The following is a 57,671-nucleotide window of genomic DNA, read 5'->3' on the forward strand; positions in this document are numbered from 1 at the left end:
CCTTCTATATAAAAAGCCAGATCTTAGGATCTGGCTTTTTTTATTTGTGGCCATAAAATTCTTAATTCACTAATTCATGCTTAAATAAGGCTTTTCGGCCTTTTCTTTTGCCTTTACTATCATTTCATATACAATAGTAATATGAAGAAAAATATCCTTAAAACTCAACTAGTTACCCTGTTTATCTTAACATTATTTTCATTTGTTTCTTTTTACTTTGGAAATGATCTACCGGATAACTACTTTACGATTACTTCTAATAATTCAGGAAATATTCTTAGCTATTATTTTTTCTCATTGGTTAAGTTTGGCTCTTACTTTAGTGGGCCTTGGATTTTGATTCCTTTCTTCGTTTTTGCTCTATGCCATACATTTATATATGACAGAAGAGAGTATATGGTGGATATCCTCAATTTTTTCCCATTACTTTTCTTTGCTGGAAGTATTTCATTTTTTCTATTTCAAGATGCTCTTGGAATTGGACTACAGTATATTTTCAAAAATTCATTTACTTCGCTTTGGTTAGGTATTTATAGCGGTGTCGCTTTTGGATTATTTCTTTTGGGTACTTTTAGAGGTGGATTTAAAGAGAGTATCATTAAAGTATTTAATTTTACTAAGGCCGCTCCTAAGAAAGTGGTTCAGGCCAAACAAGCTCTCATTGCTCCATTTGAGAAGAAGAAACCTGTTGCGCAAATTGAGCATGATAATAGTCTACGAAAAAGAATGGATAGCATTCTAAAAGACGATAATAAAGATAAGGATGAGACTAAGAAAGAGGGATCTTTATTTGCTTCTCTCAATAAAATTAAACCACAAAATATCTTAAAGTCTAAGACTGTTGTTGAAGAGAAAACTGACAATATTGAACAAGATGATGAGGATATTGAAGAAGCAGTAATTAAGCCACAAATTATGAGACCTTCATTTGATGAATCAAATACAGTCGTTCGTACAGCTCCTGATGTTGAAGAAGAAGATCCTAGTGAGGATGTTGATAGTAACACTCCTAGAGAGCCGCAAGTTAAGAAGATTCTTGTAACTGCTCCGCTTAATCGTATGGCAGATACCTCTAGTGATAACCAATATTTTAATATTGTCGATACTGCTACAGAGGCTACGATTGAGAAGGTTTCGAATGAACCTGATAAGGCGTATTTTGAGCAAATTATTACACTTCTTGAATCTAAGCTTACTGAGTTTAAGATTGAGGGTGAAATTGTTAACGTTTTAAAAGGTCCTGTTGTTGATACTTTTGAATTTAGACCAGGGGCCGGTGTTAAGGTTTCTAAGATTGCAGGATTAGCTGATGATTTATCCTTAGCACTCTATGGAGCACCTATTCGTGTTGTTCCTGCAATGATGGGGAAAGATACTGTCGGTGTTGAAGTCCCAAGAAATCCTCGTGATATCATATATTTAGATGAAGTTTTAAGTTCTAAAGAGTTCCAAAATGCTAAATATTCTCTGCCTATTGCGATGGGGAAGAATGCTTTTGGTGAATCTTTTGTTATCGATTTAGCTACTTGTCCACACATGCTTGTAGCAGGTGCTACAGGTGCAGGTAAGTCGGTATTTATTAATTCACTTCTTGTATCACTTCTAGTTAAGAAGTCTCCTAAGAAGATGAAATTAATTCTTATTGACCCTAAACAACTTGAAATGGCGCTATATGCTAAACTTCCACACTTATTAATGCCTGTTGTAACTGATGCAAAAACTGCTTCAATTGCGCTTTTATGGGCATGTCAGGAAATGGATCGTCGTTACGGAATTCTTGCTGAATTTGGTGTTAGAAATATTTCTGGATTCAATGAAAAACTCAAGAGAGCAACTCCAGAAATGCTTGCTAAGATTCACCATCACTATGAAGATACAACGGCCGAAGATTACGAATTACCATATATCGTTATTATTGTAGACGAGTTTGCTGACCTGGTACTTACTAAGGCCGGTAAAGAAATTGAAAATAATATCGCACGTATTGCAGCTAAAGCACGTGCCGCAGGAATTCACTTAGTTCTAGCAACTCAAAGACCTTCTGTTGATGTTATTACTGGTGTTATCAAGTCTAACTTCCCAACTCGTGTTGCCTTTAGAGTATCTTCAAGAACTGACTCAAGTACTATTCTTGATAAAATTGGGGCTGAGAGACTTCTTGGGAAAGGGGATATGCTTTACAAACACGGTATTAATACTCAGCGTGTTCACTCTTCATATGTAGATGAAGTAGAAATCGAAGCCTTAACTCAAAAACTTGAAGCGCTTGAATCAGGATTCGATGAAAAAGCAATGGAATTTCTTGAGAATGGTGGTGAAGTTGAAACAGATGAATACTCTTATGGTTCACATATCACACCTGCATCTTCATCAAGTTCAGGTGATTCTCTTTATGATGAAGCTGTTAAAGTCGTAATGGAATCTCGCTCGGCGTCAGCTTCTATGCTGCAAAGAAGATTGAGAATTGGTTACAATAGAGCAGCAAATCTTATTGAAGAACTTGAAAAGCGCGGGGTAGTAGGACCTGCTCAGGGCGCTAAGCCGCGTCGCGTTCTTGTTGATGGAAGTTCACCAACTCTATAATTCAAAAGGCCCTTTCTTTCGGTAAGTTAGGGCCAATAATTCCTCTAAAAATATTACAAAAAAATATTGAATCCATAGTGTCATCGTGTTAAAAATGCACCATCGCAATATCGCGAAATAAACTACTGCTCGAAGGTTGGTCCGTTCGGTTCGAGTTAGTGTAATTAACCAACTTAGGAGTTCGTATGTCAGAATTAAACATTAATGATCTTTTAAAAGCAGGTGCACACTTTGGTCACCAGACTCACAAGTGGAACCCAAAAATGAAGCCATATGTATTTGGTGAGAGAAACGGTATCTACATTGTTGACCTTGCTAAAACAATTCCATTAGCAAAAAAAGCTTATGACTTCCTTAAGAAAACTTCTTCTGAAGGTAAGCCAATTCTTTTCGTAGCTACAAAAAGACAAGCTTCAGAAACTGTTAAGAATGCTGCTGCATCTTGTGGTGCATACTACGTAACTAACAGATGGCTAGGTGGGATGCTTACAAACTACAAAACAATCAACCTTTCAATCGATAAACTAAGAAAAGTTGAAAAGATGAAAGAAACAGGTGACTTCGAGTTACTAACTAAGAAAGAAAGAATCAAAGTTGGTAAAGAAGTTGAAAAGCTAGAGAAAAACCTTGGTGGTATCAAGGATATGAGAAAGCTTCCAGGTGCTCTTGTTGTTGTTGATCCAAACAATGAAAGAATTGCTGTAAAAGAAGCTAACAAGCTAGGTATTCCTGTTGTTGCAATCGTTGATACTAACTGTGATCCAGAAGGTGTTGACTACGTTGTTCCAGGTAACGACGATGCAATCAAATCGATCACTCTATTCTCTGATTACTTTGCAGGTGCAATTGCATCAAATGCTGGTAAATCTAAGTCTGCTGGTAACCAAGTTACTGATAAGGCACTAGAAGAAGAAATTCTTTCTAAGTATGAGAACGACATCGATTTAGCTGGTGAAGAAGAATAATTAATAAATAATTAGCGAGGTAAAAAATGGCTATTACGGCAAGTGCTGTTAAGGAATTAAGAGAAAAAACTGGTGCAGGAATGATGGACTGTAAAAAAGCTCTATCAGAGACTAACGGTGATGTGGAAGCGGCAATCGATTTCCTAAGAACTAAAGGTCTTGCAACTGCTGCTAAGAAAGCAAGCCGTGTTGCTGCTGAAGGTACTGTCGTATCTCTAGTAGAAGGGAACGCAGGTGTTATTCTTGAAGTTAACTGTGAAACTGACTTTGTTGCTAAAGGTGATGATTTCCAAGGTTTCGCTAATACAGTTGCTGCATGGACTCTTTCAAATAAGCCAGCTTCTATTGAAGAACTTAAAGAAGCTAAGAACTCTGAATCAACTGAACTTACTATGAAATGTGGTGAGAAAATCGACCTAAGAAGATTTGCTGCAGTTGAAACTACAGGTGTCCTTGGATCGTATAACCACGGTGGAAAAATCGGTGTTCTAGTTGATCTAGCTACTGATAAAGCTGATGCTCCAGAAGTTGCGGAACTTGCAAAAGATATCGCAATGCACGTTGCAGCTGCTGCACCTTCTTTCTTAACTGCTGATGATATCGATGAAGATTACAAAAAGCGTGAAGAAGAAGTTTACCGTGCTCAACTTAAAGAAGAAGGTAAACCTGAAAACATGATCGATCAGATCGTTAAAGGTAAACTTGGTAAGCTAGCAAAAGAAGTATGTCTTCTTGAGCAAGTTTTCATCAAGAACCCAGACTTTACTATCAAGAAGCTTGTTGCTGATGTAGCTGGTAAAGTTGGTGGTGACATTACTGTAACTGCTTTCCACAAAATCAATCTTGGAGAAGGGATTGAGAAGAAAGAAGACAACTTAGCGGAAGAAGTTGCTAAGATGACTCAACAGTAAAATTAATTACTAAATACGAGAAAGGGCTTTTTTAAGCCCTTTTTTTTTGCAATTACAGTGTAGTGTTATTGGGGATTTATGAAATATAAAAGAATTTTATTAAAACTTTCTGGTGAGGCCTTAGCTGGTGAAGCTGGTTATGGTGTAACTCACGATGTTCTTAACCAAATTTCAGAAGAGGTTAAAGAGCTAGTCGCAATGGGTGTTGAAGTTGCGATCGTTGTTGGTGGTGGTAATATTCACCGTGGTGTAGCAGGTGCTACAAGAGGTATGGACCGTACTTCTTCAGATCATATGGGTATGTTGGCGACTGTCATAAATGCGCTTGCTATGCAGGATTCTCTTGAGCAAAAAGGTGTATTTACGAGAGTAATGTCGGCTATTAATATGCAAGAAGTTTGTGAACCTTATATCAGACGTCGCGCAGAGAGACACCTTGAGAAGAAACGTGTTGTTATCTTTGCAGCAGGTACTGGTAATCCTTACTTCACAACAGATACAGCGGCAGCTTTAAGAGCAAATGAAATTGACGCACAGGTAATTTTTAAAGCAACAAAAGTTGACGGAATCTATGATAAAGATCCAATGAAATATGATGACGCAGTTAAGTTTGATCAATTAAAATATATCGACGTATTAAATAAAGGAATTAAAGTAATGGATTCTGCAGCTATCTCACTTTGTATGGATAATGAGATGGAAATTGTGGTATTTAATATGTTTGAAAAAGGTAATATTGCTAAGGCCGTAGCTGGTGAAAGCATTGGAACTAAAGTTATTAAATAATTTATAAGAGGTATATTATGATTAATGAAATTAAATCATCATTAGAAACTGGTATGTCAAAATCAATTGATTCTTTAAAGCATCAATTAACAAAAATCAGAACTGGTCGTGCATCAGCTTCTGTTTTAGATGGTATAACTGTTGATTACTATGGTTCTCCAACTCCTGTTAATCAAGTTGGACAAATTTCAACTCCAGAAGCAAGACTTCTTCAGATTCAACCATTTGATAAAACACTTATCAGTGAAATTGAAAAATCAATTATCAATGCTAACTTAGGTCTAAACCCATCAAACGATGGTAATCTAATTAGAATTGCTTTCCCTGCACTAACTGAGCAAACAAGAAAAGAGCAGGTAAAAGAAATTAAAAAAATTGGTGAAGATAGTAAGATTGCAATTCGTAACGTACGTCGTGATGGAAATGAACTTGTGAAAAAAGCTGAAAAAGCAAAAGAGATTTCTGAAGATGATTCTAAGAAATTTCAAACTGAAATTCAGACTGTAACTGATAAGTATACTAAACAAGTTGATGAAATCATTGCTGCTAAAGAGAAAGAGCTTCTTACTCTTTAATCTTTATTTGAATTAATGATGAACTTTCAAACTTCTAAATTAAAACATGTTGCAATTATAATGGATGGCAATGGGCGCTGGGCACAGAACCGCGCCCATCGTCGTGTATGGGGACATGTGCGTGGAAGTTCTGTTGTTAGTGATGTCGTAGAAAAAGCTGACGACATGGGGATTAAGGCCCTAACACTTTATGCATTCTCTACTGAGAATTGGGGCCGCCCACCTTCTGAAATTAGAACTCTTTTTCTTCTTTTAAAGAAGTTCCTTATTAAAGAAAGAACGAGAGTTTTAAAAAATAATATTAAATTTAATATTATTGGTGATATTTCAAAACTTCCTAAAGATACAATTGAAATTATTAATCGACTAAAAGAAGAGTCGAAAGATAATACAGGATTAAAATTAACTTTTGCTTTTGGCTATGGTGGACGTGCAGAAATTATAAGTGCGGTAAATAAGCTAATTGCTGAAGATATTGAAGTGACTGAGGAGAATATCTCTCAAGCTCTTCATGCCCCTGAGTTAGGTGATGTCGACCTAATGATTAGAACTGGGGGAGATCAAAGAATCTCAAACTTTCTATTATGGCAGATTGCATATGGTGAGCTGTATTTTACAGAAACAATGTGGCCAAATTTCACAAGTAAAGAATTTGAAAATATTATTTATGAAGTTGAAAAACGTGAAAGACGTTTTGGACAAGTTTCTGAGACTGAATCGCTTGCTGCTTCTAAAAATAAGATTAGAAAGAATATTAGATTAATAAATTAAACGGATTTAAAATGACAAATACTCAAAAAAGAGTCCTATCTGCCATTGTAATGATAGGTATCGTCGCATTAGCATATTCTATTGGAGTCATTGGTATTGAAGCATTACTTATCGTTGTAAGTGCTGCTTGCTTTTATGAATTTGCTAAAAACTTTCTGTCCCTTAAAGTTACAGGGATTTTCACACTGATTAATTTTGTTTTCTTACTTGGAATCCAATTCTGGGCGATGAACAATCCTCATGTTTTTGAAGGTTTTTTAATTCCTTCTATTGGCTGTCTTTTAAATCTTGTTCTAATTGGTTACTTGTTCGTTTCTCCTATGGAGTCGATGAATTTTGTTAATTTACTTAAACGAGTTACTATCTTGAGTATGGTGATGTTTTTGATCCCATTTCTTAATCTTCATTCACTTCTTAATCGAAGCAACTGGCAAGCTCTTGTAATTATTCTATTAGTTTTTAACTTTGGGATGGATACGGGCGCATGGTTCTTTGGTAAGAACTTCGGAAAAACGAAATTGTGGGCGGCCGTAAGCCCTAATAAAACTGTTGAGGGCCTAATTGGAGGTGCTGCAACATCAGGATTATTAGGAACTTTAGTTTGGTATTATTTAATAGGCGATTTTGCGGTAAAATATATACTGATCTTTTTTATTTTAGGTATTTTGAGTCAGGTCGGGGATTTGATTCAGTCTAAATTGAAAAGACAAATAGGTGTAAAGGATAGCTCGAATTTAATTCCTGGACACGGAGGAGTTTACGATCGAATCGATAGTCTTCTTTTTGTCATTCCGTTTTACACACTATTGTTGAGTTATAAAATTTTATAAGGGTTAGTATGTTAGAGAAAATAGTTATATTTATTTTATTTTTAGGGCCACTAGTATTTTTTCATGAATTAGGACACTTCTTATTTGCCAGACTTTTTGGAGTAAGAGTTGAAGTTTTTTCAATTGGCTTTGGTCCAAAATTATTTAGATGGAAAAAAGGTGATACAGAGTACGCAATCTCACTAATTCCACTTGGTGGTTACGTTAAGATGTTTGGGGATGACCCATTCAATAAAGATGGTATCTCTGAAGAAGAAAAGAAGTTCTCTTTTATTCATAAAAAGAAATGGCAAAGATTTTGGATCGTATTCGGTGGTCCACTTGCTAACTTCATCCTTGCTTTCTTTATTTTCTTTGCCCTTTTCCTGACAGGAGAAAAAGTTCCAGAAATTAAAATTGGAAATGTAGCGAAAGAAACTCGCTTTTATAAATTAGGTTTTAGAAGTGGTGATATTGTAAATAAAGTAAACGAGCATCTAGTTACTTCTCCTAGCGATATCGTTCTGGAGAGTGATGGGCATATTAGCTCACTAACAGTTGTTCGCCTTGGGAAGAAAGAAGTTGTGAAGGTTGATATGAAACCTGAGCAATTTTTTGAAGAGATGGTTAATTATCCACCTTTCTTACTACTTCCTATCGTCAAATCAGCAGATGGAAATCTGTTTATTGTTTCAAAAGGGAAGGGGCCAAATATTGATTACAGCCTAGAGGAATTAGCAGTTGAGGGTGGTCACTTAGATATTTATCCGATTAAGTCTATTGATAATGAAACTAGTCAGCCAATTTTCGATAAAGATGCTAAACCTGTTACTCACTTAGATGTAACAAATGGTCTTAAGCATGCCCTATTTACTAATAACTATTTCCCAATGGACTTAGTTGTTAAAAGTGTTCAAATGAAGTCTCCTGCAGATAAGGCAGGTCTTTTGGCCGGTGATATTATCACTACGGTCAATGGAAAAGAGGTTAATTCATTTGATGAACTTAGAGGTGAGATTCAGGAAAACGAAGGTCAAGCTTCACTGAAAGTTATCAGAAAAGGTGAGATTAAAGAATTTAATATCACACCTGATGTTAGAACTGAAAATGGAGTGACTGTTAAGCTAATCGGTGTTTACAGCAACGGTATTTATGCTGCCGGGAAGTATGTTACAACTGAACCGATGAATTTCTTTAAGGCAATTCCAAGAAGCTTTTATCGTACTTGGGATGGAGTTGTTAAAACATTTGAAGGCTTTAAAAAGTTAATCACGGCAGAGGTTTCTCTAAAGAATATTGGTGGGCCACTTACAATTGGAAAAGTTGCTTCTGATTCTTTTAATACTTCAATCTCTTATTTTTTCCAGTTGATGGCGCTGATCTCTATCAACCTTGGTGTTATTAATCTTTTCCCAATTCCAGTATTAGATGGTGGGCATATTGTTTTTCTTATTTTAGAAGCGATTAACGGTGGACCACTTTCAAGAAGAAAGTTAGAAATTGCTCAGCAATTTGGACTCTCGATCTTATTACTATTAATGATTGGTGCATTATTTAACGATTTTACGCGATTCTTCTAATGATTTACTTATTTATAGATACATCACATCTTCTGCACTTTGGAATTCTTGATGAGAACTTCTCTTGGATAGAAGATGTTGTTGTTGAAACTAAGAAGACCTCTGAGGTTCTTCATGAAAATATTCACGCTCTACTTTCAAAGAACGGTTTTGATATAAGTCATATTAAAGGTCTTATCTCAATTGCTGGCCCAGGATCTTATACTGGAATGAGGGTCGGGGAAGGCCTTGCTCAAATTTTTGAGTTAGATGATATTGAAGTTTACTCTTTTTACAGTTCAGATATTCCAAGTATTCTTGGAGAGAATTCAACTCATTGGATGTTCCCTGCTTTTAAAAAAGAGTATTATATTCGTACAAATGACAATGAAAAGCTTCTTACACAAGAAGAATTTGAAGCGTTTTGCTCGGGTATTGTGGATAAGTCGATTTTATATACTCATGGAGAAAATGAGCTTTCTGATCGCTGCGAAGGGGATACAAGAGAAGTTCTTCGTAAGAATCCTGCCTCAATCTTTGCTAAAGTTGTAAGTGAGAAAATGAGACAGAGGCCATACTATTTTCGACCTCTTCACGTCGAATTTAAAAAGTCTTAGTATGACATGTCAGTTGAATATTGATAAATTATTAAAGTGAAAATATTTTATCTATCAAAGTCCACAATCAACTTTATTATAGTAGTAGCATTTCTATTATTACTATTATTCGGCTTTTATTTATTCTTATTTTTCTTTGTTATTGTAGGATTATTTCTTTTCTTATTTAGAAGAAAATTGAGCTCATTCAAAGAAGACCAAGTTACAACTCGTGGCTCTATCTATGCGCCTGTAACAGGAAAGGTTATTGGTATTAATAAAATTTCTAATGAAGTTTCAGAGTTATCAATAAGAATGGGACTATTGAGTGGATATGGGATATATTTACCAATTTCAGCGAGAGTAAATAACGTGATCTTCAAAGATAAAGACTTTGGAACAAAAGTTACGTTAGAAGACTCTAATGAGAGAAAGATTAGATTGTATTTTATAAATTCATTTTTTAAACGTGACCCAGAGTTAATTGTACTACCGGGAGACCTAGGAAGAAGGCAAGTTGATATTGGCTTTTATCCATTTGGTGCTACCGTCAAGATGCAAGTTGAAAACTCTGAACTCCTCGTGGCCGTTAATGAAAAGGTTAGGGGTGGAGAAACGATAGTAGGTCGCTACTTAGAAGAATAAAAGGAATTCAAATGACTAGATATGACGGACAACCACATAAACTAACTTTTTTCTTACCTAATATATTTACTGCTTTAAATATGGGCTGCGGTTTCGCATCAATTATCATGGCCATGAAGGGAATGTTTTATCCTGCATGTATGATTCTACTATTAGGTGCAATTTTTGATAGTGTTGATGGGAGAGTTGCACGTTTGACTGGTACTCAGTCTCAATTTGGTGAACAATTTGATTCAATTAGTGATGTCATCTCTTTTGGGATGGCGCCGGCTTTAATTATCTATTTTAAGTTCTTTCAAAACTTAGGTCGTCCGGGAATGGTGATTTCATTCTTATATCTACTTTGTGGTGCTCTAAGACTTGCAAGATTTAATGCTAATATTAATAAGGTTCCATCTAATTATTTCCAAGGTCTTCCAATTCCAGGAGGAGCACTTGCGATTATTGGATTTATAATGGTAACGCTGGAGTTTAACTTTGGTGAGTATCAAAGTTATTACGCTGCTGCATATGTAATTTTCTATTCCCTACTAATGATCTCAAATATTCCGTTTAATTCGTTTAAAAACTCGGATTACGTAAGAAAAAATCGCCGCAAGGTCCTTGCATTAATTCTTCTCATTCTAGTATTAATCCTTATTTACGAGCAACTAATGATTTTTGTGCTGATTACTGCCTATGTTGTTGGATGTTTAGTGTATAATATTTTTAATAAGGATACTAAAGTTGAACTATTCGACTGGGAAGAAAAAGATGAAGAAAGCGAGTCTTAAAAAACTCTTAATTTGTACATTATTAATTGTTAGTGGGAAGAGTTTCTCTGTTGATTTTAATCAACCTCTACCTGGTGAACTAGACTCATCAACTTCTCCTTATGAAAATGATAACGGTACAAGTGAAGAAGAAGATAAGAACTCATTTCCAAATATTTTTGGTTCAACACCTCAGCAGTATACTGAAGAAGAGCTAAAAAATGCAGTAATGAACTCGCAAGATAAAGAGTGGCTAAAAACAGCTACTGATGAAGGTTCAATTCTGATAGACCCAAGTCCGAATTCATATGTTGAGTATAAAACAGAAGACTTATTAAGAGATATGTATCAGAAAGCTGATACTCAAATTGGCTTTACGTATATCTACGATACTTTTGACTACGCTGATAGCACGGGAACTTTTGAGTCGACTTTCCAAAGTGATGACTCAGCGGCTGACTCTGTTCAAGCAGGTTACTTAACATTTAACTATAGAAAATATTTTCAACGAAATATTGTCTCTACTTTCTTTCAAGGAAATCTTGGAGTTTCATTCAACTCTGGAAAAGGAAAGTTTGGAGACGGCTCTCTTTCTCGTACAACGTTTAACCTATGGCTATTTCCAATTGATTTAAACCTTGGGGCAAAATTAAATTTTGGAAAGAAAGTATCAATAACAGCACAAGGTGGAGCTGTGGTTGCTCCAATATGGCAAAACAGAGATGACCGTGAGCAAGGCGATGATGATAAAGATATTCGCCAAGTAGGTTATGGTTATAATGCTTCTGCTTCAATTGATTTTTCAATTTATAATATCTTCCCAAACTTTGGAATGGATCTTAAAAAGTTCAGTGATGTTAGTGATATGAGCATTAGCCTCATGGCCAAAACCATGGATATTTCAGGATTTAAAAGAGAAGACTTTAGCGTAAGTGGAATGTCTTTTGGGATAGGTTTCAACTTTGAGTATCTATAAAGTTACTTTTTCATACGATGGAACTAATTACTTTGGTTGGCAAAAACAAATTGGCCAACAAAGTATTCAAGGTGAGATCGAAAGAGTTTTAAAGCAAATTTCAAAATCGGATGAGTTACAAGTTGTAGGTTGCGGAAGAACAGATACAGGTGTTCACGCTGTCTATCAAGTTACTCGTATAACTCTTGCTATTGATATTGATCCAAAAGCTTTAATGCGTGCATTAAATAGCCAGTTACCAGAGGAAATTAGAGTTATTGACTCCGAATTTGCCCCTGAAGATTTTCAACCAGTATTCAATTCAAAGAGTAAGACATATCGCTATGTATTTTCTCTTAAAAGAGAATCAAATCCGTTTTTGAAAAACTATGTGACCTATCTAGGAAAGCAACTGAGCCTCGATAAGTTAAATGAAGCTTGCCAGCTTTTTATTGGTGAGCATAACTTCGAAGGCTTTTCCACAAAAGGTACTCCCGTAAAGTCGACAGTTAGAAAAGTGACTAGTTGCGCAATAAAAGAGAGTCAAATGAGCTATGGTCCAGGCTTACAAGAAGATGTCCTGATCTTAGAAATCACAGGTAATGGGTTTCTAAAGCAGATGGTTCGTCTGATCGTTTCAAGTATTTGGTCGTACGCTCAAGGCAAGATTTCAAAAGAAGTTATTGTGAAACAATTGACTGAGCCAAGTACTGAAAAGGTCGCTCCGACCGCACCGCCACAGGGCCTATTTTTGGTTAAGGTTGAGTATTAGGCCAATTGAAACCCCTTATATTCATTGACTTTTTGCCATATTCTAGCTAATTTCGGCTATTCATAATGTTAATATTGTCGCATAGCGAAGTGAGGATTTATTCATGACTTATAAAGTAGAACAAGTTAATGACTGCACAAAAAAATTATCTTTTTCATTCGAAAACTTAGATCTAACTGAACAAATTACTGTTGCTCTTAAAGAGAAACAAAAATCAGTTTCAATCAAAGGTTTCAGAAAAGGTAAAGCGCCAATCGCTATGGTTGAGAAACTATACCGTCCACAGGTTGAAGGTGATGCTCTAAATCGTTTCGTTCAAAAGGAATTATTTGAAGCAATTAATAAAGAAGATCTTAAAGTAGTTGGATACCCTAACTTTGAAAATATGGATTACAAAGATGGAAAGTCTGTATCATTTGATGCAGTAGTTGAAATCTTCCCAACTGTTGAGCTTAAAGATTACTCAAAGCTTTCTTTCACAAAAGATGCTGTTGAAGTAACTGAAGAAGATGTTGAAAAAGTACGTAAGAACTACCTAGCTCCAAGAGCAGAAATGGTAGAAGCTGCTGAAGGTACAGCACTAGCTAATGGACTATTCGCAGTTATGAACTTCGAAGGTGAAAAAGCTGATGGTGAAAAACCAGAAAATATGAAAGGTGAAGAGTACCTTCTAGAGATCGGTTCTGGACAATTTATTCCAGGTTTCGAAGATCAAATGGTTGGTATGAAAGCAGGTGAAAAGAAAACTTTAGAAGTTACTTTTCCATCTGAGTACCACGTAGAAGAGCTTAAAGAAGCAAATGTTAAGTTCCACGTTGAACTTCTAGAAATTAAAGAAAGAAAACTTCCAGATTTTACTGACGAAGTAGCTAAAGAATTAGGATTTGAATCAGTTGAAGATTTCAAAGTAAAAACAAAAGAAAACCTAACTAAGCAAAATGAAAGACAAGCAGCTGAAAAGTTAAACCAAGAAATTCTTGAAAAACTAATCTCTGAAAATAGCTTTGATGTTCCAACTACTATGGTTGCTCAACAAAAAGAACACCTAAAGAACGACCTTGCTAACAACCTTAAGCAACAAGGTTTCACTGAAGATATGCTAGGTGAGTACTTTGAGAAGTGGGCAGGTGACTTAGATGAAAAAGCTCTTTTCCAAGTTAAGTCTGGTCTAATCCTTGATCACCTTGCAAGCAAGTTTGAAGTTGAATCAACAGATGCTGACTTTGATGCAAAAATCGAAGAAAGTGCAAGCCTTTCAGGTCTAACTGCTGACCAAGTAAAAGAATTCTACACAAGAGATGAGCGTATGAAAGCAAACCTTATGTATGCTATCCGTGAAGAAAAAACTTTTGCAAAACTTCACTCAGAATTAAAAATTAAATAATACCTTTGGGCCCGCTTTTAGCGGGCCTTTTAGTTCCGTCTTCAAATTTTTATAAATTCTAATATAATTAATCATATTTATTATAGGAGAGTTTATGAAATATCTTAGTTTCTTATTTGTTTTATCTACCTTAGTAAGTTGTGCTCAACTTGATTACAATATTCCAACTTCTCGTATGGATGGACCTGAGACAACAGGTGGACTAGGACAATTTGATGTCGCAATAGGGGTCGCTAGTGGTTATGATGTTGATCTAGCAGAAGGCTATGATTTTATAATTAGCGGAACAACAACTGATGAGTCTGTAAGTGGACCTGAGCCATTACTTACCTTCAAAGGGAATGTTGGACTCTTGCCAAGACTAGATATTGGCCTACAAACTTATCCTGATACTTCTGACCTATTAAAAGTAAAATATCAATTTATTGGTGGAGATAGAAAGACAGTTGGTTTAAAGATGTCTGTGCAAGGAGAGTTTGGTTTTGGTTATCATGAAGATGGATCTTTAAATACTGATTCAACGGTATATACAACAGATTTAAAGGCCAAGTCTCTAGGAGCTTCGTTAAATATTGGTTACCGTGTGAATCCATCGATGCTATTTTACTTAAATACAATATTTATGGAATATAAAGTTGATGGAGTTCTTAAAGATGGTGCGACGGTTTCTTATGATGGACAACAGTCTCCAGAAGTTATCTTAGTTCTACCTGGAGTACGATTTGATTTCGATAGTGCGTATGTTCAAGTGGAGACAGGCTATTCATTTTTAAACTCTTCTTATGAAGATAGAAATTCTGATGATTTCACATATGGTCTAAGTTTAGGTTATACGTTTTAAATAAAGAAAAAGCCGCTGAGAGCGGCTTTTTTTATTCTTGAATTTCATTCATTTCATATATTACGTCGTATTTCTTACCAGTAAAATCTGTCTTCACAATATTTTCACCTTCACAGAAAAAATTTGATGCAGATGCCTTGTATCTTTTCTTTGTATTTGCATCCATTGCATTTAAAGCTAGGTCTACTTTACGACATTCCTTATTTCCTACAATTACTTTTGATACACTTTCAATGTCCATATAGCTTGAACAATAGTAATCAAGGTGAGGAGCGTCTTTTTCAGAAGTTGTGCTGTTAAATCTAATACTATCTAAGTTAGATACACCTCTCATAAGAGTGCGACCAAACTTACTAATATCTTCATTTTTATCGTGGAACTGTTTATAGTCACCTTCAATAACATTAGAATAGAATTTTCCAGTAGCATAACCAGCTTTAATAAACTTTTTACCACTTTTGATTTGCTCTTGTTTTGCAACTCTTAGCATTTCAAAACATTTGTTAAAACTATATCTTTCAGCTTCTTTTACAGAGCCACTCCCTCCACCGCTTAAGATAGACGCCAGTCCATTTCTTAAGTTATTTGACTGAGATGGTGATAGGTTTAAATTCGCAGTTAGGTTATCAAATAGATCTGCTTGGGCCGTAGCGCTTGTCAGTAAAATAGCTGTAAGTAGTAGTCGTTTCATAGGTATTCCTCTTCTCATTTAAAGTGTGATCACAGGAATATTAACGAAAAATGCTGCTCAAATGGTCAAATTTGGAAAATTTACTAGGGGTGTATAGATAATACTCAAGCCCCTAAGGGCTTGAAATTATTAATTATTTTTGAATTTGTGCCTTCATTAGGCGCTCGATTTGTACTCTGTGATCACAGACGATCCAGTCATTTCCAGCACCTCTACCCATTGGAGCATACTTGTCTTGGTCTATACGGCCTTGATCTAGAAGTTCGTCTTCAACATGAACTCTAACGACTTCACCTGTTACAAATGTTCCAGTTCCTGGCACATCACCGTAGCTTAAAGTATCTCTGAGTTTACATTCAAAATGGATTGGAGATTCTTTCATTCTCTTTGGTGTAACAACTTCAGAATCTAGCTCTGTCAGCTTTGCGAAATCAAATTCAGATTCACCATGAGGTAATTCAGTTGAACATAGATTTACTTTTTCATAATTATGTTGAGTTACAAAATTTACGACAAATTCTTTTTGACGAAGAATATTTTTAAGAGTGTCTTTTTGTTCCCCATCGCTTGAACGAATCATTGGAGTGAAGCCTATGATCATTGGATTTGCACTTACCACAGTAAAGAATGAGAAGGGTGCAATATTACTTGTACCATCTTCATTTACAGTTGAAACAACTGCAATCGGTCTTGGAACGACTGATCCTATTAGTAGTTTGTAGTTATCTTTAAAGTCTTGTTTTGTTGTATCAAAAATTGCCATAATTACATCCAGCTTTTCCAGTAGTCTTTGTTTTCATTTTCTTCAAACCATTTAGTTGGTTTTAAAGGATAGCGAGTATCAACCATGACAGCGTACTCATCCGTGTATAATTTGTCTTCACCTGCTTCAAAGGCTTTTGGGTGTGGCCCATGGTGAACACCTTGAGGGTGGAATGTTAAAGCACCTGCATCGATATTATCGCGAGAGAAGAAGTTTCCTTGGTGATAGAAAAGTACTTCGTCAAAATCAATATTTGAATGATAGAAAGGAACTTTTAAAACTTTATGTTTCTTATCCTCAAGAGGTCTTTCAACAAATGAGCAAACAACAAAGTTCTTTGCTACGAACGTTGTGTGTCCCGATGGAGGAACATGGTAGCGATGACTCATAATAGGGCAGATATCATAAATAGAAATCTTCCATGGGTAGACAGATCCCTTCCATCCTTTTGCAGTAAGTGGGTTAAATGGATAGGTGATTGTTGTAATCTCTCCAAGCCTTTTTACTCTAACTTTATACTCCGGCCAATCTTGATCAGAGCCCAGAGCTGCTTCTGGAGTGAACTTTGCTGTTTGGTCATAGAGAGCGTTAGGGCCTAGAAGTCCACGAGATGGTTCTTCAAATTCAGATCGAGATTCAACTTGAAAGAACTTGGCAGCTTGAGAGATTTTAATTGTATATGTTGTTCCACGAGGGATGACAATATAGTCACCTTTAACAAATGGAACATAACCATAGATTGTTTCAAAAGTACCGCTACCTTCGTGAACAAAGTAGAGCTCATCAAAGTCGGCATTTCTTAAGAAATAATCAAGTGACTTTGTTAAATGGCCAAGACTTAGTTCACAATCATTATTTGTTAGGATTGCACGAAAATCATCTTGTAGGTCTTTATGACTAAAAAGTGAAGGAAGATTTTTTGGTTTTAAATCACCCGAAATATCAGTCCAGTTAACTGGAGGTTGAGTATGATAGAGTTGACTTACACGACCAAAGAAACCATTACGTCCGTGTTCTTCTTCGTATAAACCTTCTGGAATATCAACATGAGCTTGCTTTGTGTATACACCACTTGCTTTAAAGCTTTCCATTTTATTATCCGTTGCCATTACTTAGTACCTCTTTTTGGTCCTATTTTATTAGTTAGCTTTCCAATACCTTCAACTTCAAGAGTGATTTCATCACCTGGTTTTAGCCAGCGATCGATCTCTAGACCACAACCAGTACCAACTGTTCCTGAACCGAAAAGATCCCCTGATAATACCCATTCATCTTGAGAGACGTGAGCTATCATTTGTGCCCAAGTATAGTGAGAATCACCAGAAAAACCTTCTGACCATTTTTCACCATTTACAGTTGCAGTCATTTTAAGATTTGGTTCTTTAAAATCAAACTCATCAAATGTTGTAATAACTGGTCCAATTACTGAACAGAAGTCTTTTCCTTTTGCAGGGCCTAGACGTACGGCCATTTCTTTCTTTTGAATATCACGAGCTGAAATATCATTTAGAATTGTGAATCCAAAAATGTGATCTTTTGCATCTTCTTCGCGAATATTGATACCATCTTTAGCAATGACCATTCCTAGCTCTAATTCGTAATCAAGAATGTTAGTGTAATGTGGCCATAAGACTTCTTGGTTGTGTCCAATAAATCCATGAGTCGGTCCTTTATAGTATGCAGGAATTTCATACCATGCTTCAGGAATTGCCTCGTTTCTTTTTTTGAATCCAGCCGCTACATGTTTTTCATGTGCATAGAAGTCGCGATAGTTAGGGATTTTATCTATTGGTGTTTTTAAATTAATTTCATCAGACTTAAATGCAATTGGAGTCCCATCTTTAAGAGTTAGATCTCCAACTTTTTCTAAGAATAAATATAGTCCGTAACATTCACCAAGAAAGTCGATAGGATCATCTTTTGTTTGAAGAATTTGTAAAAGGGAAGGAGGGCAAGTGTGATTTGCTCTTTGCCAAAAGTTAAAATATCCTTCTCTTTCATAGTCACATGCCCAAACGTTATTTGGATCAATAACTAGTCCATTATCTAATAAAATACCTAGTCTTGGTTCTGGACGATGAGTTCCATGATTTACATATTGGCAGATTTTCATGCTAAATCCTTTCTGAATCTTTTATTATATGCAGGAAGAATACGATCGAAAGCTTCATAGAAGTGATACATTTCATCCTTTGTTCCTATACTAATACGTACATATTCAGGCATTTCATTTGCAACTAGCTTTCTAATGATAACGCCTTCGTTTAAAAGTTCCTCAAACATGAAGTCACTAGCTTCACTACTTCCTGTTTTAAATGTAACAAAGTTTGTTACAGATTTAATTGGATTGAAGTCTCTATTAGTTAAGTATTCCATTAGTTCGTCATAACGCTTTCGATTATTTCTAAGCGTACGTTCAAGATGTGGACGATCTTCGAGAGCTCCAACGGCACCAAGTTGTCCGATAAGATTTGGCTCAAATGGAAGTTTTACTTTTGTTAAGTATCCAATAAGTTCCGGGTGTCCAAAGCCATATCCAACTCGAATACCAGATAGGCCATAAGCTTTAGAAAAAGTTCTAAGAGTTAGAACATTATCATAGCGATAGTTCATAGAATCTGGATAATCATCTTGTTCTTGGGCAAATTCAAAATATGCCTCATCTAGAATAACAAGAACGTGAGAAGGAACGTACTTCATAAGGTAGTCGAACTCTTCTTTTGTAATATATGTACCTGTTGGATTATTTGGATTTGCAATATAGATAACTTTTGTCTTCTCAGTAATATTATCTGCAAGAGCTTTTACATCAAAGCGATAATCTTTAGTAAGAGGAACTTTGTTAAGCTTTGCTCCAACACTTCGAGCTAGAATATAGAAACCAATGAACGTGTTGTCACAAGTTAAGACCTCATCTTCAGGCTTAAGAAATGCACGAGCAATATATGCCATGATTCCTTCAGATCCATTTCCTAAGATAATATTCTCAAGTTTAAGATCATACATTTCAGCTAGCTTAGACTTTAGTGCATAAGCATGCATATCTGGATAGCGATGTAGATCCCAAAGACCACGAGTCATTTCACGAATTGCAAAAGGTGATGGCCCTAGTGGGTTTTCATTCGAAGCTAGTTTTGAAACTTTTGTCAGTCCCTTTTCTCTAACAACTTCATCAATTGGTTTACCGGCCTGGTATACTTGTAGCTTTTTTAAGTACTCTGGTACGAGATCTTTATGATGCATCACTCTTCCTGTTTCATATTTTAGTTAAATTAAATTTGAGAAATTCTATCGTTTTTATGGCCGATTGAATAGTTTTGGTCGTTGCATCATGTATATAGGGCCGAGATGAATTAGACTTACTGTATTATGAGTAATTATCACTTTGGACAATTTACAACTGAACACCTCGAGCTTATTCAAGAGGGACTTAACTTATTTAATACTGGTCATTACTGGATGTGTCATGAGGTTGTCGAAGACCTGTGGATGGATGCAATGGGAGACAATGCGCGTTATGTGTATTGGGTTGTTATTCAACTGGCCACTGCACTATATCATCATGAGGATGACAATCTTAATGGAGCAAGTGGGATGGTCAATAAGGCCAAAGGTAAAATTGACTTCATTGAAAAAAATCATGTGGAGTCGGATATAATGGATAGATACTTAGACTGGCAAAATTTAAAAAGTATTGTGAAGGCCATTCCGCAAAAGCCTACTTTAAATGACTTTTCAAAGTTAAAAACTTTTAAATTTCCAGTTCAAAATTAAATGGAGTAGTAATGATTGGAAAGCTTCCATATTTCTTTTTTCGTTCAATGAATATCTTAAAGGCAGATAAGAAAATTATTTTAATTGCACTTTGTCCGGTTCTAATTGGTTTCATCCTTTATTACTCTTTGGGACATTATGCCTTTAGCGAAGTTTCCGCTTGGGGGCATGGATATATAAATGAAAAGTACCCTGAGCAGGGTTGGGTGAGCACTGTATTTTCAGGAGTTCTCATTATTCTTTTAGGAGTAATTATTAACTGGACGTTCTTTATCGTTGTCTCAGTCATTGCTTCACCTTTTAATGATATGCTCAGTTCAAGAGTTGAGATGATTTATAAGCTTCAAAAAGAGAGCACTGATACTTTTACGCAAACGATGAAACGACTACCAAGTATTCTTATGAATGAACTAAAGAAGATTGGTGTTATTGTCGTTTTATCAATTATCAATATTGGTATAGGCTTCTTTTTTCCTCCAATCACATTTGTATTAGGGGGATTAATTCTCGCTATTTCATTTATTGATTATTCATGGTCAAGAAATAACCTAACTTTTGCAGAATGTGTTGGTGATATTAAGTCAGGCTTTCTACCTTATTTACTAGGTGGAGTTGGTTTTATGATTCTTATATCAATACCTTTACTAAACTTATTCTTTCTTCCTTTAGCTGTTGTGTTCTTCACAGTTATCTATTGTGAACTAAGAGTTAAGGAGATAGCTTCAAGTGAAGAAGTTCCTACTAAGGGTTAAGGGAGATGAAGCAGAAATAGCTTCAATCCTGCCTGTTGTAAATGCCATTATTAATGAGCACGAGGACAATCAAGTTGCAATTGTTTACACAGATGCAACTCAGATTGATGACTTCTGGTTACCTGAAAGGTGTTGGGCCTACTCAATTTCAAAGAAAGAAACTGAATCAATGTTTGCAGCACATAAGTTTGCAGCAAATTTACATGAAGTTTTTAATACTGATTACTATATTGATTATGTGAATGATATGTACTCTGCTGTTCTTGGCCTGGCCTTTAGGGCCAATGTAAAGATTGGTTTACAAGGTGGACCAAAGAGCTTTTTTTATCAAGTATCACTACCTGAATATAGCGGTGAATATTTAGATGAAAAGAAAATGAGCGCATTAAAGGCGGTAGAAGGAAACTTTAAGAATGCTAATATCGACCACGCTTTCACACATCAGAGAATTTCAAATATATTTATCTGTTATCCACATAAGTATGATGTTGAATTTGTTGAAAGAATGAATTTTCTTGCTGAATGTTTACCAACTTTAAAGCTTCATGGTTATATTCCAAGTGAATCAGTGGAAGGTTATGATGGGGTTAAGGTAAGTAAAAGAATTAGTTTATTTAGTGAATCACCAAATATACTTCGTCGTCGAATTGATGAATTTGATGCAGTTATAACCAAATCACTAGCAACAGCGCAAATGAGCCGTAACCGAGGACAATTGGCCTTACTCGTTGGAGACGAAGAGCTTACAATACCTGAATGGAAGCACATGCCGGAGACAATTGGTCGCCTATGTTTTAGTGGTTCTACATTACTCTCTTATGGTATCGGTGAGTTAATTCAGCTTAAAACTTTTCCGGATTTAGAAGACTATATAGTTAATTATCAGTCACTTAGACTTGTTCCATAGACGTAAAAATGCCTTATTTGCGAGGCCGCTCGATTGTTGCTAAAATAAATCTATGGTGGCCGCAAAAGATCTTACATTTGCACCTTTTGAAATCGTTTCAGTAGAAGTGGAAGATATAAAGTCGTTGGCCCGAATCTATGTGGATTGTTTTTGGGAAAATTACAAAGGCATTCTGTCTAAAGACTATCTCTATTCATTAAAGTATTCTGATATACAACAAAATTGGGAAAGAAAAATTCCTCGTCGTCCAACAGAAGGGGGAACATTTGTTTTCCATGCTCCTGATGGAGATGTTGTTGGCTTTATTGATTACGGACCTGCTCGTGAGCATGAACATGGTATCCCTGGTGAAATCTATGATTTTTATATTTTAAAGAAATATCAAAAAGCTGGAATGGGGCAAAAGCTATTTGATGCTGTCTTAAAAGATTTTAAAAATCGTGGCTACGATTGTTTTTATTTGTGTACTTTTAAAAATAATCCCTCAAAAGGTTTCTTTATAAAAAATGGTGGCAAGGTTTTAAAGGAGTCTCCATTTGAGTTTAATGGAGAGATTTACCAAGAAGAATATTTTTACTTTGATCTATAAAAAAAGGCCCTCGTCGAGGGCCTTCTTATTATGCTTTGAATTGTTCGATTTGTTCTTTAAGTGAATTTAGCTTCTCTTCAAACTCACTTGCTTTTTGTCTTACCTCAACAACAACTTCTTCTGGTGCATTGGCCATGAATTTTTCGTTATTAAGTTTCTTACCAATTTTTTCAAATTCTTTTTGAGTCTTATCAAAGTCTTTTTCAAGACGTTTGATTTGAGCATCAAGATCAATGACTCCATCAAGTTTTAAAAAGATATCAGTGTGAGTCGTTGCCTTCATAATGCACTTTTTAGGATTATCACTAGACTTAGCTGCTATTGTTACATCTTTTGCACGAGCAAGATCTTGCATTCCTGCCATATTGTCGGCAAAGTACGAAGATGCTTCTTCATCATCAGTTAAAAGTGCAACTTCAACTTCATCTTTAGGTTTGATATTGACTGATTGTCTTAGGAAGCGAATTCCTGAAACAACTTCAATAAACTTATTCATCTTAACTTGTTCACTAGGGTAGTTAAGAGCTGCATCGTATTCAGGATATTCAGCTGAGATTAGTAGATCTTCGCTATCTTCTTTTAAATAACCCCAAAGCTCTTCTGTAATGAAAGGAGTAATTGGGTGTAGAAGAGCAGTAATTTTTCTAAAACAGTATTTAAGAACAGTCGCTCTTTGAACTTTGGCAGTTTCGTCTTCACCGTTAAGTGTATTTTTTGAAAGTTCGATAAACCAAGAACAGAATTTGTCGTATACGAATGAGTACACTTCAGAACAAGCGTCATCGTAGCGGAAAGCATCGAGAGACTCATTAACAATTTTAGTCGTATCGTTAAGCTCTGATAGAATCCATTTTTCTTGATCATCAAGATTTGTAGGAAGATCTTTTTCAGCAAGCTCTATGAATGGTGAGATGAAACGGAAAGCATTCCAAATCTTATTAATGAAGTTTCTGTAACCAGCGATTCTTTCAGGGTCTAGGTTGATAGCACGGTTATAACCTGAACCAGCAGCTAGAGTAAAACGGAATGCGTCTGCACCATATTGCTCTACCATCTCTAGAGGATCAATACCGTTACCAAGAGACTTACTCATCTTACGACCGAGCTTATCTCTAACGATTGCGTGAATATAAACCTTATCGAATGGAACTTGGTTAGAGAATTTAGTTCCCATCATCATCATTCTAGCAACCCAGAAGAAGATAATATCGAAACCTGTAATTAGAACAGAAGTCGGGTAGAACTTATCAAATCCTCTCTGCTCCATTCTTTCCTTATTTGGCCAACCTAGTGTCGACATTGGCCATAGTCCCGATGAGAACCAAGTATCAAGAACGTCAGGGTCTTGAGTGTATTCTTTTGCACTACACTTTGGACATGCATCTGGCTCTAGAGCTTCATCGGCCCATTGGTGATCACAAGTTGTACAAGTAAATACTGGAATTCTGTGTCCCCATAGAAGTTGACGAGATACACACCAGTTCTTTGGTTCACGTAACCACGAGAAGTAAGTATTCTCCCATCCCTTCGGGTAGAAACGAGTTGTATCATCTTCTACTTTTGCAACGGCTTCTGCCGCCATATCTGTAACGTTTACGAACCATTGTTTAGAGATCATTGGCTCAATAACAACACCAGATCTTTCACCGTGACCAACTTGGTGCACGTGTTTTTCTTCTTTTACAAATAGTTCTAGTTCTTTTAATTTTTCAATAACACCCTTACGAGCTTTCTTACAAGGAAGTCCTTGCCACTCAAGACCGTGCTCATTAAGAGTACCGTCTAGGTTTAGGATATTAATGATTTCAAGATTGTGTCTCTTTCCAATTTCAAAGTCATTGAAGTCGTGCCCTGGAGTAACTTTAAGACAACCTGTTCCTTTTTCAATATCAACGTGCTCGTCACCAACAATTGGTACTTCACGGTTGCATAGTGGAACGATTGCTTTCTTACCTATAAGGTGAGCAAATCTTTCATCATTTGGATTAACAGCAACGGCCGTATCTCCAAGTAGTGTTTCAGGTCTTGTTGTTGCAACTTCTAATTTAATATCACTATCTTTAACAGAGTAGAGGATGTGATAGAAGGCACCGTTAACTTCTTTGTGATCAACTTCTGCATCAGAAATAGCTGATTGAAGTTTTGGGTCCCAGTTAACAATATAGTCTGATTGATAAATTAGACCTTCATTATAAAGAGTTACGAAAGCGCGTCGTACGGCCTCGTTCGCTTCTGGATCCATTGTAAACATTGAGTAATCCCAGTCACAACTTGCACCCATAACTCTTTGTTGGTTAGCGATAACGCCACCGTATTGCTCTTTCCACTCCCAGATCTTCTTTAAGAAGTCTTCGCGAGAGTAGTCGTGCTTAGTTTTCTTTTCTTCATTCCAAATTAGCTCCTCAACTTTTGATTGAGTTGCAATACCGGCGTGATCCATACCTGGAAGGAAAAGAGTCTCATAACCTTTCATTCTTTTAAAACGAATTAGGGCATCTTGAGTAGTGATATCAAGAGCGTGACCTGCGTGAAGAATTCCTGTGACGTTTGGAGGTGGCATGATGACGCAAAAAGACTCACCAGTCTTTCCTGCTTTAGGAGCAAAGTATTTCTCATTTTCCCATTTTTGGTACCACTTCTTCTCTACATCATTTGAGCTATATGTCTTAGGTAGCTCATCGAAATTTCTTGTCACAATTTCTTCCTTTTTTCGATTTAACTAATTGAAATTATATATCATAGGATACACGTTATTTCTTTTAAAAATAGATGGGTAAATAGTTGAAATCCCCAAAAAGTACACGTCAACTTTAAGCTTATTCCCAGTTTTCGACAGGCTCAGGAAGCTCTTGCGGGGCCTTGTAATCTGGGTCTTTGTCGGGCGCGTTATTGAAGAGAAGTTGATCAACTTGTCTTCTGGCCTTAATGAGATCAATGTCATTTATTGAAATATAAGAGATATCATTTTCTTTCTTATGTGAAGAGGCAGTTATGCTTAAGTTACGATTTAGTGAGTTTAAGATTTCTAGGTTTGTGTCTAGTAAAGTTGCGTTACGAAGTGAGCTAGGTTTTCTTAAAGTATCTATCCAGTATTGAAGATAACTAATACGATTCATAAACTCTTTTAGTTCAGGAGAGATCTTTACATCACGATTTTTTATATAGTTGTTGTATTCTCTTAAATTTCTATTTGTTAATAACTCACCAATATCTTTTAAAATTTTATTTGAAATATATTTTGAAAATGGAAGTGTTGTTTCTATCGACTTTATATTTTGATCGATTTCGTTATAAAGTTTTTGAGAAATATTGATATGCTCATACTTCTTGCTAAGTCTCGTATTCAATATTGAATTTAAAATGATTAATTCGATAAAATCATTATCAATAGGTGAAGTAAGATTTTTACTAAATTCGACAATATATTCTTGATTGATTTTGCTATTGATATAAAGCTCTACTACTAAGTCTTTAAGTACTGGGCTTAGACTAGGTGAAAACTTAAGTTCTTGCTCAGTAGGAGCAGTGGCAAAAATAGTAAATGTGAACAAAAGGATGATTAGGTATTTCATAGTTTCGACTTTATCTCTTTATCAATACTAAATTTACCTTCCTTATTTCTTAGAAGATAAATTTTGTCTTTGTATGGGACGAGGATCGATTTATTATGTAGAACGATATTTGAAACATAATTCAAGTCTGTTCTTTGTCTTAATTTTTTATCTTCTAAATTGTAAGAAACGATTTCTCTTTGGTTGAAGAGATTCGAATTTTCGCTTTTTAAAGTCAGGATAAAGAATAACTCATTTTGCTGAATATTGAGATTGTATCCTGGTCCACTTTGAAGATTGATAAGGGGAGAGCGTTTCGTAAAATCAACTCGACCTTTTTCAATCTCAACGAGATCAATATATGGATTTTCGCCAAGAGATGATTCTAGAATGAAGACTTTCGAATCAGAGCTTTCTAAGCTTATAATTTTATCTGTTTTATCATATTGATGAAGGAGGTATTTCTTTTTAGAGCGATTATTGTAAATATTTATATTACTCTTAAGTTCTCGGTCCTTATCTGTGTAATAAATAAGACTATCATCAAAAATTTCTACTTCACTTAGGTGTAGAATATCCTTTGTCACTAGGGGGATCGAAAAACGATCAAGATTATTCTTTAGATTTACAATTTCTATAAAGAGACTTCCTTCATCCTCTCTAGTGTACGAAATATAATTACTCTTAGAGTGAAATTTAGGAAAGCTCCCTTTTCCAACAAAGTCGAGCTGATTCTTTTTAATATTATAAAAATAAATTTCGGCTTCTGTAATATAAGAGAAATCTTTAAAGTGGTTTTCTTTAACACTTATAATATAAAGTTCTTCGTTTGCTTTGATAACATCAAACTCGCTATCAGTTTTTTTCTCCAAAACGGTATTTGCGCGATTCTTTGCGGAGTATGCGATAGCATTCTTTCCCTTTAGATAGAATGTAATACCGTTCAAGTCATCATACTTTAAGTTATGAACATTTTGTCTTGTTGTTAGCTCTAGTAGAGCTGTTTTAGAAAGAACACTCGTTGCTAATAAAGAAGAAATTATAAGCTTATTTATTTTAGTAAAGGCCATATAACTCCCAATTCTTTAAAGGACTTAAAGTAGAGTAGCGTGATAGTGCGGTAAAAGCATTTGCCCATAAAACAGATCGTGGTGAGCTAATGTCATCGAGTGCACTTCTAAAGCTTAGGTAGGTATTGTTATTAATTTCTTTATAACCATCAATAATAAATGGCATAGGTGTACAAATACCAATTTTTCTAAGTTGGTAATGAGAAGGATAGATATCTTCAGCACACCCTTGGCCGTGGATAATTCCATTCTTCTTATTATCTAAAAAGAATTTTAATGACGTTAGTGAATTAATCTCTTGTTCTTTAATATTTAGAACAGAGAGAATTCGTGAATGAATGTCAGCATCAGAAGAGTTGTACTTCGTTTTAAAGTAATCGAATGAGAGTGATCCTTCACTCCATATCTCTAGTGCTTTACGGTTATCAATCATTACATTGTACTTACAACTCTGAGAACGGCATGCTAATTCTTGAGGAACAACCCAGCAACCAGCTTTATATTTTAAGCGAAGAGGATTAAATTGTTTTTTCGACACTTGCTCGCACTTTATTCTACTAGAGACAATTTTCGTTTGAAAAAGAGCATTGGCAACAACCATGTTTAAAGCATTGTAATTCTCTTTTGAATTACCTGGAATGAAAGGTAAGCATTTCTTCCCATCGTTAGAATTGTAACAAATACTAAGTGGCCACTTTTCTTCTTCTCCTGACTCTAGATAAAGTCCATAGATCTTTTCATAAGATGGGAAAACACAGTCTTTACTCTTTAGGTCGTTGGTCGCGAAATGTTTGATAACTCGCGCACCATTGATGATGGCGTAGTTTCCAATATTCCTTGGGCAATCATTGTAATTATTTTTTAGACGCGAAATTTTTAAAGTTTCAGAAATTTCGTTACAACTAGGCATAGGATAGAGAACTGTGCCTGTCGCTGGACCTTGAGTCATGCATCGGCTAGGTTCATTTCTTAAGAGCGAGATACACTTCAAATAATCTAGTTCTTCCATTTTATCTTCAGGTGTTGTTTTACCCAAAATATTTCGACATCGAACTTCAATATGATCTGGCGATTTTTGTTTATTAATAATTAAAGACCAAAAGTCTTGCTTGGAATAATTTTTACAAAATAGTTCTTCACGACTTAGATTACTGCAAAAGTTTTTGAAGTATAAAATATCACGATCATTAATTTCATCAGTATATGTCTTAGATTGACGCCTTAGAGAATTGATATAACTTCTCTCAGAAATACTCAGTGAATTATCTCTCAATCTTTCACCAAGTTTACCTGCTAGCTCTATGGTGTAAGGAGCACTACAGATATGATCAATATTAATATTACTCTTCAGGTCTTTGTATTGATCGAGGCATTGCGTTTGATTACGAGGAAATTTTGGAGTCAACTTTGTGAATGTATCTTTTAAGAGACCTTTTTCAAAGAGGCGAGACTGCTTGAAGGATAGGCGACAATTACTCTTGTAGTAATGAGCAAGAAAGGTATCAATAGGAACTAGGGCCGTTGATGTCGAACTATCTGATGTTACACTCGCTTCAACATTAAGAAGTGGTTGGTTGTTAATTCTAATAAGACGATTTTTTAGGAGTGTATATATTGAACACTTATTAACATGAAATAATTCTTTATAGTCTTGTTCACTATAGAGAAGGATTGCATTTAACTGTCTCTTAGATAACTCGATTTTTTCTTCATCTTTGAAATTTTGTCTAAACGAAACTTTATCGCTTGGCGGATTTAGAATCTTCTCGTTAATTTCACTCTGAAAAGTTTTTAACTTTTCTTCAAATGTTTCTAATAAACTAGTTTGATTTTCTTGAGTGTTTTGGGCGAGTATTTGATTTTGAAAAAAGCTAGGCCCAGCTAGAACTGAGCCTAGTATAATTGATTTAATCGATAGTTTTTGCAAGGATTGAAGCAACGTCTTCAATCTCAAGGTTTTCAGTACCTGTTTTTTCGCTAATTCCACCCTTAAAGTTTATCATACAGAAAGAGCAGGCCGTAGCTAATTTATCAACTTTCTTTTCACCTACATGCTCAAGGCGTCCAGCAGCTAAATCAGTACCAGCTTCAACTTCGTACCACATATTACCACCACCCATTCCGCAGCATAGGGCAGTATCTTCTTTCTTATCCATTTCTTTGATCTCAACACCTGCTGCCTTTAGGATTTCTCTTGGAGCATTGTATTCACCGTGGTGGCGACCAAGGTAACATGGATCATGGAAAGTAAGATTTTCTTCAACTTTCTTTTCTGGTTTTAGTTTCCCAGAACGTAGTAGGTCAGCAAGAAGTTCAGTGTGGTGAACTGTAGTAAAGTCACCATCATCAAATTTAGCGTATTCCTTACCAATCGTATGTAGACAGTGTGGACAGTGAGTTACAACTTTATCAAAGTCGTATTGTCTCATATTTGCAATATTTTCAATCGCAATTTCAAAGAATGAGTACTCATCACCAAAGCGTCTGATTGGGTCACCATTACATTTTTCAGTTTTCCCCATAACAGCAAATGAAACACCTGCTTTCTTTAGAAGCTTAACTGTATCTTGAACAACCTTTTGGTTAGAAGCATCGTATGAACCAGCACAACCAACATAGTAAAGGTAATCAACTTTTTTACCAGCTTCGATTACTGGAACATCAAGACCGTCTGCCCATTTGAAACGATCATCTTGAGAGATTCCCCAAGGGTTTCCGTTGATTTGTACTTTTTGAACTGCCGTTGCAGCGTCAGCTGGAATCTCTCCAAGTGTAAGAGTTTTGTATCTCTTTGCACCCATGATGATATCCACGTGCTCAATATTTGCTGGACACTCTTCCATACAAGCACCACAAGTAGTACATGAGTCTAGTTCAATTGATGAGTATATTGAGTTTTCCCAGAAGTCAGCGTCAGTTTCACCTTTTGCTGCCGTTTCAAAAGCAAGATCACGTGCTTTTGTAATAATCTTTTTAGGATCCAGAGGTCTTTCTGCAAGGTTAGCAGGACATACTTGCGTACAACGTCCACACTCAACACAAGCTAGAAGGTCTAGTTTATTTTTAAGACTAAGTTCTGAAATTTTCCCAAGTCCGAAAGTCTCAGCAGTTTCATCTTCAAAGTTCATTGGCTCAAGTACGGCACCACGTCTTGGCGGAGTAACTAGGGCAGCAAATGGAAGTACAAAGATGTGAGAGAATTTAGTTGTTCCACATGCAGCTACAAATAGCATTGTATTTGCCATGTGAACCATCCACATTGCACGATATGAATATGCCCAAACCTGTTCTGAAAGAGGAATCTTAGTAAAGATTGAAGCTAGCGCCCAACCAACTGGTGACCACGTTGCTTCTCCAACAGGCATACCTGTACCCATGATTCTTACACCTTCAATTAGGTATCCAAGAACAACAAGGCAGATAAGCATAGCGTACATAAATAATTCTTGCTTTGGTCTCGTTGCTTGAAGGTAAGAAGGTCTATCAATATATCTTCTTTTGTAAGCAAGGCCAATACCTACAAGAACCATTAATCCGGCCATGTCGGCCAGGAAAGAGATTACGATATAAACAGGTCCTTTGTAGATTTTAAAAGGAGTGTCAGCGTGAATTGCAACAAGGTCTGTAGCAATCCATAGAATAACAAATCCCCAAAAGATTAGACCGTGGAAAAGAGCTACGTTTCTAAAACGTGGTACTTTACCAGTAAGAAGCATTGTTTTGAAGAATGATCCCCAGTTTAACTTCTCTGGTAAAAGGTCCTTTAGGCCCTTGATAGCATCAATACCTTTTTTTCCAGTGATAAATTGAATTTTTTGATACAGACCTTTGAACATAACAAAGACTGCTGCAAAAAATAGAATGTACATGACAACCTTAAACGAGAATGGAATATTCCAAAAAATTTCTCGCGTGGCGGCATCAAGAGTTTGATTCATTTCTTCCCTCGCTTACTTTTTAAACGTGAATATTAATTTTAATAATTTCAATCCTATATATATGATAATATATCATAAGAATCCCTATTTAATGAGTCGGAAATTATGATGTACGATAAAAAAAACTTAATATTTTTATTACTTCTCGGAATATTTTTTTCATGTTCAAGAGTTAATACTATTAACTTAAAAAAACATTCGTTTAATAACTATCCTCAAAACCTAATTTTTATTCAGATACCTGGCCTAAGTGAAGAGCATATGGGCTATTTGCACTTTAAGAACTTAAATTATACAGCAAAGACTGAGCTCGAAAATTATGCGTGTTTCGGTAAAATGTGGTCGTATAATATGATGACGATTACTCCAAGTGTTGAGGATCAATTACTAGCGCAGATTAACGGTTACGGTTTGGCTAACCAAACATGTGAAAAATATCAAAGAAAGTCTCTTTGGGATGTATTTGTAAACTCGGGCTATAGTAACTCTGTTATCTATCGCGGTGAATCTCCTAACTTAGCTGCTATTAATAAGTGTAATGCTAATTTTTACCAAAATACTCGATTATTTATCTCAGGTGGAAAGGCCGTAAAAGAAAGCAAGGCATTTCACTTTCAAAAGTCGAGTGATTATAAAGTTGGTGAAATTTATAGTGATCAATCATGTCGTGGACAAAAGTGTTTTTCGAATACGATGAATCTATTTGAGCATGTCTTTGATTCAATGAATGATTCTAATCGTAGGTTTGTTAATATCGTAGACTACGACCTTTATAAAATTTTGAAAAAGCAGGATGCAAAAGAATTTGCAAAGTATATGTCTTACCTTAATAATTTCCTGACCCAAGTAAGAAAGAAAGTAAGCTCGACAAACGATTACTTAATCGTTGTAAGTTCTGTTTCACCTAAGGCCATCGATTGGCGTAAAGTTAATAGTAAGTGGAAATCAATTTCAATAGCTTCTAATAAAGATTCTCAACTGATGGCCCCAGTTTGGGCAGATGGTGCACTTGCGGAAAATTTTTGTGGAATTTACTTAGAGTCTGATTTGAACAGCCGCTTCTTCTGGAGATCAGAAGAAACGACTCTGCCATTTTAGTGAAGGCTAAGAATACTTGAAACTTCTTCTTTTGTGATTAGATAGGCTGTTTTGCAGTAATCACATTTTGTTTCAATTGAAGCATCGTTGTGGAATACATCTGCAAATCCACTAGAGCGAACGACGCCTGCTACACCTGTAACCATGCGGTCGCGAGAGCAGTTACATTTGAATTTAATTTCTGTCGACTTTAAGAAATCAAAATCAAGTCCTTCAAATGCTTTTTGAATTTCGCTTTCTTCATTTAGAGCTTGTTTGAAAATATTATGAAAGCTTGTTTCATTTTGTTTGATATAGTCTTTCAGGCTCAATGACTCGACAATCTCTTCTTTATCTACATTGACTTCAGGAAGCTTCGTTACAAGCATTACCTGGTCACTATCATCGCTAATGATAATTTTTGATTTCATTTGATATGATTTATCAAAAAAGTCATTCATAATTTCTTTAATTGAGCGGTTCTCAACATTGATAATACTCGAATAAGGAGTCTTGCTATATGGAAATTGCTTTACCGTTCTAAGCTTTCCTGTAATTTTTTCTGGTATTGTTGGGAGCTCTACTGGGAAGATTAGTGTTCTAAAAAAACCAGACTGATTCATTTCTAACTTGTAGCGAAAGTAAGGAGAGTCTGAATCAATAAAGATTCCCATATTTTCTTGAGGCTTTAGAAAATTAATTAGAGGTAGTATTGAAAGTGTGCAATCTCTAAAAAATCCAAAACCTTGATTATTGACACTGTGAATAAGTGCAAGATCATGAATAACTTTTTGACCCTCTAAAAAAGAAATTGCGAAGGTTTTCTCTTTATTAATGAAGTTGAATAGACGGCTTTCTTTAATCACAGTAAAATTCTCCTTGTAGGCGCTTTATATATCGTTTTTTGCATAAAGTGTCATTTAAAAAGGGTAATGTTGCGTGTTAAATCTTTATTTATATAAAAATCATTTTGATGAGTTATTTGAAGAAAATGAAAATATAAAAAGCTGGCAGATAGTCTGTCCGTCTCCTCAGCGTTCAGATTTATATCGTGATTATATTATTCGCAAAGGCCATGCTAGAAATACTGAGACAATTACAGTTGCAAAGTTCCTATCTGATCACCTGAATTTAGATGATGAGCAAAAAAAGCTATCTAAGTCTGAACTTATGGTAGACCTTTGGACTTTTTGGAAGTCTTCGGTAAATGATGATTATGAAAAGTTTCATTTTTGTTTTGAGCTCTTTACTGAAGTACGTTCATTTGATCTAAGTGGTTCATTAATTGAAGAATTAAGTCAGCTGGCCACTCTTGAAAAAGACTGTATCGCTGGCCTGATGAGATTTCACACTTATTTAGAAACATATAATATTGTTGATGAACAAAAGTCTTACCAATTAGTTAGTGAAAGTTTTAGACCACAAGAAGACGTTGGTTATATTTTTATTGGCTTTGATCACTTAAATGCAAATCAAATTGATATGCTTAAAGGGATGGGAGAGAAGGCCAGTGTTTATATTCCTTTTGAAAAATCTATTTTCAACCAATGTGATAATAAAATCTTTTGGCCTAACTGGGTAGAGTTAGAGCAGATAAAAGAAGCACATGAGATCGAAAGCATATCTTGTGATTATATTTCTATTCCTTCTGGAAGAAGTGCTGAGTATTTAAGTGATCTAATTTCTGGTGAAAAACAAATTCTAAGTTTTTCGAATGGACTTGACCTGACTCAAGTAAACTCGATTCTACTCGCACAAAAAAGGTTTAAGACAGACTTTGCACTATTCTTTACAAGTGTTGATCAGTTAATTTCTAAAGTACAAGAACAGTTAAACTTGAATAAAGGTCATTTAAGTGCAGATGAATTAGTTTTGTTCTTAGATAAGCTTGCTCTTACTAATATGAACGAGAAGAGCTTTATGCTTTTAAAAACTATTTTAGCATTTAAGAAAGAAGTCTTAAGCTTTAGTGAGAAAGCTACGGTAAATGAAAATATTTATAATTCTGATTTAAAGCTATTGAAGGAAGTCCTAGGTCTTAACCTCCCAAGAACATCAGTTGTTAACATTTCGATGAAAGATACTGGTGTGATTGGAACAAGAGATAACTTATTCACTAGTGAACGTGCAGATAATCAATATCTATATATTTCGAAGGACGATTTGGGAGCACTAAGCTCTTCTCAAAGGTTCTCAAATGATGTTCTCGTTATTTTTAGTGCATTTGGTCCATTACAAAGTAAAAACTTAGATATTATTATTTTAAGAAACCAACTTCGACGCTTTATTCAGGGAGGCGGAAACCTAATTTTAGAAGAAGGGCTAACGCATGGGAGCTCAATTGCTGAAAATCTTTTTGAAGGTGTTGAATTAAATCCAACCCATGCCCAAGCAAGTGAACGTAAAAGCTTCGGAACTATTTATAGTCAAAAAGCAGCTATACCTGAAAAATTATCACCATCATTTATTCAAACATATATTGATTGTCCGAAGAAGTGGCATTTAAAATACGCTCAAGGTGTCGACCTCGATGTTTCTTCTTCTGCCTTTATTGATCGACGTTATATTGGGACAATTAATCACAGTGTGATTGAATCTTACCTTGAGCTTCATAATCAGTATGATCGCGGAATTCTAAAAGAGCTTATTGCAAATACCTTTAAGCGATTTATCGATGAGAAGTCTCTACTACCCGAAAAGATCGATATTGAAAGCCTGAAACTTTCAGTAGAATCCTACTGTAGTGGCATTATTTATAAACTTCTTGAAATTAAGAATGAATCAAATGTTGAATTCTTTTTCGAAAGAGATATTTCAAAAGTTAATGAAAAATATAAAGGATCTATCGACTTAATTATCAAAGATGGTGATGATTATTATATTTACGATTTTAAAACATCTGGCGGGGCCGTTCCTACTAAAACTGATATAAATGATTTTCGAAAAATTCAACTTCTTGCTTATTATGAAGCATGGGGTGTCGAGCATAATCTAAAAGGTGGTGGCTACCTTTGCCTTGAAAACTTGAAAGATTCAATCTTTGTTGGTGAAGAAAAGTTTTTTAATGAATTTCACTCTAGAACAAATAAAATAGAAAGTTATAAAAAAGAAGAGTTTAATGAGTTTATGAATGAAACGATGGTTTCAATGAGAAGTGCACAGTCGTGGCCGGCAGCACCACTAAACTCAGGAATATGTACCTTCTGTGTTGCAAATCCAATTTGTGCAAAGGGTGGGGATAAGTAATGGCCATTCAACTTAATTCAGAACAAGAAAAAGCAGTAATGCATAATGGTGGAGTCCTACTAAATGCTGGAGCTGGTTCAGGTAAGACTAGAGTTATCATTGAGCACTTAGCTTACTTAATCGAAAAAAAGTACGATGCTCTTTTTGAGTCTGCACATCCTGATATTCTAGGGCAATTAAAGTCATATCTTTCTAAAATTGTAGTAATGACATTTACGAAGGAAGCTGCTGGAGAGTTACAATCTCGTATGTTTGATCGCTTTTCAAAAGTCGAAGATGTTACAAAGAAGAAAATTATTGATGAGGCCCTTGAATCACTTGGTATTTCTACGATTCACAGTTTTTGCCTTAAGTTGATTAAACGAGGTTATATTTTTGGTGCTCCAGCGAACCTCGATATTGTTGATCGTTTCAAAATTAATGTGAAAATTGAAGAGTTAACAAAGCAATGGTTCTCTCGAAATCTGAATAATCAGAAAATAGAAATATTTTTAAAGAATATTGACGCTCTAATTAGCTCGATGCAATTTGTGTTTGCAAGTCCTGAGCTTAGGTTTGAGTGGTCAAGTATTGATGTTAATGACGTCTCTTTTGATGAAGGCGAATACTTCGATAATATATTGAGCTTACTTGGCTGTAATGAAGTCTTTAATAATCATTACTCTAGTAATACTTACTCCGATGAACATAGTAAAAAAGCATGGTGGAAGCACTTAAGCGCATCAGAGTCTTTTTTCTTATCAAAGAATTATAGTTGGAATAATATAAAACGTTTTTGTGAGATTTATAAATCAAATAAACCGCGAAAGGCCAAAGGAATCCCTTTGGAAGTGGGAGAGCTAATTGATCAATGTAACTCTCTACTAAAGTTTTATGATAAAGAATCTGAAAACTATGATGCCTTTTTTGAGAATGAAGGGATATATCTAGAATGGTTAACTTTATACAAAGAACTGTTTAATTATATAGAAGAGTATTACTACAATTATCCAGGAATCGACTTCTCTGATATTGAATACCTAACTCTAAAGTCGTTAGAAGAAAGTGAAGAATCACGTAGGCTTTGTCAGGAGAATTTCGATTATATTATTGTCGATGAATATCAAGATACTTCTCCTGGGCAGTATCAAATTATTAAGCATGTTATCGGTGAGAATTTCAATCGATTAATGTGCGTAGGTGATCGCAAGCAAGCTATCTATGGATTTAGAGGTGGTGAAATTGCGGTATTTAATCAAACTGAAAAGGTAATTCCTCAAAACCTTTACATGTCCAATAATTATCGCTCAGAGGAAGCTGTTGTAAATTTTAACAACCAATTCTTTGAAACAATATTTGGATTAGGCGAAAAATATCAAGGGCACGATCAGTATAGTGTAAAAGTTGATTACCAAAACTTTCCAGATGTTAAAGAATCCGGTCTTGGTATCGTTAAAGGTCATAAAGTTAATCTCGAAATCGAGTTAGAGAAAAAATCTTCAACAACTTATGACAATATCGAAGCAGGTGCTATTTGTGATCTAATTAAAAAGAAGCAAGATACAAATCCCGATGAAGAGATTTGTATTCTTTATCGAACACTTGCACCTTCAAAACAATTAATTTCAAACTTGATGGCAAGTTCTATTCCATTTGTTGCCCAAGTAAAGATTCCTTACGGGGAAGATCCTCTCGTTATTATATTTAAGGCCTTTGTTAACTTCTTAATTGAGGGAGTTAAGGAAGGAGCCGACGAAAAGAGACTTCATGCAATTGCTCGATACTACAACTTTATAATTGAAGGAGTATGTAGCCATTACTATGACTCATATCAAAGTGTTGATGTAACAAGTCTTATGAAAATGAAAGATACTTATATTAATAGTAATATTGAGTATGCCTTCTGGTCGTTTGTATTTGATTTAGGCTTATCAAGTTCTGCCTATAAGAATAATTCTGAAAAAATAAATGGAATTATTGGTGGTGCTAAAGGTGATATTGATCAAATTTATAAAATCCTAAAATCTTTAGAGAAGGACTCGTATAGTGCTAGCTTCTCTTATCTTTCACAACCAAAAGTTAGAATTATGACGACTCACGCTTCAAAGGGGCTTGAATTTGATACGATAATTCTTGGTGGTATTCATACTAACGGCCGTACAGTTGTGGATAAGTCTAAGTTTGGTGCGCTTCCAGGAGCTTTATCTTGGAGTGCAGATATAAATAGTAAAAAATTAAACTCATCTCCAAATCTAATTCTAGAGAAGCTAATAAAAAAACAAAAAGAATTCTCTGAGTCAAAGAGACTTTTCTATGTGGCCTGTACAAGGGCCGTGGAAAACATCGAATACTTTGATATAAGTATCAATGGCGAAGATGTAAAACATTCTGACAATAGCTGGATTGTGCCGCTTCGAAATTATCAAATGAAGTCAGTAGAGATTGAAAGTTTTGATCTTAAATACGAATTGGAAGAAGCAATACGTCCACCTATATATTTTCTCGATCCATTAGGAGTTAAGAATATTGATAACTCTGTAGACATTGGTCTCATCTCTGAACTTTCAGTTACAAAACTATCTGAGTTGGCTTTATGTTCAAGAAAATTCTATTTAAACCAAGTCTTAAAACTTGAGGATGATTTAAAAGAATTCTCAAAAGAAAAAGAAATCGCACTGCCTCACGTTCAAGGTGTTTCTGATGTTGATCGTGGTAACCGTCTTCACTTCTTAGTTGAAAATCTTATTAAAGGTAGAGATTTAAAATTTAATAATACAGAAGAGGTCGAAATTGTCGGATGGGTAGGGGATACAATTAAAAAGTCTTCACATGACAAAATTTTAAGTGAGCATCAAATAAAATTTTCTTTTTTTGGTCAAATGATTACAGGGATTATAGATGGATTGCTTTATCAAAATGGTCAGGTAGTAGAAATTTGGGACTTCAAGTCAGGACTCATTGATGATGATAAGCTGCGCTCATATTTCTTTCAATTAAAAACCTATGCTTATGGTCTACTATTAGTTGGCGAACAAGTTACTGAAAAAATTAAGTTAAAGGTACTAGCTCTTGATCAAAAACGTGTCATTGAAGAAGAAATTTCAATGGCCGAGCTTGAAGCAAACCTATTTGAAACGTGGAGAACTCTTACTGATTTAGTCGGGAAAAGAATAACTCACTGTTCATCATGTACGTATGGAAATTTATGCCACCAATAAGCGACTTAAATTGTAGTTAACATCTTATGTTAAAATAATCTCTGTAAATCCAACTATTTGAAAGGCAGGACGCTAAAATGATTAGGATGATCTTTGTATTATTTTTAACTTTTATGACGATTAAGACTTTCGCCGCAGAAAGTGATCTCTACAATTTTTCATGGCTTGATAAAGATAAAGAAATTTATGTACTTCAAAACCGTAAGTTTAAAAAACAACAACGCTTCTATGTAAGTGGTGGCTTTGGTAAAACACTATCTGGTGCGTTTGTTGATTCAACTTCTATGCAGTTAAGAGGTGGTTACTTTTTTACTGAAGAACTTGGTGCTGAATTTATCTATGCTTCTAATTCAGGTGAAGAGAATGATACAGCCGCTTCTGTTAGAAACAGTAATGGTGGTGGAAGTGGTTCAATTCCATTTAGAAGAATTGTAAACGACTATATTGGTGTAATGGCAACATGGGCGCCTTTTTATTCGAAAATTAATACATTCAATTCAATTCTCTATGTTGACTGGATCTTTGGTCTAGGTTTAGCAAAACTTAATGAAACAAATAATGGCCCTGAAGTTAGAGCAGGTTCTCCAAACCCTGGTTTAATAATAGATGAGTCACACACTGGTCTTATGTGGGATGTTTCAACTAAATTTTATATTAATCAATCTTGGAGTATTAGAGCAGATATTAACGGAATTCTTTATCAAGCTGCACCAGCAAGAGAGTCTGGTTCTGAGAGTGATCAATTATATTCAAATATTGATCTAACTTTCTCTGTTCAGTTTGACTTATAAAGGAAGCTATTGTGTTTAAGAAAGCGCTTATAACATTTCTAATATTGAGTCAGGCATACGCACTTGAGTCAATTTGGACTGATTTAACAAAATCAAAAAATCGCATATCTCGCTATCCGAATATTATTAAAGAGCTTATAGATAAAGAGATGTACCATACGGCCGTTCCTTATGTGAAAGAGTATTTAGTTACGTATAAGGGAAGGACGAATAAGAATTTTGAATATCTATTTGAACAAGTTGTTTCAAAGGTAGGAGATAGACAATTTATTCTGTTGCCTGAGAATTATCTTCAAAATATTGATTCTCCAACTCTTAAATATTTACTCGCTAAAAAGCAGTTAAAGAGAAGAAAGTATAAAGAAGCTCTTCAAACCTTAAATGGAACTATTCCGGCATCACATCCTGTAAAGCCATTTGCACTTCACTTAGAAGGTGTTGCATTTACTATGCTTAGAAGTTTTAAGGCTGCAGTTGGATCATTTGAGAACTGTGTTGATCAGTCGACTAGTAGTAGTGACGAAGTACGTGCAAGACAATTACAAATTAATCAGGACTACTGTCTTGCTGGTATTGCAAGAGTGAAGTATGAACAAAAGAAATTAGATGAGTCTGAACTTGCTTTTATTGATGTAGATAAAAGATCTTATATTTGGCCTGAGCTACTAATCGAAGAGGCTTGGAATAGTTATTACAAAGGTGACTATAATAGAACACTTGGGAAACTTGTGACATATAAGGCACCGGTTCTAAATTATATAGTTAATCCAGAAGTTAATGTTCTAAAAGCACTTAGTTATTTTAAGCTATGCTTATATGATGATATGTCTAATATCATTGATGATCACTATAAAGAATTCGATAAATCAAAACAAGTAATCGATCAAATGCTTGCTAAGAAGCATTCTTTAGAATGGTATTTTAAATTCATTAATAGCTATGTTGATGGAAAAAAATACTATGATCCACTAACAAATAAGCTACTTGAGAATGTAAGAAAAGACCCAGCTTTTTTACAACTGTATCAAAGTTATAAAGATGGCCTTCGTGAAATTAAGACAATAAAAACAGTTAGAAATAGAAGATTAAGAAAGATTTTAGCTATTAATTTAAAAGACTCTTTATTTCTTCAACAAAAACTAATTGGATCTTATGTTAAGAAGGTTTTTAAGCTTAATTCTGCACAATTAGAAAAGTCATTTATTGGTTTAAGTTATTTAAGACTTGAAGCACTGAATGCAAGAAAAGCACGTTTATATAGTGGTATTACAGATACCGGAGCAAGAGGTGATATTAAGTACCTGAAAAGAAACTCGAAGCAATACTTTTGGTCGTTCAATGGTGAGTTTTGGGCCGATGAGTTAGGTGACTATGTATTCGCTCTTCGATCGGAGTGTCAAAAATGATTAAGGTTTTATTATTTGCAACTCTTATAAGTTTTAACTCTTTTGGTATTAAGCTTAATACTAAAAGAGATCGTATTGTTTCAGTAATCGATATGGAGCTTAAAGAGCTTGTGCGTATGAAACGATACACAAAGAACGATACAATGCTTGATTTGCGTATGGCCGAGCTTAATTTAGAGAAAGGGCGAATTATTCGTGAACAAGAAAATGAAAATTTCTTTAACTTAGATATAAAAGACAAGAAGCGTATTGATCGAAAGAAGTTTTTTGCTGAATCTAGCGCATACTATGATAGAGCTCAAAAAATTGGATTGTCGATACTTAATAAGAAACCAAACGCTAAGGCACGCTCTCATATCTATTATATCCTTGCTTATAATGAATTAGAAAATGTTCAAATGGATAGAGCAAAGTCTCTTTTCGTGAAGTCTGTAAAATCAGCGCCAAAAAATGATTTAATCGGAGTTAAGTCTCGTCTTGCACTAGGTGATATCTATTATCGAGAAGGTGACTTCAGTAAATCTAAGAGGTATTACGATACTGTAATTTATAAGATTAAAGATGATAAGTGGTACACTAAGTATCTTTACAATCTTGCTTGGTCTAACTTTAGAGTTGGAAATAAGAATACTGCAATTAAGCAAATGAAGGAAGTTCATAGTCTGTCGAAAAGTCCTAAATATATCGACAAAAAGGATATGGCCGGACGTGATGTTGGTTACTTCTATGCTGATAAAGGCGATACTAAGAAGGCCCTACAATTCTACCAAAATGAAAAGGGAACACCTGAAAAGAATTTTTTCGATATGGGAATGTTTCTTCTTGATAAACAGAAATATTCTCAAGCTGCGGGAATGTTCAGATCTGCATTTAATGGAAAGAGTGAAGAGTACAAAGCTAAGGCACTTGTTCAACTATTACAAATCTATGATAAGTACAACAATAATAAGAATTTTCTTGTTTATGCGCGAACAATTACTAAAACAAAGCTTAATCCAGAGCAAAAGAAAGAGGCGCTGTTTTATGTAACAAAACGTGCTGCACATCTTCAAAAAGAATTAGGATTGTCTCATAATAAGAAGCGTCCAAAAATTATGAAGTTTAAAGGACGTATTGCTGCTGAATTATACTTTATTTCACAAGAAGTTGATCCTAGCTTAGGAGAGAGAGCTCTGTTCTATGCTGGTGAGTCTTACTATGCAGCTTCTGAATATGATCAAGCACTCTTTATGTACGATAAGGTTATCTCTTCTGATAAAACTGATAATGTATACTTTAAGAGATCATTAGCAGGTATGATTGTCGTACTAAATGACAAAAGAACTTCAGCTGGAATTAGAAAAAAATATTTTGAGAAAGTATTCTCAACGTATATTAAGCATGAAGATTCAAAGCCTAAGAAGAATAAAGCTGTTGAGAAGCTATTCTCTTACTATGTCGATGAAGAGAAAGATGCTAAAAAAGCACAGAATTTGTTTTTTGTTTATGCTAAAGAGAATCCAAGAGCAATTTCAAAAAATGAGGCAATGATTGGACGTATTGTCGACCTTCATAAATCACAAAAGAATAAGTCTGAGTTAATGAGTTTTGTTGGCGAACTTAAGTCTACTGGAATACCGCTGAGAAGAGGGTTTATCACTCATTTGAATAAAATTATTCTTGTCGCTCAATTTTCGGATATTCAAAAGGCAAATCAAAAAGGTGATAAGGTTACGGCCTTGAAGGGCTACCTGTTCATCTATAAAGATAAAGAAAGTACGCCTGAAGCTAAAAGGAATGCAGCATACAATATTGCTGTTCTTTTCTATGAGTCAGGTAATATTGATTTAATGACTAAGTGGCTTGATCGTGCAATTGAAGAAATGCTAATTTCTGAAATTACGAAATTTTATGAATCGTTCAATAGTATTATTAGTGAGTTGTTCCTAAGACAAAGAGTCGATCATGGAATGGCCCTTACTCAAAAGCTACTGTCAAAAACTTGTTCTTTAAATGATAAGAGTAAAGAAGGTTTATTAAAGAACTATATAGTAATGGGGCTTGCAACCAATAAAGATAGTGCTGCAGTGAGCTTTGTGGATTCACAATCTAAGTGTCGTTTTAAAAATACAACACTATTATCTTCTTACGAACAAATATTTGATTACTATATCGACACTAAACTGCTGGATAAGGCGGATGCCATTTATCGTCAACGTCTAAGTGCCTACACGACAAACCTATACAAAAAGTCTGAGTACGTAGGGAAGCTGTCAAAGTTATCAAGAACCCAAAAGAACACTTCACGTTATGCAGGTGAGTTATCTTATATTTATAATAAAGTTAAGAAGAAGAAAGATCTAGCAATCGAAACTATTGATGAAGTTGCTCTTATGGAAGTTGATAAGCTTGAGAATGACGTGAATAACTTCAATTCAATTGGACTAAGCTTTCCTGAAAATACATTTAATAATACGATGAAGCTCAAGTTTAATCGTCTAGATCGTATTCAGGGAAAAGTTGCTCGTATCGTAGCGATGGGCTCAGGAGAGGCAATGGTTAAGAGTTATTCACTTTTAATTAATTCGTTTGATCGCTTCTCTACAGATGTCGGTTCATTCTCTCCTGAGGGCAAGTCTCCAGAATATATAAAGTCGTTTAAGGCGAGTATGGCCAATGTTTCGGCCAATCTTGCAACTAAATCAAGACAGCTTAAAAGAGAGCTAGATAATTTAATCAATAAGAATGACGTCTTAACAGTTAACTTTGGAACACTATCTAGACAAGGCTTAGGGCTACCTTCGATGTCTGGAGCCGTTCTAATGGATAAGAGGGGGAATCGTTAATGAAGTACTTAGCTATTCTTTCAATGCTATTTATGGTGTCTTGTGCATCTTCTAAAAAAGGTTCAACTCAACAGTTAGAAGATGGTGAGCAAATTGAAAATCTTACGAATGCAGACTTTAAACCAAAGAGTCAGATTCGTTATAATGCAGAAGCTGATTATCATCTCATTAATGATCTGGTTGATGACGTTCTAGAAGATGAGTCACTTGATAAGGTTGATTTAAATAAACTTGAAGAAATCGATTCAAAGAAGACTGGGCTTGTTGGCCTTTGCTACATGGGGAATACGAAGGAAGGTCTATCTCAGCTGGATGCAATGTACGAAAAGTATAAGGCCAATCCTTCATATTGGAATCAGCAGGGGATTTGCTCATACAAGTCTGGAAATAAGAGACTTGCAAAAGTTTACTTTAACAAGGCCGTAGCACTTGATGATAAATATATACCAGCGATCAATAATATCGGCGTTGTCTATATTGATGAAGATAAAGATGCAAAGGCAATTGCGGCATTTAAGCAAGTACTTATTCTGAAGAAGAATAATAAAACAGCAATGTTTAATCTTGCAAGTATCTATATCAGATATGGCCTATACTCAAAATCAACTTCACTGTTGAAGCGACTTTATTCTGTTAATAAGAATGATCGTGATGTTATTAACTCATTAGTTTATTCATATCTTTTTGATGCTAAGCCAAAGTATGCTTATACAATTCTTAAAGAAATGAATTCTGATTATATTGATATCCCAAGTCTAAAGATCGCTCTTTACTATTCTTTAAAACAACTAAAGAGTGATCACGCTGTCACAATACAAAGTGACTTAGACACTACCGATATGAATGCTAAAGACAAGGCCTTCTATCAGCAAGTTAGGAAGATGTAATGATGAAAGTTTTATTATCAACGATGTTACTTTTATTTACGACACAAACATTTGCACAAAAGTCTGTAAAAGAAAAAGTAGTTTATAAGTATAAGAAGTTTGAACAGTTTAATCTTGAAGAGATTAGCGTTGATGGTGAGCTTGGGGCACCAGGAGAGATTACGGTCTCAAATCGTTATCTGCGTCAGTTCAAAAATAAATTACCTTCAAAACCAAACTTTCATTTAGAAATGATGAAAGGTTTGGATCGTATACGCTAGGAGTAGAAGTGGATCAAGGAAGATCATTTTATTTAAAGGGTAAAAAAGATATTCGTCTACCTCAAAAGAATCGTATCATCTTAGGAGCAAGTGACTCTTGTGATGTTCGTATGAGAGGTGCCGGTATCGATGATATTCATTGTCTTATTGAATTTTCAGACAAAGTATCGATCTATAGTATGTCTTCTTCTAAGCCGGTATTAGTTAATGGACAAGAAGTTGTTACGATGGAATTAAAGGGTGGTGAATCAATTACAATTGGTAATTACTCATTTACTTTTGATTCGTCATCAAAACTTCCTCCTCAACAACTAATTCACCCACAGGAAGTTGTTAAGAACTTACCAAAGCAACCTAAGTTTAATGATGAGCGCATACGTAAGGATGAAGAGTATCAGGTAAATTACCCTTTAAGTATTGATGATAACGTAAAGTTTTCAGAATATATCTTTGAAGAGCCAGATGAAATTTATCCAATCTTTAAATATAGTATTGATAAGGAAGCGGCCGAAGTTATTATCTTATTTAATGGGAAGATTGTTTCTCTTGATTATATTCCACATAAAGATGGAAAGTTTTATTTAGTTGGTGCTAACGCTCGTGGAAATGATATAGAGTTTCCATATCTAGGTAAGAAAGACAAGGTCGAACTTTTAGATATTAGAAAGAATGATGTCGCAGTTGGGAAGATTCCTGGTTTTGAACATCGTACTTTTCTAAATAATAAAAACGCGAAGAGCTCATTACGTCGTGATGATATTCACATTTTCGAAAAAGATAACTTAAAGGTTTTTATTAGGGGTACTGAAGCTCCTCCAATTGTAAAAACGGCACCTATATTTAGACGTGATAAAGAACTAAGAAAATATCTCATCTTCTGTTTATTATTCTTCATTGTTTTTGCAGCAGGAATGATGAACTTTAAAGTCGATAAAGAAATTGAAAAAGAAAAAGTTCCAGAACGTATTGCCAAGATTCTTTACCGTCCAAAACAGCTTCGTGTAACAAAGAAGAAGAATGTCGTTAAGAATGAAGTAAAAAAAGAAGTTGAAAAGAAGGCGCCAATTAAGGAAGCGGTTTCAAACGTTGAAAAACCTCAAAAAGTAACGAAGAGTAAAGGTGATCCTAAGCAAAAGTCGACATCAACTCCAAAGAAAGGAACTCCTCGTAAAGGAAAACCAAATAATAAGGCAGTTGTAAGAGAGACTAAGAAGAAAGCTTCTAAACCAGCTCGTACAACGAATAAGCAAACAACTGTTAAAAAACTTGCTACAAATAGAAAGAGTCGTGGAAAAGTAGATGTATATAAGTCGACATCATTTACTTCTTCAATGAACTCCCTAATGGCCAAAGGTGGTGCACTAAATTCATTTAAGGCCGGTACTGGTTCAAGTGAAAGTTTTGCAGATGATAATTCTGCACTATCAACTGGAGACTCTGCTCAAATTCAAAAAGCTGATGTAAAGGCCGAAGTTGGATCTTTAAGTAGTAAGACGAGTGGTAAACTTTCATCTTCATTTGGTACAGATGGACTTGTTCAAAAGAAACAAGTTTATATAGCAGGTGTTCCTTACCGTGAAGTTATTTTAGGATCAATGGATCGTAATGACATTATGAGAATTCTGATGGAGAACGTTCCTCAGTTTAGATACTGTTACCAAAAAGAGCTTGATGTTCAACAAAAAGGTATCTCAGGTGTACTTGGTATGGAGTTTGTCATCGGTGCATCAGGTAACGTAACAAAAGCAAGTGTCGCTAAAGCAGATAAAGGCGTTCCTATAAGTGTTAAGAATTGTGTTGTTAATCATTTGAAAACAATACAATTCCCACGCCCAAAAGGTGGGGCCGAAGTTGGTGTTCACGTACCACTTAATTTAAATTCAAGCGCTTACTAAATTCATCACAAATCACTAACGCCCCTTGTTGTAAAATAAGGGGCATAATTTCAATAATTTAATGAATCCATTGTCATTATCACCAGTAAATGTTCAATCATTGTGTTGTGAATGCTACTATCTGATGGGAAAACATACCGAAAAAACACGAGGTTTCTAATGAAGATTGTTAAACTTTTATTAATGTTATTAACACTTTCTGTATTTGCTAATGATAAAGGCCTAGAGATTGCCAAAAAAATGGATCAGGCAAACAAAGGCTATATTGGTGATACATCAACGATGGAGCTTGTTTTAGTTGATTCAAGTGGTGTTGAAATTGTCCGCGAAATGCTTGGTGCTTCTGGCGAATTCAATGGTGTTGATAAGAGCTTAATGGAGTTTAAAAAACCATTAGACGTTAAAGGAACGAAACTACTTACTTGGACTTGGAAAGATGAAAGAGATGATGACCAATGGTTATACCTTCCATCTTTAAAAAGAGTTAAGAAGATTAACTCTCGATCTAAAGGTAGCTCTTTCATGGGTTCTGAATTCTCATTTGAAGATATCGGTGGTCAAACAATTGAAAAATACAATTACAAGTACCTTAAAGACGAAAAAGTTGGTGGTCAAAAGGTATGGGTTGTTGAAAGAGTGGCAAAGGCCAAAAGTTCTTATTCAAAAGTCGTACTTTACGTCTCTCAAAAGTACCTAGCTCCTGTTAAGTCGGAATACTATAACAAAAGAAATGAACATATTAAGACTTCTTCTATGGAAGATTTTAAATCTTACACTGTTGGTAAGAGAAAGATGTGGCGTGCAAATAAAATTGTTATGTTAAATCTGAACAACAAAAAACAGTCGATATTCAAATGGAAGAATAGAGTTATTGGTAAGGCCGTTAATGAAGGCGATCTTACTAAGAGGAAGTTAAAGTAAATTGAAAACGCTAATATACGGATTAATTACAGGTGCACTAACTCTATCAAGCTTACACACATTTGCTGATGGAAGAGGTGAAGTTTCGTTAAACTTTAGAGGCTATGTCGAAGATGCTACAACTCTTTTAGGAGAAGACCAGCCTAATGAATTGGCTTTCGTTAAAGTTGCCCTTGAAGACAGGGGTGATTGGAGTGGCTGGGAATATAATCTATCTCTAATTGGCCGTGCAGACGAAAAGTATCAAGATAATAGCTACGTTGATTTTAATGAGTTTAATATTGGACGTAGTTTTGGAAACTGGCAGGCTTCTGTTGGGCAGCATATGTTTATGTGGTCGCGACTTGAGGCATACCATGTTGTTGATGTCATCAACTCTCGTATTAATGATGGAAATATTGAGCGTTTTGAAAAGTTAGGTGAAACTTCTGTTGTATTAAGTCATTATACTAGTATTGGAACAATGAAGTTTATCTATATGCCTTATTTTAAGGAAGCATTCTATCCAGATTCTAAAATGCGAATCTTTGACGGGCTTAGTCCGCAAAAGCAAAATATTGTAAAAGGTAATACGATTACAAATTCCGATGAAGACAATCAATTTGATCAATTTGCTGTTTACTATGCTCATCAGTTTGGTGATTTAGATTTAACAGTATTCGCTATTGATCACATTGATCGTACAAGACCTATCTTTGCAGCAGCTTCTGTACCTGATCTTCTTGCTGGTAATATTAACGCTTACTATCTTGATGTCGTTGACTATGGTACTGCTGCTACTTACTTTTGGGGTGAGCAGACTTTTAAATTTGAGTATCTCTACTCTGATTTTAACGTCGATGATTCGGTTTCTATTCTTGATTATACTGGTGGGCAAAGAGAAATCTTTAATTATCAATTAGCATCTATTGGCCATGAGTATACATATAATTACGATAACAATTGGAGTTCTGGTTTTTATACTGAATATCAACGTGTTCTAGGTGTAGGAAAAGATAAGAGAAGCCAAGCTCAAATTTTCCAGAATGATCTTTTCATTGGTCATCGTCTTGCTCTTAACGACGCATACTCTAATGAATTTATGTTGGGTCTTTATATCGATCTTGAAAGAGCAGGGGAGACACTTTACTACCTAAGCTATGAGCGCCGTCTAAATAATGCATGGAAGATGAAGTTGAACTTTCGTGGTGTAACTATTGGTGATGATGCAAAAGCTGACAATCGTGGACTCTATGTTCTTGATGGGGATGACGAGTTCGGAGTTACGTTAACAAGATTTTTCTAGTTTGAATAAAAAAAGGCTCCGAATGGAGCTTTTTTTATTCTACTCTTGTCCTAAAACAACGAATTTATACTGTTGAAACCCTGCCTCAGCAGCAGTGTGCATAAGCTTCTTAACATAATTATACTTAAGAGATTTATCGATTACTAAATTAACAATACCAGAGAATTTCTTAGCATTTGGAGTTGATTTAGCAATATTTTCAATCTCTGTTCTCTTCGCAACTAGCTCGTTATATAGAGGAAGAATAAGTCGTCCGCCTTGTGAGTAGAGTTGCCCTTTATATGTCTCTGTATTATGAACTTCTTTGTCATCAACCCAAATGATTTTAGGAGATACCTGAACCACAACACCTTGCTCATTAATTGACTTCGATACCGAGTTCGGAATAGTAATATCTTTTGGGATATTTAAGATCACGCCAGTAGTGTCATAACTTCTAATTAAGAAAACTAGCAGGATAACAAGAATATCAAGAAGGGAAGTGATATCAATATCAAATGGTTCCTTCTTTCTTCTGATTCCTCTATTTCTAATTGAACGATTTCTCATAATAAACCTGATTCTTTATTTCTACGATTGTGTATCGCCAAAAATAATATTGTTAAATAGCTCAAGAACTTTTACATCCTGACCATCTCTCTTTGTCCAAACCTCTGGATCTGTTTTCTTGATATCACGAACAGCATCCATAATCTTAATGAGCTCTTCATAAGAGATATTTGCATTTGGAATAAAGATAACTTCTTTCTCATCCACATATTGCTTCTTAAGATCAATTAACTTTTCTCTTAACTTAAATAGGTCGTATTCACCATCAGCTGTTTTTCCTGCTGAGAATATTCTCCTCTCATTTGGTCCAGAGTGAAGGCTGATATTACTCGCATTGATTTTAAGCGTAAGATCAAGTCTTTCTTTTTGTTGTTTTGGTGGAGTAGAGTTTGAGATAATTGGAACATCAGATCCAATTTCATAAATTCTAACGAAGTTTGCTGACATTAAAAGAAAGAAGATAAAGATGAAGACCGAATCTAAAATTGGAATTAGATTCAGTCTCTCAACTTTCTTATTCTTATATTTTCGACTCGGTTTTCTATACATAACTACTTACTTTCTTCTGTATTTAAAATATCCATTAACTTAACTGAATACTCATCAATCTCATTGATGATCTTCTCTGACTTAGAACTTAAGAATGCATGAATGATCATAATCGTGATGGCCACAAGTAGACCTAGGAAAGTCGTGTTCATCGCTTGTGAAATACCTTTTGCAAGTAGTTCTGCTTTTTGAGTTGGATCAGCAGCAGCAACGGCAGCAAATGAAGCGATTAGACCTTGGATCGTACCTAGTAGACCAAATAGTGTTGAGATATTTGCAATTAGTTGTAGGTAGTTAAGTCTTAGTTCTACTTTTGGAATAATTTCAAGAGCAGTTGCATCGATTGCATTTTGAATTTGCTCTGGCTTAGCAGAAGCTCTTTCGAGACCACTTCTTAAAACCTTAGGTAGAGCAGCACTTGATCCAGAACATACACGTGAAGCACCTTCAACATCATTTGCCATAATATAGCGACGAAGTTCATTCATAAATGAAGCTCCATCAACATCAAATTTAAAGCTTAACTTAAAGAATCTTTCTAATCCAATAGCTAGACCTACTGCCCAGATAAAGAGAATGATCCACATGAAGATCCCACCGTTTTGAAAAAAAGCAGCGATCGTGTTTACCGATGATACAGCTGTGCCTTCCATTTATAGCTCCTTAAAATTATGTACTAACTTAAGAATATTTTAACTCATATTCGCGTCAAGCACTTGATTTTAAAGACTTGGAATAAACTGCCGATTCTTATTCGTAATTCTTTAGTAATTTTGAGGGAAAACTTGTCGCTCAATTCCCTCTATGAACGTATGAATAATTTTAATATGCATTTCTTGAATACGATCAGAAAGATCAGCTTCAATAACGATAGGGAAGTCCACAAGCTCCTTCATCTTTCCACCGCCTTTTCCAAGAAGACCGACTACTTTCATCCCTTTTTCATGAGCTGATTTTACGGCCTCAAGACAATTTGGTGAATTACCTGAAGTTGAGATGGCAAGAAGGACATCTCCTTTGTGTCCATGGGCCTCAACATATTTTGAAAAGATATATTCAAAACCGTAGTCATTGGCCACACATGTGATATGAGAAGAATCTGCGATAGCAATAGCTGGCATTGCTGGGCGGTCTTTACGAAAGCGTCCTGTTAGCTCTTCTGCAAAATGCATAGCATCGCACATTGAACCACCATTTCCGCAGCTAATAACACGCCCTCCATTTTTTATGGCCACAACCATTTCATTGATCGCTTTCTCCATAGTGGTGAAGTTTTCTTCGTTCGCGATAAATTTTGTTAGAGTTTCTTGTGCGTGATTAAATGCGTGGGAAATGTAATTAGACATAAATTCCTTCTCAAAAAAGAAAAGCCTCTATCGTAGAGGCTTTTATTACATAAGTTCTTCTAAAGACTTCTTAATTTCTTCTTTTGTTTGAACACCAACTAGAGTCTTAGTTGCTTGACCGTCTTTAAAGAAGATCATTGTTGGGATCCCTCTAATTCCGTATTGTTGAGCAAGCTCTCCGTTGTCATCAACGTTTACTTTTAAGATTGTTGCAGTTTCACCAATTTCTGATGCTACTTCGTCAAGTACTGGTCCAAGTGTTTTACAAGGTCCACACCATTCTGCCCAGAAATCAACTAGAACAGGCTTAGCGCTTTTTAGTACATCAGATTCAAAATTTGTTACGTCAGTTTTACCAACAGTACTCATATAATTATCCTCCAGAGCGTATGTGCTCTCTTTAGTCTCAGTATAAAGTTATATATTAAAATCCTATTTTTGGCTATTAATCAAAGTCTATTGACCGATAGACAAATTAACCATTTCTTTACTTAATATCCATTGTTTGGACTAGGTGCAAAAAATGCCTTGTTTTCTAATAAAATTCATAGGATAAGATAGTTGTATGGATAGAAAGTACCTCTTAAAATCGGCCATTAAAGTCGCTCGTTATTCACGCATCCTTGCTAAGGCAATTGACCTTTTTATTGTCGTCGTCTTATCACTATTTTTGTATCCGATTGGTATCCTTTTATCGATAGTCTATTTAACATTTGCTGATTCAATTCAAAATGGACAGTCAGTAGGGAAGAAATTTATTGGCTTTAGAGTTATCTCTTTAGTTGATGGAACGCCTTGCTCTCTAAAACAAAGTTTCATTAGAAATCTACCTTTTATTATTCCACTTGTTTTTGCCATCATTCCTGTGGCCGGTTGGTTTATGGCAGTTATCGTTGGTCTACCTATTGTTGGGATTGAATTATACCTTCTTTATAAGCTTGATTCTGGACATAGGCTAGGTGATGTTATGGCAGATACAACTGTCATGGCCAATGACGACACAATGCTTGCTATCAAAAAGCGCAAAACTAATTGGTTTGAAGATCAAGGCACGCAGGCTTAAGCAAAGACAGTATTGATAATTTCTTCTAAATTACTTTTATCAACTTCGTCAAAGCTTGCAAGTGAATCACTATCAACATCAAGAACTGCAATTAACTTTTCATTTTCGAAAACTGGTACAACTATTTCGGACTGACTCTTTGGGTCACAAGTAATGTGGTTTGCTATAGAGTGAACATCTTCAACAATTTGTGTTTCCAGTGTATGGGCGGCCGTTCCGCAAACACCTTTACCAAAAGGGATTCGAAGACAGCCAAGAGTTCCTTGATATGGACCGACAACAAGTTCTTTTTCTTTAACAGGGTCAACAATATAGAACCCGCACCAGTAATAATGAGGGAATGCTTGTTTTAAAACACAAGAAATGGTGGCCATTTTGGCAATAGTGCTGCTTTCTCCTTCACAAATAGCAAAGATATCTCTTTTTACTCTTTGATAAGTTTCGGTTTTTTGCGCATTGTCCATAACCAATTCTCCACATTAATCATTAACAGATTCAACATAATTGGCTAGATTTATAGCATAAATTGGAGATTATATGTCAAAGAAAAGATTAATCGTCGTCGACGTCAGTAACTTTATATTCCGTGCATTTTTTGCAATTCGCTCAATGAACGCCCCAGATGGTACACCTGTAAACGCAACATATGGTGTACTTTCAATGTTATTAAAAATTATGGCAAATTATAGGCCAACACATATGCTTCTTGCTCGTGATACATCGGGCGGATCTTTTAGAAATGAACTTTACGATCAGTACAAGGCCAATCGTTCAGAACCACCTGAAGAACTTGTTCCACAATTTGCTCTTATTAAAGAACTTATCGATAAGATGGGGCTTTTAAATGTTGCGAATGAAACATATGAAGCCGACGACATTATCGGCTCAACTGTTGTTCAATGGAAAAATGACTTTGATGAAATCTTAATTGCTTCAGGTGATAAGGACCTTATGCAATTTGTCGGCGACAATATCAAGATGCTCGATACGATGAAAGACGTTATCTACGATGAGAAGGGTGTCTTTGAAAAGATGGGCGTTCGTCCAGATCAAATCGTTGATTACTTATCAATGGTTGGAGATACATCGGATAATATTCCTGGAATGCGTGGGATTGGTGCAAAGGGAGCAGCAAAACTACTTGCAGAGCACGGAACACTTGAGAAGTGTTTTGAAGTGTCAGATACGTTTAAAGGTAAAAAATTAATTACAGCTTTTACTGAGCACGTTGAAGATGCAAAGCTTTCAAAAGAGTTAATTAAAATCGTTACTGATATAGATTTAGAATGTAAATCAGAAGATTCTGAAGTTAAATTTTATCCATCAGAAGAACTTCTAACTTTCCTAAAAGATCTTGGTATGAATTCAATGATCAAGAGAATGGAAGACCTTAAGTATCAACTTTCAATTGCTGATGGCGAGGAAGGGGAAGAAGAAATCGCATCTCCTTTCGAACATAAAGTGGTTACTCTTGATGAGTTAAAAGTACTTATAAAGGATCAAACTGCACTTGCTGTACAAACAGAATTTGATAGCGATGATATTCATGCACGAAACTTAATCGCAATAAGTGTTTCTTTCGATGATAACAACTCATATTTCTTAGAAGTAAATGAAGCTAATGAAAAAGAAGTTATCGAACTCATTTGGGGTGATGATAAAAGAGAAGTATATAGCGAACATTCAAAGAGAGATTATTCACATATTCTACGTCGCGGCCTAGTGTTTAAGGCCCACAACTTTGATATTACTCAGGCTCACTATAACGTAAGTCCTAGTATGAGACATAATATTGAAGTGATCGCTTCAAATGTAAACGTTAAAGTATCTGAGCTAGATAAGAAAACGCCATTTATTACTTCACTTGAAAATAATGAAGCTAAGGCTTCTTATACAGGACTTCGCTCAATTGCTATTTTTAGATTAGCTTCTCAGTTAAAAGAAGAGCTTAAAGAAAAAGAATTAGTAAGCGTTTACGAAGATATTGATAATAAACTTATCCCAATCTTAGCTGAAATGGAATTTGAGGGCGTGCACTTAAATAAAGAATATCTTTATGAAATGGCCGAAGAACTTCAAGTGTCTTTAGAGAAGATTCAAAAGAAAGTTGATTCTTATTCAATGAATGACACAATCAATTTAAATTCACCAAAACAAGTTGGAGAGTTTTTATTTAATGAATTATCGTTTCCTGTTGTTAAGAAAACAAAGACAGGATATTCAACAGACTCTTCAGTACTAGAAGAACTTGATGCTAAAAATATCAATGAAGTCCCTGGACTTATCCTTCAGTATCGTGAGCTAGGAAAAATTCTTTCTACATATGTGAAGGCACTTCCTGAAATTGTTAATAAGAAAACTGGAAAAGTTCACACTAGCTTTAACCAGCACGTTGCTCAAACGGGACGTCTTTCAAGCGTGAATCCAAACCTACAAAATATTCCAATTCGTTCAGAAACGGGACGTCTTGTTAGAAAGGCATTCATTGCTACACCTGGTAATTTACTTCTTGCAGCCGACTATTCTCAAGTAGAACTTAGAATTCTTGCTCACTATAGTGAAGATCCAACAATGATTAAGGCCTTTAACGAAGACAAGGATATTCACGCGCAAACAGCAAGTGAAATTAACGGCGTTGCACTTTCTGATGTAACAAGTGATGAACGCTCAAAAGCTAAGGCCGTTAACTTTGGTCTAATGTATGGGCAGTCTTCATTTGGTTTAGCGTCGGCTCTCAAGATTTCAAGAAAGGACGCAAAAGCATATATTGAAAAATATTTTGAAAGATTCTCAAAAATTAAAGGCTTCTTAGATGGCCTAAAAGAAGACGCAGAGAAAACTGGTTATTCAATCACAATGTATGGCAGAAAGAGATTCCTTCCTGATATTCATTCTAATAATCGTACGATAAAAGCAAATGCTGAGAGAATGGCGATTAACTCACCAATTCAAGGGACAGCTGCTGATATCATTAAATGTGCAATGATTAATATCGATGCGGAAATGAAAAAACGTGGCCTAAAGTCAAAGATGATTCTCCAGGTACACGATGAGCTTATTTTTGACGTACTTGAATCTGAGCTTGAAGAGATGAAGACACTCGTAAAAGAAGGGATGGAGAATGTTGTAGAACTTAAGGTTCCACTAAAAGTTGACCCGGCCTTTGGCGTAAACTGGTACGATCTAAAGTAAGTTAAAATAATTGCGCAGTATATATTTCCTCTCCACAGTAGATAAGCTCTGGGGAGGAAAATGTATCTGCATATCCTCTTTTGAAAAATATAATTGCATCATGCTTATTCGGGCATAAATCTTTGTAAAGTAATTTTTTGATTTCAGTAGAACGACTTGAGACTAGATCGTAGGGAGAGTTGTAGTTGATAGTAATATATTCTTCTGTATAGAGATAAGTAATAAATTCATCGAGAGGTAATATCTTATCTGCATGAAGATAAGTTGTTATATTGTTAAAAATAAATGTAGAATTCACGGAGTCTGAAAAACACTCATCGCAAATCTCTTCTCGAAGAATATCAGAGTTTTGGCCATCTAGACATCCGATAGAATCACATTCTAAGTGTAACTCCTTTATAAAATCCGAAGTCCATACAATGTTAATGTTTAAGGCATAAGTACTTATGGTTGATACTAGAATTGATAATATTAATATTATTTTTCGCATGATGAAAATAACCTCGCAAAATTTTGCTCAACCCTAACGGTTAATTCATTTTTACATTCACTAACTTTAAACTTGTAACCATTAACGACACGCTTTGAAGCAGTAATTGTGAAATTTTGGTCTAATACTTTTTCAACCGCCATTTTTTCATCCTGGTTACTTAAGCAATGATTACCATTTAGTAGACTTGATCGGCAGCTCTTAGGTATCTCACCAAAACGTTGATATGTAGTCTTTAGCTTATCTAAATCAAGCTCCCATCTACGAGGGATATTATCAAAGTCGGTCAGACCCTTGTATAAACTATATATTGCTCTTGCAACATAGAAGAAAGGGCCAAGCTTTGAATTAAAATAAGTTAGTGTATTTGATATCCCTTCAAAATTGATTCGACAAGCAGCACATGCAGCTCGACGACTAGGATCTTTTGAAGAAATATCTGAACCACTGTTGGCGATAATATCTCCGCCACTTCGATCAAAACAGGCGCCTACAGATATTCCTCTGAAATGATATAGGTTAGTAGGACTCTTTGTACTACCTGTAATTGATAGTGCACAAGGGACTCCGATAAGTGGGCCAAACTCAGTTATTAGTTCAACATTAACTTTTGTTTTTTCATAATCTTTATTAAATTCAATTTGCCCGTCTTTGATCATTTTATTAAATGAGGTTACATATCCTGGCGTTAAACTTACTCGCGTATACAGAACACCTGGAGTAAACCAACTCATAAGACCTTGGCCAATATCTGAAACAAATTGAGTCATAACTTGTTTCGTTTTAAAATATGGATCATATACCTTACACGAAACTCGATCAGCATAAGGGTTAAATAAATCTGCAGAAGCTTGAGAGAATTTTGCTTTCCAGAACAGATCTCCATAGTAACTAGCACGAGAAGTTTCAATAATATTGATAATTGATTTTCTTAAACAATGACTTATTGATCGACAGATAATATCGCCATTTTCATAAGTAATAAAATCTTGTGAAAGAGCATCACTTTCATAGTGCTTTTCAGGGAATGTCTCAAAAGTTTTTGCTGCACGTGTCTTGTCGATATACCACTGGTGAAAACCTTCATATTCTATATCAAATTCATTATTCCAAATATTTTTTTGATCAAGACTTTTGCAAAAGGCACGTGTTTCATCCATAAGGGACTTGTAATAATCGATAACTTCATCATAAGGTTTTTTTGAAAAGATAAGATCGAGATTGTCGATAAGATCTGTACCTTTAAGGCCTTCAATATGCTTCTTTGTGAAACTAAATACATCATCTGAAATGACTGAGGCTTCTGCGCATAAGTAGTAAAGATCATTCTTGATCGTATTTCCATCGAGGTTACGAAAGTAAAATGCAAGTTGGTCTTGAACTTCTTCGGCCCTTAAACGATTCCTTACTAATGTGAAGAAAGTTAATGAGTCAATTAGTTTGTTTTTTACATAGTTCTTAGTTTGAGTTTGATTTTTAAATATATGCTCGATCCATTTGTCAGCATCGTCATATGATCCTATATCGAGAATATCTTTATTAACGCTAGCAAAAGGGTCTTTGAGAAGATCATTTTGTACTCCCTCTGAAATCGGGGCGAGGATATCGAGTTCAAGTGCATCTTTTTCAAAATTCTTACGAGAAAATTCTCTAAATGAGTTTTCTGCGAGTCTCTTATTATTACAAGCGGGAATCATATCACTCTTACATCCACTCGGTGAGAAGAGGATATAGTCTTGTGTATTTGAATTTC

51 protein-coding genes (1 of these 51 running past the window's edge) are annotated in these 57,671 nt (G+C 35.2%); 32 read left to right on the forward strand and 19 right to left on the reverse strand.

Going from position 1 to position 57,671, the window contains the following annotated elements; translation table 11 throughout:
* The first annotated feature begins 141 nt into the window (after positions 1-141).
* The 15 genes from C0Z22_RS06635 to C0Z22_RS06705 all read left to right on the forward strand — a co-directional run bounded on the left by C0Z22_RS06635 (position 142) and on the right by C0Z22_RS06705 (position 14,904).
* The gene (locus C0Z22_RS06635; protein ID WP_103217578.1) at positions 142-2,583 is read left to right on the forward strand and encodes a DNA translocase FtsK; all 2,442 of its coding nucleotides are present in this window, start codon (positions 142-144) and stop codon (positions 2,581-2,583) included.
* A gap of 185 nt (positions 2,584-2,768) precedes the next feature.
* On the forward strand, positions 2,769-3,548 hold the full coding sequence (gene rpsB / locus C0Z22_RS06640; RefSeq protein ID WP_103217579.1) for a 30S ribosomal protein S2: 780 nt from the start codon (positions 2,769-2,771) through the stop codon (positions 3,546-3,548).
* A 26-nt stretch (positions 3,549-3,574) separates the two neighbouring features.
* Positions 3,575-4,459, forward strand: a complete 885-nt coding sequence (tsf, locus tag C0Z22_RS06645) for a translation elongation factor Ts (RefSeq protein WP_103217580.1) — start codon at positions 3,575-3,577, stop codon at positions 4,457-4,459.
* Positions 4,460-4,537: 78 nt separating this feature from the next.
* Complete coding sequence (pyrH, locus tag C0Z22_RS06650) at positions 4,538-5,245, forward strand: UMP kinase (protein ID WP_021268728.1); 708 nt, start codon at positions 4,538-4,540, stop codon at positions 5,243-5,245.
* 17 nt (positions 5,246-5,262) lie between these two features.
* Positions 5,263-5,820, forward strand: a complete 558-nt coding sequence (gene frr, locus C0Z22_RS06655; RefSeq protein WP_103217581.1) for a ribosome recycling factor — start codon at positions 5,263-5,265, stop codon at positions 5,818-5,820.
* Between the two features lie 18 nt (positions 5,821-5,838).
* On the forward strand, positions 5,839-6,591 hold the full coding sequence (gene uppS, locus C0Z22_RS06660; RefSeq protein WP_103217989.1) for a polyprenyl diphosphate synthase: 753 nt from the start codon (positions 5,839-5,841) through the stop codon (positions 6,589-6,591).
* An 11-nt stretch (positions 6,592-6,602) separates the two neighbouring features.
* Entirely contained in the window at positions 6,603-7,421 is an 819-nt protein-coding gene (locus C0Z22_RS06665; protein WP_103217582.1) for a phosphatidate cytidylyltransferase, read from the forward strand.
* Between the two features lie 8 nt (positions 7,422-7,429).
* The gene (rseP, locus tag C0Z22_RS06670; RefSeq protein WP_103217583.1) at positions 7,430-8,980 is read left to right on the forward strand and encodes an RIP metalloprotease RseP; all 1,551 of its coding nucleotides are present in this window, start codon (positions 7,430-7,432) and stop codon (positions 8,978-8,980) included.
* Entirely contained in the window at positions 8,980-9,576 is a 597-nt protein-coding gene (locus C0Z22_RS06675) for a hypothetical protein (protein WP_103217584.1), read from the forward strand. The genes rseP and C0Z22_RS06675 overlap by 1 nt, the downstream gene beginning before the upstream one ends.
* 177 nt (positions 9,577-9,753) lie before the next feature.
* Complete coding sequence (locus C0Z22_RS06680; protein WP_103217585.1) at positions 9,754-10,200, forward strand: hypothetical protein; 447 nt, start codon at positions 9,754-9,756, stop codon at positions 10,198-10,200.
* A gap of 11 nt (positions 10,201-10,211) precedes the next feature.
* Positions 10,212-10,973, forward strand: a complete 762-nt coding sequence (gene pssA, locus C0Z22_RS06685) for a CDP-diacylglycerol--serine O-phosphatidyltransferase (RefSeq protein WP_103217586.1) — start codon at positions 10,212-10,214, stop codon at positions 10,971-10,973.
* A complete protein-coding gene (locus C0Z22_RS06690) occupies positions 10,954-11,928 on the forward strand; it encodes a hypothetical protein (protein WP_103217587.1) in 975 nt (324 codons plus the stop codon). The genes pssA and C0Z22_RS06690 overlap by 20 nt, the downstream gene beginning before the upstream one ends.
* Positions 11,915-12,679, forward strand: a complete 765-nt coding sequence (truA, locus tag C0Z22_RS06695) for a tRNA pseudouridine(38-40) synthase TruA (RefSeq protein WP_103217588.1) — start codon at positions 11,915-11,917, stop codon at positions 12,677-12,679. The genes C0Z22_RS06690 and truA overlap by 14 nt, the downstream gene beginning before the upstream one ends.
* Positions 12,680-12,782: 103 nt before the next feature.
* Positions 12,783-14,063 (forward strand): trigger factor, encoded by a 1,281-nt coding sequence (gene tig, locus C0Z22_RS06700; protein WP_103217589.1) that lies wholly within the window; start codon positions 12,783-12,785, stop codon positions 14,061-14,063.
* Between the two features lie 94 nt (positions 14,064-14,157).
* Positions 14,158-14,904 (forward strand): hypothetical protein, encoded by a 747-nt coding sequence (locus C0Z22_RS06705; protein WP_103217590.1) that lies wholly within the window; start codon positions 14,158-14,160, stop codon positions 14,902-14,904.
* Between the two features lie 31 nt (positions 14,905-14,935).
* On the opposite strand, the gene C0Z22_RS06710 is transcribed toward C0Z22_RS06705, so the two are convergent.
* The 5 genes from C0Z22_RS06710 to hisC all read right to left on the reverse strand — a co-directional run bounded on the left by C0Z22_RS06710 (position 14,936) and on the right by hisC (position 19,601).
* Entirely contained in the window at positions 14,936-15,595 is a 660-nt protein-coding gene (locus tag C0Z22_RS06710) for a hypothetical protein (protein WP_103217591.1), read from the reverse strand.
* Between the two features lie 133 nt (positions 15,596-15,728).
* Entirely contained in the window at positions 15,729-16,358 is a 630-nt protein-coding gene (locus C0Z22_RS06715) for a flavin reductase family protein (RefSeq protein WP_103217592.1), read from the reverse strand.
* Positions 16,359-16,360: 2 nt separating this feature from the next.
* A complete protein-coding gene (locus C0Z22_RS06720; protein WP_103217990.1) occupies positions 16,361-17,449 on the reverse strand; it encodes a homogentisate 1,2-dioxygenase in 1,089 nt (362 codons plus the stop codon).
* 17 nt (positions 17,450-17,466) lie between these two features.
* On the reverse strand, positions 17,467-18,471 hold the full coding sequence (locus C0Z22_RS06725) for a fumarylacetoacetate hydrolase family protein (RefSeq protein ID WP_103217593.1): 1,005 nt from the start codon (positions 18,469-18,471) through the stop codon (positions 17,467-17,469).
* Positions 18,468-19,601 (reverse strand): histidinol-phosphate transaminase, encoded by a 1,134-nt coding sequence (gene hisC / locus C0Z22_RS06730; protein WP_103217594.1) that lies wholly within the window; start codon positions 19,599-19,601, stop codon positions 18,468-18,470. The genes C0Z22_RS06725 and hisC overlap by 4 nt, the downstream gene beginning before the upstream one ends.
* A 126-nt stretch (positions 19,602-19,727) precedes the next feature.
* Between hisC and C0Z22_RS06735 the strand changes: the two genes are divergently transcribed.
* The 4 genes from C0Z22_RS06735 to C0Z22_RS06750 are packed head-to-tail and all read left to right on the forward strand — an operon-like array spanning position 19,728 to position 22,380.
* Entirely contained in the window at positions 19,728-20,132 is a 405-nt protein-coding gene (locus tag C0Z22_RS06735) for a DUF309 domain-containing protein (protein WP_103217595.1), read from the forward strand.
* An 11-nt stretch (positions 20,133-20,143) separates the two neighbouring features.
* Complete coding sequence (locus C0Z22_RS06740; protein ID WP_103217596.1) at positions 20,144-20,884, forward strand: EI24 domain-containing protein; 741 nt, start codon at positions 20,144-20,146, stop codon at positions 20,882-20,884.
* On the forward strand, positions 20,859-21,791 hold the full coding sequence (locus C0Z22_RS06745; protein ID WP_103217597.1) for a hypothetical protein: 933 nt from the start codon (positions 20,859-20,861) through the stop codon (positions 21,789-21,791). The genes C0Z22_RS06740 and C0Z22_RS06745 overlap by 26 nt, the downstream gene beginning before the upstream one ends.
* A gap of 52 nt (positions 21,792-21,843) precedes the next feature.
* The gene (locus C0Z22_RS06750) at positions 21,844-22,380 is read left to right on the forward strand and encodes a GNAT family N-acetyltransferase (protein WP_103217598.1); all 537 of its coding nucleotides are present in this window, start codon (positions 21,844-21,846) and stop codon (positions 22,378-22,380) included.
* A 28-nt stretch (positions 22,381-22,408) separates the two neighbouring features.
* Here C0Z22_RS06750 and C0Z22_RS06755 read toward each other — a convergent pair whose 3' ends face one another.
* From C0Z22_RS06755 to C0Z22_RS06775, 5 genes are all read right to left on the reverse strand, one after another.
* Positions 22,409-25,075, reverse strand: a complete 2,667-nt coding sequence (locus tag C0Z22_RS06755) for a valine--tRNA ligase (protein WP_158246843.1) — start codon at positions 25,073-25,075, stop codon at positions 22,409-22,411.
* 121 nt (positions 25,076-25,196) lie between these two features.
* A complete protein-coding gene (locus C0Z22_RS06760; RefSeq protein ID WP_103217600.1) occupies positions 25,197-25,952 on the reverse strand; it encodes a hypothetical protein in 756 nt (251 codons plus the stop codon).
* Complete coding sequence (locus C0Z22_RS06765) at positions 25,949-27,001, reverse strand: hypothetical protein (protein ID WP_103217601.1); 1,053 nt, start codon at positions 26,999-27,001, stop codon at positions 25,949-25,951. Before C0Z22_RS06765 ends, C0Z22_RS06760 begins: the two co-directional genes overlap by 4 nt.
* The gene (locus C0Z22_RS06770) at positions 26,988-28,949 is read right to left on the reverse strand and encodes a hypothetical protein (RefSeq protein ID WP_146037825.1); all 1,962 of its coding nucleotides are present in this window, start codon (positions 28,947-28,949) and stop codon (positions 26,988-26,990) included. Before C0Z22_RS06770 ends, C0Z22_RS06765 begins: the two co-directional genes overlap by 14 nt.
* Positions 28,909-30,939: a heterodisulfide reductase-related iron-sulfur binding cluster gene (locus tag C0Z22_RS06775; protein ID WP_103217603.1), complete on the reverse strand. Its 2,031-nt coding sequence runs from the start codon at positions 30,937-30,939 to the stop codon at positions 28,909-28,911. The genes C0Z22_RS06770 and C0Z22_RS06775 overlap by 41 nt, the downstream gene beginning before the upstream one ends.
* A gap of 261 nt (positions 30,940-31,200) precedes the next feature.
* Here C0Z22_RS06775 and C0Z22_RS06780 point away from each other — a divergent pair, with 261 nt between their 5' ends.
* The gene (locus tag C0Z22_RS06780; protein WP_146037826.1) at positions 31,201-32,037 is read left to right on the forward strand and encodes a hypothetical protein; all 837 of its coding nucleotides are present in this window, start codon (positions 31,201-31,203) and stop codon (positions 32,035-32,037) included.
* Here the strand turns inward: C0Z22_RS06780 and C0Z22_RS06785 are convergent.
* Positions 32,034-32,882, reverse strand: coding sequence for an Hsp33 family molecular chaperone HslO (locus C0Z22_RS06785; RefSeq protein WP_103217605.1), 849 nt, complete (start codon positions 32,880-32,882; stop codon positions 32,034-32,036). The genes C0Z22_RS06780 and C0Z22_RS06785 overlap by 4 nt on opposite strands.
* A gap of 73 nt (positions 32,883-32,955) precedes the next feature.
* On the opposite strand from C0Z22_RS06785, the gene C0Z22_RS06790 reads away from it, so the two are divergent.
* The 10 genes from C0Z22_RS06790 (at position 32,956) to C0Z22_RS06835 (ending at position 48,729) form a co-directional block, all read left to right on the forward strand.
* Complete coding sequence (locus C0Z22_RS06790) at positions 32,956-35,262, forward strand: PD-(D/E)XK nuclease family protein (RefSeq protein WP_103217606.1); 2,307 nt, start codon at positions 32,956-32,958, stop codon at positions 35,260-35,262.
* A complete protein-coding gene (locus C0Z22_RS06795; protein ID WP_103217607.1) occupies positions 35,262-38,459 on the forward strand; it encodes a UvrD-helicase domain-containing protein in 3,198 nt (1,065 codons plus the stop codon). Before C0Z22_RS06790 ends, C0Z22_RS06795 begins: the two co-directional genes overlap by 1 nt.
* A 77-nt stretch (positions 38,460-38,536) precedes the next feature.
* Positions 38,537-39,250 carry an outer membrane beta-barrel domain-containing protein gene (locus C0Z22_RS06800; RefSeq protein ID WP_103217608.1) on the forward strand — a complete coding sequence of 238 codons (714 nt, stop codon included), beginning with the start codon at positions 38,537-38,539 and terminating at the stop codon, positions 39,248-39,250.
* An 11-nt stretch (positions 39,251-39,261) separates the two neighbouring features.
* The gene (locus C0Z22_RS06805) at positions 39,262-40,656 is read left to right on the forward strand and encodes a hypothetical protein (RefSeq protein WP_103217609.1); all 1,395 of its coding nucleotides are present in this window, start codon (positions 39,262-39,264) and stop codon (positions 40,654-40,656) included.
* Positions 40,653-43,481, forward strand: coding sequence for a tetratricopeptide repeat protein (locus tag C0Z22_RS06810; protein WP_103217610.1), 2,829 nt, complete (start codon positions 40,653-40,655; stop codon positions 43,479-43,481). The genes C0Z22_RS06805 and C0Z22_RS06810 overlap by 4 nt, the downstream gene beginning before the upstream one ends.
* On the forward strand, positions 43,481-44,368 hold the full coding sequence (locus C0Z22_RS06815) for a hypothetical protein (protein WP_103217611.1): 888 nt from the start codon (positions 43,481-43,483) through the stop codon (positions 44,366-44,368). Before C0Z22_RS06810 ends, C0Z22_RS06815 begins: the two co-directional genes overlap by 1 nt.
* Positions 44,368-44,628, forward strand: coding sequence for a hypothetical protein (locus tag C0Z22_RS06820; protein ID WP_103217612.1), 261 nt, complete (start codon positions 44,368-44,370; stop codon positions 44,626-44,628). The genes C0Z22_RS06815 and C0Z22_RS06820 overlap by 1 nt, the downstream gene beginning before the upstream one ends.
* A gap of 8 nt (positions 44,629-44,636) precedes the next feature.
* Positions 44,637-46,523 (forward strand): AgmX/PglI C-terminal domain-containing protein, encoded by a 1,887-nt coding sequence (locus C0Z22_RS06825; protein ID WP_103217613.1) that lies wholly within the window; start codon positions 44,637-44,639, stop codon positions 46,521-46,523.
* A gap of 159 nt (positions 46,524-46,682) precedes the next feature.
* Positions 46,683-47,444 carry an outer membrane lipoprotein-sorting protein gene (locus tag C0Z22_RS06830; protein ID WP_158246844.1) on the forward strand — a complete coding sequence of 254 codons (762 nt, stop codon included), beginning with the start codon at positions 46,683-46,685 and terminating at the stop codon, positions 47,442-47,444.
* A gap of 1 nt (position 47,445) precedes the next feature.
* Entirely contained in the window at positions 47,446-48,729 is a 1,284-nt protein-coding gene (locus C0Z22_RS06835) for a hypothetical protein (protein ID WP_103217615.1), read from the forward strand.
* 39 nt (positions 48,730-48,768) lie between these two features.
* Here the strand turns inward: C0Z22_RS06835 and C0Z22_RS06840 are convergent, their stop codons facing one another.
* The 5 genes from C0Z22_RS06840 to trxA form a co-directional block, all read right to left on the reverse strand.
* Positions 48,769-49,278 carry a biopolymer transporter ExbD gene (locus C0Z22_RS06840; protein WP_103217616.1) on the reverse strand — a complete coding sequence of 170 codons (510 nt, stop codon included), beginning with the start codon at positions 49,276-49,278 and terminating at the stop codon, positions 48,769-48,771.
* Positions 49,279-49,299: 21 nt separating this feature from the next.
* Positions 49,300-49,827 carry a biopolymer transporter ExbD gene (locus tag C0Z22_RS06845; RefSeq protein ID WP_103217617.1) on the reverse strand — a complete coding sequence of 176 codons (528 nt, stop codon included), beginning with the start codon at positions 49,825-49,827 and terminating at the stop codon, positions 49,300-49,302.
* 2 nt (positions 49,828-49,829) lie between these two features.
* Entirely contained in the window at positions 49,830-50,480 is a 651-nt protein-coding gene (locus C0Z22_RS06850) for a MotA/TolQ/ExbB proton channel family protein (protein WP_103217618.1), read from the reverse strand.
* A 111-nt stretch (positions 50,481-50,591) separates the two neighbouring features.
* Positions 50,592-51,173: a D-sedoheptulose 7-phosphate isomerase gene (gene gmhA, locus C0Z22_RS06855; RefSeq protein WP_103217619.1), complete on the reverse strand. Its 582-nt coding sequence runs from the start codon at positions 51,171-51,173 to the stop codon at positions 50,592-50,594.
* A 45-nt stretch (positions 51,174-51,218) separates the two neighbouring features.
* Positions 51,219-51,542 carry a thioredoxin gene (gene trxA / locus C0Z22_RS06860; protein WP_103217620.1) on the reverse strand — a complete coding sequence of 108 codons (324 nt, stop codon included), beginning with the start codon at positions 51,540-51,542 and terminating at the stop codon, positions 51,219-51,221.
* A 196-nt stretch (positions 51,543-51,738) separates the two neighbouring features.
* On the opposite strand from trxA, the gene C0Z22_RS06865 reads away from it, so the two are divergent.
* The gene (locus tag C0Z22_RS06865; RefSeq protein ID WP_103217621.1) at positions 51,739-52,236 is read left to right on the forward strand and encodes an RDD family protein; all 498 of its coding nucleotides are present in this window, start codon (positions 51,739-51,741) and stop codon (positions 52,234-52,236) included.
* Here C0Z22_RS06865 and C0Z22_RS06870 read toward each other — a convergent pair.
* Positions 52,233-52,700, reverse strand: a complete 468-nt coding sequence (locus C0Z22_RS06870) for a GAF domain-containing protein (RefSeq protein WP_103217622.1) — start codon at positions 52,698-52,700, stop codon at positions 52,233-52,235. The two genes, C0Z22_RS06865 and C0Z22_RS06870, sit on opposite strands and share 4 nt — an antisense overlap.
* Positions 52,701-52,773: 73 nt before the next feature.
* Between C0Z22_RS06870 and polA the strand changes: the two genes are divergently transcribed.
* Positions 52,774-55,428, forward strand: coding sequence for a DNA polymerase I (gene polA / locus C0Z22_RS06875; RefSeq protein ID WP_103217623.1), 2,655 nt, complete (start codon positions 52,774-52,776; stop codon positions 55,426-55,428).
* A gap of 1 nt (position 55,429) precedes the next feature.
* On the opposite strand, the gene C0Z22_RS15895 is transcribed toward polA, so the two are convergent.
* Together C0Z22_RS15895 and C0Z22_RS06885 are read right to left on the reverse strand one after the other, a co-directional pair.
* On the reverse strand, positions 55,430-55,726 hold the full coding sequence (locus tag C0Z22_RS15895) for a hypothetical protein (RefSeq protein WP_146037827.1): 297 nt from the start codon (positions 55,724-55,726) through the stop codon (positions 55,430-55,432).
* A 179-nt stretch (positions 55,727-55,905) separates the two neighbouring features.
* Positions 55,906-57,671: the 3' portion of a hypothetical protein gene (locus C0Z22_RS06885; protein ID WP_146037828.1), read on the reverse strand. The gene runs 865 nt beyond the window's last position; only the last 1,766 of its 2,631 coding nucleotides appear in the window; the start codon falls outside the window, past its right edge; the stop codon is at positions 55,906-55,908.

Origin of the sequence: Halobacteriovorax sp. DA5 (assembly GCF_002903145.1) — a bacterium.
GTDB lineage: Bacteria > Bdellovibrionota > Bacteriovoracia > Bacteriovoracales > Bacteriovoracaceae > Halobacteriovorax_A.

Coding starts and splice junctions, on each gene's coding strand:
- C0Z22_RS06635 (WP_103217578.1), top strand. CDS start 142: ATGAAGAAAAATATCCTTAAAACTCAACTAGTTACCCTGTTTATCTTA.
- rpsB (WP_103217579.1), top strand. CDS start 2,769: ATGTCAGAATTAAACATTAATGATCTTTTAAAAGCAGGTGCACACTTT.
- tsf (WP_103217580.1), top strand. CDS start 3,575: ATGGCTATTACGGCAAGTGCTGTTAAGGAATTAAGAGAAAAAACTGGT.
- pyrH (WP_021268728.1), top strand. CDS start 4,538: ATGAAATATAAAAGAATTTTATTAAAACTTTCTGGTGAGGCCTTAGCT.
- frr (WP_103217581.1), top strand. CDS start 5,263: ATGATTAATGAAATTAAATCATCATTAGAAACTGGTATGTCAAAATCA.
- uppS (WP_103217989.1), top strand. CDS start 5,839: ATGAACTTTCAAACTTCTAAATTAAAACATGTTGCAATTATAATGGAT.
- C0Z22_RS06665 (WP_103217582.1), top strand. CDS start 6,603: ATGACAAATACTCAAAAAAGAGTCCTATCTGCCATTGTAATGATAGGT.
- rseP (WP_103217583.1), top strand. CDS start 7,430: ATGTTAGAGAAAATAGTTATATTTATTTTATTTTTAGGGCCACTAGTA.
- C0Z22_RS06675 (WP_103217584.1), top strand. CDS start 8,980: ATGATTTACTTATTTATAGATACATCACATCTTCTGCACTTTGGAATT.
- pssA (WP_103217586.1), top strand. CDS start 10,212: ATGACTAGATATGACGGACAACCACATAAACTAACTTTTTTCTTACCT.
- C0Z22_RS06690 (WP_103217587.1), top strand. CDS start 10,954: ATGAAGAAAGCGAGTCTTAAAAAACTCTTAATTTGTACATTATTAATT.
- tig (WP_103217589.1), top strand. CDS start 12,783: ATGACTTATAAAGTAGAACAAGTTAATGACTGCACAAAAAAATTATCT.
- C0Z22_RS06705 (WP_103217590.1), top strand. CDS start 14,158: ATGAAATATCTTAGTTTCTTATTTGTTTTATCTACCTTAGTAAGTTGT.
- C0Z22_RS06710 (WP_103217591.1), bottom strand. CDS start 15,595: ATGAAACGACTACTACTTACAGCTATTTTACTGACAAGCGCTACGGCC.
- C0Z22_RS06715 (WP_103217592.1), bottom strand. CDS start 16,358: ATGGCAATTTTTGATACAACAAAACAAGACTTTAAAGATAACTACAAA.
- C0Z22_RS06720 (WP_103217990.1), bottom strand. CDS start 17,449: ATGGAAAGCTTTAAAGCAAGTGGTGTATACACAAAGCAAGCTCATGTT.
- C0Z22_RS06725 (WP_103217593.1), bottom strand. CDS start 18,471: ATGAAAATCTGCCAATATGTAAATCATGGAACTCATCGTCCAGAACCA.
- hisC (WP_103217594.1), bottom strand. CDS start 19,601: ATGCATCATAAAGATCTCGTACCAGAGTACTTAAAAAAGCTACAAGTA.
- C0Z22_RS06735 (WP_103217595.1), top strand. CDS start 19,728: ATGAGTAATTATCACTTTGGACAATTTACAACTGAACACCTCGAGCTT.
- C0Z22_RS06740 (WP_103217596.1), top strand. CDS start 20,144: ATGATTGGAAAGCTTCCATATTTCTTTTTTCGTTCAATGAATATCTTA.
- C0Z22_RS06750 (WP_103217598.1), top strand. CDS start 21,844: ATGGTGGCCGCAAAAGATCTTACATTTGCACCTTTTGAAATCGTTTCA.
- C0Z22_RS06760 (WP_103217600.1), bottom strand. CDS start 25,952: ATGAAATACCTAATCATCCTTTTGTTCACATTTACTATTTTTGCCACT.
- C0Z22_RS06765 (WP_103217601.1), bottom strand. CDS start 27,001: ATGGCCTTTACTAAAATAAATAAGCTTATAATTTCTTCTTTATTAGCA.
- C0Z22_RS06775 (WP_103217603.1), bottom strand. CDS start 30,939: ATGAATCAAACTCTTGATGCCGCCACGCGAGAAATTTTTTGGAATATT.
- C0Z22_RS06780 (WP_146037826.1), top strand. CDS start 31,201: ATGGGCTATTTGCACTTTAAGAACTTAAATTATACAGCAAAGACTGAG.
- C0Z22_RS06795 (WP_103217607.1), top strand. CDS start 35,262: ATGGCCATTCAACTTAATTCAGAACAAGAAAAAGCAGTAATGCATAAT.
- C0Z22_RS06800 (WP_103217608.1), top strand. CDS start 38,537: ATGATTAGGATGATCTTTGTATTATTTTTAACTTTTATGACGATTAAG.
- C0Z22_RS06810 (WP_103217610.1), top strand. CDS start 40,653: ATGATTAAGGTTTTATTATTTGCAACTCTTATAAGTTTTAACTCTTTT.
- C0Z22_RS06815 (WP_103217611.1), top strand. CDS start 43,481: ATGAAGTACTTAGCTATTCTTTCAATGCTATTTATGGTGTCTTGTGCA.
- C0Z22_RS06820 (WP_103217612.1), top strand. CDS start 44,368: ATGATGAAAGTTTTATTATCAACGATGTTACTTTTATTTACGACACAA.
- C0Z22_RS06830 (WP_158246844.1), top strand. CDS start 46,683: ATGAAGATTGTTAAACTTTTATTAATGTTATTAACACTTTCTGTATTT.
- C0Z22_RS06840 (WP_103217616.1), bottom strand. CDS start 49,278: ATGAGAAATCGTTCAATTAGAAATAGAGGAATCAGAAGAAAGAAGGAA.
- C0Z22_RS06845 (WP_103217617.1), bottom strand. CDS start 49,827: ATGTATAGAAAACCGAGTCGAAAATATAAGAATAAGAAAGTTGAGAGA.
- C0Z22_RS06850 (WP_103217618.1), bottom strand. CDS start 50,480: ATGGAAGGCACAGCTGTATCATCGGTAAACACGATCGCTGCTTTTTTT.
- gmhA (WP_103217619.1), bottom strand. CDS start 51,173: ATGTCTAATTACATTTCCCACGCATTTAATCACGCACAAGAAACTCTA.
- trxA (WP_103217620.1), bottom strand. CDS start 51,542: ATGAGTACTGTTGGTAAAACTGACGTAACAAATTTTGAATCTGATGTA.
- C0Z22_RS06865 (WP_103217621.1), top strand. CDS start 51,739: ATGGATAGAAAGTACCTCTTAAAATCGGCCATTAAAGTCGCTCGTTAT.
- C0Z22_RS06870 (WP_103217622.1), bottom strand. CDS start 52,700: ATGGACAATGCGCAAAAAACCGAAACTTATCAAAGAGTAAAAAGAGAT.
- polA (WP_103217623.1), top strand. CDS start 52,774: ATGTCAAAGAAAAGATTAATCGTCGTCGACGTCAGTAACTTTATATTC.